This is a genomic window from Intestinicryptomonas porci (assembly GCF_033971905.1).
In the GTDB taxonomy this organism is placed as follows: Bacteria; Verrucomicrobiota; Verrucomicrobiia; order Opitutales; family Intestinicryptomonadaceae; genus Intestinicryptomonas; species Intestinicryptomonas porci.
This window is the reverse complement of the sequence record NZ_JALBUT010000002.1, coordinates 115,344-172,820: the sequence shown is the minus strand read 5'-3', so window position 1 is coordinate 172,820 and position 57,477 is coordinate 115,344. Positions and strand designations below refer to the sequence as shown.

The 57,477-nt window shown below is 46.8% G+C and carries 49 protein-coding genes and 5 tRNA genes (2 of these 54 running past the window's edge); 21 read left to right on the top strand and 33 right to left on the bottom strand.

The window, feature by feature from the left end; all coding sequences use genetic code 11:
* Positions 1-518, top strand: the final stretch of a protein-coding gene (locus MOX91_RS02545; protein WP_370396504.1) for a sensor histidine kinase. Its footprint begins 1,231 nt before the window's first position; only the last 518 of its 1,749 coding nucleotides appear in the window; its start codon lies off the left edge, out of view; its stop codon occupies positions 516-518.
* A 48-nt stretch (positions 519-566) separates the two neighbouring features.
* Here the strand turns inward: MOX91_RS02545 and MOX91_RS02540 are convergent, their stop codons facing one another.
* From MOX91_RS02540 to MOX91_RS02530, 3 genes are all read right to left on the bottom strand, one after another.
* Positions 567-2,075: a trypsin-like peptidase domain-containing protein gene (locus tag MOX91_RS02540; protein ID WP_370396503.1), complete on the bottom strand. Its 1,509-nt coding sequence runs from the start codon at positions 2,073-2,075 to the stop codon at positions 567-569.
* A gap of 131 nt (positions 2,076-2,206) precedes the next feature.
* A complete protein-coding gene (locus tag MOX91_RS02535) occupies positions 2,207-2,698 on the bottom strand; it encodes a hypothetical protein (protein ID WP_370396502.1) in 492 nt (163 codons plus the stop codon).
* Between the two features lie 82 nt (positions 2,699-2,780).
* Positions 2,781-4,199 (bottom strand): MFS transporter, encoded by a 1,419-nt coding sequence (locus MOX91_RS02530; protein ID WP_370396501.1) that lies wholly within the window; start codon positions 4,197-4,199, stop codon positions 2,781-2,783.
* Positions 4,200-4,341: 142 nt separating this feature from the next.
* Here MOX91_RS02530 and gpmI point away from each other — a divergent pair, with 142 nt between their 5' ends.
* The 11 genes from gpmI to MOX91_RS02475 all read left to right on the top strand — a co-directional run bounded on the left by gpmI (position 4,342) and on the right by MOX91_RS02475 (position 15,515).
* Positions 4,342-5,913, top strand: coding sequence for a 2,3-bisphosphoglycerate-independent phosphoglycerate mutase (gene gpmI, locus MOX91_RS02525; RefSeq protein WP_370396500.1), 1,572 nt, complete (start codon positions 4,342-4,344; stop codon positions 5,911-5,913).
* 67 nt (positions 5,914-5,980) lie between these two features.
* On the top strand, positions 5,981-6,379 hold the full coding sequence (locus MOX91_RS02520) for an ATP-binding protein (protein WP_370396499.1): 399 nt from the start codon (positions 5,981-5,983) through the stop codon (positions 6,377-6,379).
* Positions 6,380-7,213: an ABC transporter ATP-binding protein gene (locus tag MOX91_RS02515; RefSeq protein ID WP_370396498.1), complete on the top strand. Its 834-nt coding sequence runs from the start codon at positions 6,380-6,382 to the stop codon at positions 7,211-7,213.
* Complete coding sequence (locus MOX91_RS02510) at positions 7,210-8,007, top strand: ABC transporter ATP-binding protein (RefSeq protein WP_370396497.1); 798 nt, start codon at positions 7,210-7,212, stop codon at positions 8,005-8,007. Before MOX91_RS02515 ends, MOX91_RS02510 begins: the two co-directional genes overlap by 4 nt.
* On the top strand, positions 8,004-9,617 hold the full coding sequence (locus MOX91_RS02505) for a peptide ABC transporter substrate-binding protein (protein ID WP_370396496.1): 1,614 nt from the start codon (positions 8,004-8,006) through the stop codon (positions 9,615-9,617). Before MOX91_RS02510 ends, MOX91_RS02505 begins: the two co-directional genes overlap by 4 nt.
* A complete protein-coding gene (locus MOX91_RS02500) occupies positions 9,610-10,539 on the top strand; it encodes an ABC transporter permease (RefSeq protein WP_370396495.1) in 930 nt (309 codons plus the stop codon). The genes MOX91_RS02505 and MOX91_RS02500 overlap by 8 nt, the downstream gene beginning before the upstream one ends.
* Positions 10,536-11,363 carry an ABC transporter permease gene (locus MOX91_RS02495; RefSeq protein ID WP_370396494.1) on the top strand — a complete coding sequence of 276 codons (828 nt, stop codon included), beginning with the start codon at positions 10,536-10,538 and terminating at the stop codon, positions 11,361-11,363. Before MOX91_RS02500 ends, MOX91_RS02495 begins: the two co-directional genes overlap by 4 nt.
* Positions 11,360-12,562: an aminoacetone oxidase family FAD-binding enzyme gene (locus MOX91_RS02490; protein ID WP_370396493.1), complete on the top strand. Its 1,203-nt coding sequence runs from the start codon at positions 11,360-11,362 to the stop codon at positions 12,560-12,562. Before MOX91_RS02495 ends, MOX91_RS02490 begins: the two co-directional genes overlap by 4 nt.
* The gene (locus MOX91_RS02485) at positions 12,559-13,170 is read left to right on the top strand and encodes an epoxyqueuosine reductase QueH (RefSeq protein ID WP_370396492.1); all 612 of its coding nucleotides are present in this window, start codon (positions 12,559-12,561) and stop codon (positions 13,168-13,170) included. The genes MOX91_RS02490 and MOX91_RS02485 overlap by 4 nt, the downstream gene beginning before the upstream one ends.
* A gap of 71 nt (positions 13,171-13,241) precedes the next feature.
* Positions 13,242-14,204, top strand: coding sequence for an ROK family protein (locus MOX91_RS02480; protein WP_370396491.1), 963 nt, complete (start codon positions 13,242-13,244; stop codon positions 14,202-14,204).
* On the top strand, positions 14,205-15,515 hold the full coding sequence (locus tag MOX91_RS02475) for a bifunctional folylpolyglutamate synthase/dihydrofolate synthase (RefSeq protein ID WP_370396490.1): 1,311 nt from the start codon (positions 14,205-14,207) through the stop codon (positions 15,513-15,515).
* Here MOX91_RS02475 and MOX91_RS02470 read toward each other — a convergent pair.
* From MOX91_RS02470 to panC, 4 genes are read right to left on the bottom strand one after another with little or no spacing between them, the layout of a single operon-like run.
* Positions 15,505-16,017, bottom strand: a complete 513-nt coding sequence (locus tag MOX91_RS02470; RefSeq protein ID WP_370396489.1) for an adenine phosphoribosyltransferase — start codon at positions 16,015-16,017, stop codon at positions 15,505-15,507. The genes MOX91_RS02475 and MOX91_RS02470 overlap by 11 nt on opposite strands.
* A gap of 1 nt (position 16,018) precedes the next feature.
* On the bottom strand, positions 16,019-16,861 hold the full coding sequence (locus tag MOX91_RS02465; protein WP_370396488.1) for a hypothetical protein: 843 nt from the start codon (positions 16,859-16,861) through the stop codon (positions 16,019-16,021).
* Positions 16,861-18,468 carry an L-aspartate oxidase gene (gene nadB / locus MOX91_RS02460; protein WP_370396487.1) on the bottom strand — a complete coding sequence of 536 codons (1,608 nt, stop codon included), beginning with the start codon at positions 18,466-18,468 and terminating at the stop codon, positions 16,861-16,863. The genes MOX91_RS02465 and nadB overlap by 1 nt, the downstream gene beginning before the upstream one ends.
* A gap of 43 nt (positions 18,469-18,511) precedes the next feature.
* On the bottom strand, positions 18,512-19,354 hold the full coding sequence (gene panC, locus MOX91_RS02455) for a pantoate--beta-alanine ligase (RefSeq protein ID WP_370396486.1): 843 nt from the start codon (positions 19,352-19,354) through the stop codon (positions 18,512-18,514).
* 184 nt (positions 19,355-19,538) lie between these two features.
* Here panC and purU point away from each other — a divergent pair, with 184 nt between their 5' ends.
* From purU to MOX91_RS02435, 4 genes are all read left to right on the top strand, one after another.
* Positions 19,539-20,405 (top strand): formyltetrahydrofolate deformylase, encoded by an 867-nt coding sequence (gene purU, locus MOX91_RS02450; protein WP_370396485.1) that lies wholly within the window; start codon positions 19,539-19,541, stop codon positions 20,403-20,405.
* A gap of 11 nt (positions 20,406-20,416) precedes the next feature.
* Complete coding sequence (locus tag MOX91_RS02445) at positions 20,417-20,902, top strand: NUDIX hydrolase (protein WP_370396484.1); 486 nt, start codon at positions 20,417-20,419, stop codon at positions 20,900-20,902.
* Between the two features lie 12 nt (positions 20,903-20,914).
* Entirely contained in the window at positions 20,915-21,484 is a 570-nt protein-coding gene (pyrE, locus tag MOX91_RS02440) for an orotate phosphoribosyltransferase (protein WP_370396483.1), read from the top strand.
* A 254-nt stretch (positions 21,485-21,738) separates the two neighbouring features.
* On the top strand, positions 21,739-21,915 hold the full coding sequence (locus tag MOX91_RS02435) for a hypothetical protein (RefSeq protein ID WP_370396482.1): 177 nt from the start codon (positions 21,739-21,741) through the stop codon (positions 21,913-21,915).
* A gap of 64 nt (positions 21,916-21,979) precedes the next feature.
* On the opposite strand, the gene MOX91_RS02430 is transcribed toward MOX91_RS02435, so the two are convergent.
* Positions 21,980-23,182 (bottom strand): pyrophosphate--fructose-6-phosphate 1-phosphotransferase, encoded by a 1,203-nt coding sequence (locus MOX91_RS02430; protein ID WP_370396572.1) that lies wholly within the window; start codon positions 23,180-23,182, stop codon positions 21,980-21,982.
* Positions 23,183-23,355: 173 nt separating this feature from the next.
* Here MOX91_RS02430 and MOX91_RS02425 point away from each other — a divergent pair, with 173 nt between their 5' ends.
* Positions 23,356-23,610, top strand: a complete 255-nt coding sequence (locus MOX91_RS02425; protein WP_370396481.1) for a hypothetical protein — start codon at positions 23,356-23,358, stop codon at positions 23,608-23,610.
* 154 nt (positions 23,611-23,764) lie between these two features.
* Positions 23,765-25,738 (top strand): glycoside hydrolase family 97 protein, encoded by a 1,974-nt coding sequence (locus MOX91_RS02420; RefSeq protein WP_370396480.1) that lies wholly within the window; start codon positions 23,765-23,767, stop codon positions 25,736-25,738.
* A 177-nt stretch (positions 25,739-25,915) separates the two neighbouring features.
* Here MOX91_RS02420 and MOX91_RS02415 read toward each other — a convergent pair.
* From MOX91_RS02415 to MOX91_RS02405, 3 genes are all read right to left on the bottom strand, one after another.
* Positions 25,916-25,990 (bottom strand) — tRNA-Met (locus tag MOX91_RS02415).
* A 10-nt stretch (positions 25,991-26,000) separates the two neighbouring features.
* Positions 26,001-26,077 (bottom strand) — tRNA-Gly (locus tag MOX91_RS02410).
* Positions 26,078-26,125: 48 nt separating this feature from the next.
* Positions 26,126-27,007 (bottom strand): PstS family phosphate ABC transporter substrate-binding protein, encoded by an 882-nt coding sequence (locus MOX91_RS02405; protein ID WP_370396479.1) that lies wholly within the window; start codon positions 27,005-27,007, stop codon positions 26,126-26,128.
* A 103-nt stretch (positions 27,008-27,110) separates the two neighbouring features.
* Between MOX91_RS02405 and MOX91_RS02400 the strand changes: the two genes are divergently transcribed.
* Positions 27,111-27,184 (top strand) — tRNA-Pro (locus MOX91_RS02400).
* 226 nt (positions 27,185-27,410) lie between these two features.
* Here MOX91_RS02400 and lpxB read toward each other — a convergent pair.
* The 8 genes from lpxB to MOX91_RS02360 all read right to left on the bottom strand — a co-directional run bounded on the left by lpxB (position 27,411) and on the right by MOX91_RS02360 (position 38,102).
* Positions 27,411-28,580: a lipid-A-disaccharide synthase gene (gene lpxB, locus MOX91_RS02395; RefSeq protein WP_370396478.1), complete on the bottom strand. Its 1,170-nt coding sequence runs from the start codon at positions 28,578-28,580 to the stop codon at positions 27,411-27,413.
* Positions 28,577-29,512 (bottom strand): Gfo/Idh/MocA family oxidoreductase, encoded by a 936-nt coding sequence (locus tag MOX91_RS02390; protein ID WP_370396477.1) that lies wholly within the window; start codon positions 29,510-29,512, stop codon positions 28,577-28,579. Before MOX91_RS02390 ends, lpxB begins: the two co-directional genes overlap by 4 nt.
* Before the next feature lie 47 nt (positions 29,513-29,559).
* Entirely contained in the window at positions 29,560-32,376 is a 2,817-nt protein-coding gene (locus MOX91_RS02385; RefSeq protein ID WP_370396476.1) for an AsmA-like C-terminal region-containing protein, read from the bottom strand.
* A 41-nt stretch (positions 32,377-32,417) separates the two neighbouring features.
* On the bottom strand, positions 32,418-34,310 hold the full coding sequence (locus tag MOX91_RS02380) for a DUF4340 domain-containing protein (protein ID WP_370396475.1): 1,893 nt from the start codon (positions 34,308-34,310) through the stop codon (positions 32,418-32,420).
* A gap of 1 nt (position 34,311) precedes the next feature.
* Positions 34,312-35,814: a GldG family protein gene (locus tag MOX91_RS02375; protein WP_370396474.1), complete on the bottom strand. Its 1,503-nt coding sequence runs from the start codon at positions 35,812-35,814 to the stop codon at positions 34,312-34,314.
* A 3-nt stretch (positions 35,815-35,817) separates the two neighbouring features.
* Positions 35,818-36,546, bottom strand: coding sequence for an ABC transporter permease (locus tag MOX91_RS02370; protein WP_370396473.1), 729 nt, complete (start codon positions 36,544-36,546; stop codon positions 35,818-35,820).
* A 35-nt stretch (positions 36,547-36,581) separates the two neighbouring features.
* Positions 36,582-37,604 (bottom strand): ABC transporter ATP-binding protein, encoded by a 1,023-nt coding sequence (locus MOX91_RS02365; RefSeq protein WP_370396472.1) that lies wholly within the window; start codon positions 37,602-37,604, stop codon positions 36,582-36,584.
* 135 nt (positions 37,605-37,739) lie between these two features.
* Positions 37,740-38,102 (bottom strand): acyl carrier protein, encoded by a 363-nt coding sequence (locus tag MOX91_RS02360; protein WP_370396471.1) that lies wholly within the window; start codon positions 38,100-38,102, stop codon positions 37,740-37,742.
* Between the two features lie 49 nt (positions 38,103-38,151).
* On the opposite strand from MOX91_RS02360, the gene MOX91_RS02355 reads away from it, so the two are divergent.
* Positions 38,152-38,853, top strand: a complete 702-nt coding sequence (locus MOX91_RS02355) for an RsmE family RNA methyltransferase (RefSeq protein ID WP_370396470.1) — start codon at positions 38,152-38,154, stop codon at positions 38,851-38,853.
* Here the strand turns inward: MOX91_RS02355 and MOX91_RS02350 are convergent.
* Genes MOX91_RS02350 through MOX91_RS02340 form a run of 3 tightly spaced genes read right to left on the bottom strand, consistent with a single transcriptional unit; the run spans position 38,827 to position 40,325 of the window.
* On the bottom strand, positions 38,827-39,339 hold the full coding sequence (locus MOX91_RS02350; protein ID WP_370396469.1) for a threonine/serine exporter family protein: 513 nt from the start codon (positions 39,337-39,339) through the stop codon (positions 38,827-38,829). The genes MOX91_RS02355 and MOX91_RS02350 overlap by 27 nt on opposite strands.
* Positions 39,336-40,094, bottom strand: a complete 759-nt coding sequence (locus MOX91_RS02345) for a threonine/serine exporter family protein (protein WP_370396468.1) — start codon at positions 40,092-40,094, stop codon at positions 39,336-39,338. The genes MOX91_RS02350 and MOX91_RS02345 overlap by 4 nt, the downstream gene beginning before the upstream one ends.
* A 3-nt stretch (positions 40,095-40,097) precedes the next feature.
* Positions 40,098-40,325, bottom strand: coding sequence for a hypothetical protein (locus MOX91_RS02340; RefSeq protein WP_370396467.1), 228 nt, complete (start codon positions 40,323-40,325; stop codon positions 40,098-40,100).
* A gap of 96 nt (positions 40,326-40,421) precedes the next feature.
* On the opposite strand from MOX91_RS02340, the gene MOX91_RS02335 reads away from it, so the two are divergent.
* A complete protein-coding gene (locus MOX91_RS02335) occupies positions 40,422-41,330 on the top strand; it encodes a LysR family transcriptional regulator (RefSeq protein WP_370396466.1) in 909 nt (302 codons plus the stop codon).
* Between the two features lie 48 nt (positions 41,331-41,378).
* Here the strand turns inward: MOX91_RS02335 and MOX91_RS02330 are convergent, their stop codons facing one another.
* From MOX91_RS02330 to gltB, 11 genes are all read right to left on the bottom strand, one after another.
* Positions 41,379-41,876: a ferritin gene (locus MOX91_RS02330; RefSeq protein WP_370396465.1), complete on the bottom strand. Its 498-nt coding sequence runs from the start codon at positions 41,874-41,876 to the stop codon at positions 41,379-41,381.
* A gap of 91 nt (positions 41,877-41,967) precedes the next feature.
* Positions 41,968-43,194, bottom strand: a complete 1,227-nt coding sequence (locus MOX91_RS02325; RefSeq protein WP_370396464.1) for a hypothetical protein — start codon at positions 43,192-43,194, stop codon at positions 41,968-41,970.
* Positions 43,191-43,856, bottom strand: coding sequence for a hypothetical protein (locus MOX91_RS02320; RefSeq protein WP_370396463.1), 666 nt, complete (start codon positions 43,854-43,856; stop codon positions 43,191-43,193). The genes MOX91_RS02325 and MOX91_RS02320 overlap by 4 nt, the downstream gene beginning before the upstream one ends.
* 507 nt (positions 43,857-44,363) lie before the next feature.
* Positions 44,364-45,326, bottom strand: a complete 963-nt coding sequence (locus MOX91_RS02315) for a bile acid:sodium symporter family protein (RefSeq protein WP_370396462.1) — start codon at positions 45,324-45,326, stop codon at positions 44,364-44,366.
* A 125-nt stretch (positions 45,327-45,451) separates the two neighbouring features.
* Positions 45,452-45,528: transfer RNA gene (locus tag MOX91_RS02310), tRNA-Gly, on the bottom strand.
* Positions 45,529-45,879: 351 nt separating this feature from the next.
* Positions 45,880-45,952 (bottom strand) — tRNA-Ala (locus MOX91_RS02305).
* 104 nt (positions 45,953-46,056) lie between these two features.
* The gene (gene carB, locus MOX91_RS02300) at positions 46,057-49,281 is read right to left on the bottom strand and encodes a carbamoyl-phosphate synthase (glutamine-hydrolyzing) large subunit (protein WP_370396461.1); all 3,225 of its coding nucleotides are present in this window, start codon (positions 49,279-49,281) and stop codon (positions 46,057-46,059) included.
* A gap of 1 nt (position 49,282) precedes the next feature.
* Positions 49,283-50,353 (bottom strand): glutamine-hydrolyzing carbamoyl-phosphate synthase small subunit, encoded by a 1,071-nt coding sequence (gene carA / locus MOX91_RS02295; RefSeq protein ID WP_370396460.1) that lies wholly within the window; start codon positions 50,351-50,353, stop codon positions 49,283-49,285.
* Between the two features lie 33 nt (positions 50,354-50,386).
* Entirely contained in the window at positions 50,387-51,931 is a 1,545-nt protein-coding gene (locus MOX91_RS02290) for a sigma-54 interaction domain-containing protein (protein WP_370396459.1), read from the bottom strand.
* A 13-nt stretch (positions 51,932-51,944) separates the two neighbouring features.
* Positions 51,945-53,360, bottom strand: a complete 1,416-nt coding sequence (locus MOX91_RS02285; RefSeq protein ID WP_370396458.1) for a glutamate synthase subunit beta — start codon at positions 53,358-53,360, stop codon at positions 51,945-51,947.
* A 16-nt stretch (positions 53,361-53,376) separates the two neighbouring features.
* Positions 53,377-57,477: the 3' portion of a glutamate synthase large subunit gene (gene gltB, locus MOX91_RS02280; RefSeq protein ID WP_370396457.1), read on the bottom strand. Its footprint extends 360 nt past the window's final position; 4,101 of the gene's 4,461 nt are visible here — the last part of the coding sequence; its start codon lies off the right edge, out of view; its stop codon occupies positions 53,377-53,379.

The following is a 57,477-nucleotide window of genomic DNA, read 5'->3' as shown; positions in this document are numbered from 1 at the left end:
CGCTTGTGGACGACATATTGAGCTTATCGTCGCTTGAAAGCGCGTCGCCTTCAAAATACGAAAATTTCAAAAGCGAAAACCTTGCGGACATAATAAGGGAATCCATTGCAATTTGCCGCGACAAGGCTTCCCAAAAAGAAGTGTCGCTCAATTTGAAAGAATGCGAAGACACGGAAACGAAATGCGATAGAAAGCTCTTGGAGCAAGCTATCACAAACTTGATTTTTAACGCGATAAAATACAGCCAAAGCAAAGACGTCGATATCTCTCTTTCACGCTCGGCAAACAACGCCAAAATAACCGTAAAAGACTACGGCATAGGCATTGCAAAAGAACATGCCGAAAGAATTTTCGAGCGTTTTTACAGGGTTGACAAGAACAGAAGCAGGGAGCTTGGCGGCACGGGGCTTGGGCTTGCGATAGTAAAGCATGTCGCATGGCTGCATGGCGGAGACGCCTCGCTAAAAAGCGAACCCAAAAAAGGCGCGGAATTTTCTATTTCAATCCCGATAAAATAAAAGGCATTCAAAAAAAAGCGCGGAAAAATCCGCGCTTTTTTAATTTTATCAAAACTCGCTTTTTATAAGGGCTGCGCAGTCGTTTTGCAGCTCCTCAAAAGCGTCCATCAGATAAGTTGCGGACGGGAACACATCGTCGAGCTTTTTGTTCTTCATCGAGATGATTTCGTAGGCAATCAAGTTCTTTATGTCTTTCAATAATTCAATTTTTGCCTCTTTGTAAGCCACGGAAGAGCCTTTGTTCTTGCTCCTGAACGAAGTTATTATTTTGTTCAAATCCCGATAGTTTGAACTGCGCGAATAAGAGTTTTGGTGAATTGCGTTCGATAAATATGTATATTTTTGCTTGAATTCCTTTAAACTCGTTGAAAGCTCTATCAGCTTGTCGGTCTTTATCTGCGTCCAATCTTTTATGTTGTCTATTCTGTACCCGAAATCGCGAGAGCCTAATTTTTTGTTCTCCGATGGATTTTTACCCAGCTTTTCCCCCTTTTCAAGATAAGAAAATTCTATAGAGTGCGACAAAACGCCGACAATGTTTTTTGTCTTTCGCGAATAAATCGGGCTTCCGCTATGCCCGTTTTGCACATTGCAGTTATGCTCTACAATATCAGGTCCGACGGATACAACTTCGCCCATGGTATGCAGCAAAGTTCCCCCGCCCATGCTGTTGCCGCAAATTACAACCTTGTCGTAAACCGCCAAATTCTTTGAAACGTCCTCTTCTATCGGCAAGGCGATGCACCCTTCCGGAATTGAGTTTATGGGAAGAATGAACACATCTTTGCCCTTCGAGAAAAAGCCCGTCTTTGGCATTTTAATTTCGACTCCGCTCATAGTCCTGAAATTCACTTCGCTTTCAGACTGCATGACGTGCATATTTGTAACTATAAAGTTGCGGTTTTTTATATTGGCAATAAATGCGGTGGCAGCGGAATTTTTTGAGTTTGCAACCAATATCGCATTTATCGCGTCATACTCCTTGCCGTTGATTTCAACAGGCATTTTCACGTCTTTATTTGACGATGCAACAGTCTTGGACGAAGGCGAACGCTTCAAGTATTTTTCCCCGCCGACCTCTTCGATTTTGGATTCAATTTTTTTTATCGCGGCGTTATAAACCGAAAGCCTGCGCTTCAATGACGATATGAGCTTGTCTTTTTCGTATTCGGACAGCTCTGCGGGATCGACATCCAAAAACGGCAAGTCATAAAATGCCGCCTTTCGGATATAGCCCGCGTCAAAATAGTCTTTTGAGTCTTCATCTGCGTAGTCGGAATTTTTGTACGGGCTTCGCGGAGCAGTTTCAGAAGAATCTTTGTCTTTTCCGCTTGGCGGTTTTTCCATGGAAGCTTCTTCTTGATTTTCTTCATCGCCTTTACCTTTATAAGCGGAACTTGACCCGCGGGCGGGAGTTGAGGGAGACGGCGCATCTATCGACACAAAATCTTCATTGTTCAAATTTTCATCATTTTTGCCCTGCGCAAAAGAATATCCCCATGCCGAAAGCAGAATAAACGCCAAAACAAAAATCTTTACACTAAATAAACTTCCCATAATTACCAAATGATTTCAAACTTTGATAAAATCGGAATATGAAAATTTTTCAAGACAAAAAATTCTGCCCGCAACAACGCAAAAAACTCCGAAACAAAAATTTCGGAGTTTTCTCAATTTTGATTTATGAATCAGAACCAGTCAAACATTCCCGAAGTTTTGGGATATGCAATGCCGTGGTTTGATGAAATATTGGTGTAGGTTGTAAACGAAGTGCGGATTTTCGCAAAAACTTCGTCAAGCTGCTTTTCAAACTGCGGCCAGCTTGCCTTCAAATCTATTATTGCCTGGGTAGGATTTGAACGGTACGAGCTTAAAAAGCTCTTTATGTCAGACTTCGCCTTTTCGAGATTAATCGCATACATCTGCTTTTCGATTGCGGCAAAATCTTTCCAGGCATCGACATTTTTCTTGTAGGCGTCCTGAAACTTTTTGGGGCATGCGTCCAAGTTCAAGGTTTCAGCCGCAGTGGAAAGCTGCGCGATTGACGAGCAGTTTGCGGACAGGCTTGAATCGACTTTCAGCACCTTGTCGATGGCGACTTGTTCGGTGGTTTGGGGAACGCTCGAGCATCCGCCCAAAACAAACGCCGCAACAGATAATAGCAATGTTATTTTTTTCATGTTTTCCTTTCAAAAATCCTTATTAATTTTGCATAGATAATATCGGATGCTTTTTTTATTTTTCAATCTTTTTTTATTCGCACTAAATTCGCGTATTAGTTGAGCGCAAGCCCACGGCGATTTCCGAAATTATGCCCTTTTCGACGTAAATTCTGCGCGTGTGCTTTCTGATTATCGGGCGCATTTTCATAAAAACAAGCCCCGTTAAAACGCATATAACCCCGCCCGCAACCATGACGCCTTCAAGCCCGACATACTTGCCAAGCCACCCGTAAACAAGGCTTCCCGCAGGCGGAATACCAAAAAGGCACATGGTAAAAATGCTCATTATCCTACCCCTTTTGTCCTCATCGACAATGGTTTGCAAAAGAGTGTTGCTCGATGCGCCCACGGCAATCATTCCAAATCCGAGCGGAACGCAAAGCAGCCCCACAAGCCAAAGTTCGCGGCTGAAAGCCATGATAATTTCCGCCGCCCCGAACAAAATGCACGAAAGCATGACAACCTTGCCCAATCCCAAAACGCTCTTGCGCGCGGCAAGATAAACCGCGCATCCTATCGCGCCGACTCCGACGCAAGACATCAACACTCCGAGAATGGAGCTGTCCTTCAATAAAACGTCCTTTACAAAGGCGGGAAAAACCATAATAAAAGGAACTCCGAAAAAACTGAACGCCGCAAGAAGAATGACAATGCTTCTAAGCGGTATCGACTTCCACATGTAAACAAAGCCTCCTGCAATTTGTCCAAGCGGATTTTTGCCCGTCTTTTCAAGATTCAGCGGCTTTGTCTTTATCAAAAACAGAGCGATTAAAACCGCCACGAACGCCATGGCGTTTACCAAAAAGCAGATGCCCTCCCCGAACGCGCCAATCAAAAATCCGCCTATGGGAGGGCCTATGAGCCGCGTCGCGTTTATTGCTATGGAATTTAAGGCAATGGCGTTTCCGAGATTTTCAGCAGGCACGAGGCGCGAATAAAAAGACTGTCTCGCGGGCGCGTCAAAAGCGCAAACTATGCCAAAAAACAAACTAAGCGACATTATAATCGGAATAGTTATCGCACCTGAAAGAGTGAGAAAAGCAAGTGCGAAAGTTTGCAGCATCACCAAAGTCTGCGTGCAAATAAGTATCTTGCGGCGGTCGAACATGTCGCAGACAAGCCCCGAAAAAGGAGTCAGAAAGAGAGTCGGTATTTGGGCGAGAAACACAACCGTCGAAAACGACACCAAATCGCCCTTAGGGCTTAACCTTAACACGAGCCAGCTCATCGCAATCTGCTGAATCCAAAATCCCGAAAGCGAAAAAAGCTGACCGACAAAATAAATGAAAAAATACTTGGAGCGCAAAGATTTCACAATTTCGGGAAATACGCCGAAGTTGTCGGGGATAAGCTCGCGCGGGCTGCGCTCCCTGTCGAAGGCGGACGCGGGCGTGGGGCTTGGCAAGACTTCGCCAGAAGTGCATTTCTTAAAGTATGTCCCGCCGCCGTTTTCCGCCATTTGGTCTTACATTTTGGGTTTTATGAATTGATGGCATTTAAGCATCATAAAAATATTTCTTCAAGAAAAACATCGGCATACGCCCCTTTGTTTTAAAATATGGTTGCAAAAGGGGCTTTTTTTAGCTTTGATTTTACTTTATATGAATAAAATTAAAAGACCGGTTGTTTTGGTAATTCGCGACGGCTGGGGAGAAAACCACGACCCAAGCCTCGATAAATTCAACGCGATAAAGCGCGCAAATATACCCTTTTGCAGAAGCCTTTCGGCTAATTGGCCCCGCACGGAAATCGCCGCATGCGGCTTGAAAGTCGGCTTGCCCGAAGGAATTATGGGCAACTCCGAAGTCGGGCACCAGAACATCGGCGCGGGCAGGATAGTTGACCAGGAAATCGTAAGAATTGACAAAGGTTTCTCAACAGGCTCCGTCTTGGAAAGCCCCGTATTAAAAAGCGTGTTTGAAAGGCTCGATAACGGCGGCGCGCTCCACCTCTTCGGTCTTTGCTCCGACGCAGGCGTGCATTCGATGCTCCGCCACCTTTATTCCCTCCTTAAAATCTGCGCCGACAAAAAATATTCAAAAGTCTATCTGCACGCCTTCACTGACGGCAGGGACACTCCTCCAACAAGCGGCTTGGGCTTCATAAAGCAGGTTCAGGCTGAAATGGACAAGCTCGGCACAGGCAAAATTGCTTCTGTTATCGGCAGATTTTGGGCTATGGACAGAGACGAACGCTGGGACAGAGTCCAAAAGGCGTATGAATGCCTCGTCGGCAAATCGGCAAAATCCGTAAAAAACGCGGAAGACGCTTTTACATCCTATTACGAAAACCCGATTTCCGAAAACATGTCAGGCGACGAATTTATCCCCCCGACATGGATTGAAGAAAACGGCGAACCCGTAGGCAGGATAAAAGACGGCGACGCAGTGATATTCTTCAACTTCCGCGGCGACCGCCCACGCGAAATGACGCGCGCATTCATAGAAGACGGCTTTTCGGGCTTTGACAGGGGCAAAAAACTCGACGTCTATTTTGCGACGATGACAGAATACAAAGTAGGGCTCTGCCCCAACATACTCTTCCCCAAGCCCCCGAAGATGAAGAACATATTGGGCGAATACATTTCAAATCTGGGTCTTGCACAGTTGCGTTGCGCAGAAACCGAAAAATTCGCGCATGTCACATTCTTCTTTAACGACTACCGCGAAGAGCCGTTCAAGGGCGAAGACCGCATTTTGATAGAATCTCCGCGCGATGTAACCACATACGACCAAAAGCCCGAAATGAGCGAGCCGAAAGTCGCGAAAGCCGCGGCAGACGCAATCCGCTCAAACAAGTACGCCCTCGTAATCGTAAACTTCGCAAACCCCGACATGGTAGGCCATACGGGCAACGAAGAAGCCGCTATCAAGGCTTGCGAAGCCGTCGATAACGGAGTAAAAGAAATCGCCGAAGCGGTTGACGCGGTAAAGGGAGCAATGCTCGTCACCGCCGACCACGGCAATTCTGACCAAATGTACGAACCAAACGCAAACACCGCCCACACCCGCCATACCCTGAACCCCGTCGAAGTCGTGGTTTACGGAGACGGAATGAAAGGGCTGAAACTGCGCGAAGGCGGATGCTTGGGAGACATCGCCCCGACCATTCTTGAAATGCTCGGCTTCAAAAAGCCTGAAGAAATGACGGGGAATTCCCTCATTTCAAAATAGGCAAAATAAAAGCTTATTTAGCGTCGGGCTTGACAAATTTTGTTAAGCCCGACATTTTATGTGTTAAATGAACTACGATGCGGAAATTCCACAAATAAAACGCCTATTGGCAGACGTTGAAGATTTCTGCGCCCAAAATTCATTGACAAAAGACGTTGAGTTTGCCCTGAATTTGCTTTTGGAGGAAATTTTCACAAACATCTGCCTTCACGGCTACAACGGCAAAGGCGGCAAAGTCGATGTCGAGATGTCAAAATCGGGCGGATTGGTAAAAATTGAAATTTCCGACGAAGCTCCGGAATTCAACCCGCTCTCCCAAGCTCCCGCCCCCGACTTAAATTCAAAAATAGAAGACAGGGAAATCGGGGGATTGGGCGTGCACTTCATAAAAAACTTTGCCGATAAAGCCTCTTACAAAAGAGTTTCAAATAAAAACGTCCTCACCATTTTAAAAAACATCGCGTAAATGCTCGAAGTCAAAAATCTGAAAATCAAATTCAATTCCGGCGGCAATTCATTTGAGGCCGTCAAAGGAATAAGTTTTTGCGTGGATAAAGGCGAAAGCGTCGCGGTCGTCGGCGAAAGCGGTTCGGGCAAAACAGTGTCGGCAATGTCAATCACGCGCCTTTTGCCACCCAAGCCGATATGCGAAATCGAGGGGGAAATACTCTGGGAAAACAAAGACGTGCTGAAATTAAGCGCAAAAGAGCTGCAAAAAATAAGGGGGGCAAAAATTTCCTACATATTCCAAGAGCCGTCAGCCTCTCTAAACCCTGTTTTCTCCGTCGGATACCAAATTGCGGAAGCGGTAAAACTGCATTTCCCGAACGTTAAAAACGCAAGGGAAGAGGTCGTGAAATCTCTGAAAGAAGTGGGCATAAGAAATGCCGAAGAACGCTATAACGCCTATCCCCACGAACTTTCAGGCGGAATGCAGCAACGCGTTATGATTGCAATGGCTCTCGCCTGCCGCCCAGATTTGCTAATCGCGGACGAGCCGACAACCGCCCTTGACGTCACAATTCAAAAACAGATTATAGACCTCCTCAAAGACGTCCGCAAAAAGCGCAACATGTCGCTTATGCTGATAACCCACAACTTCGGCATAATTTCGGGACTGTGCGACAGGGTAATAGTTATGTTCAGGGGCAAAATCGTCGAAGAAGGCGAAACATCGCAAATTCTAAAAAACCCCAAGCACCCCTACACAAAAGCGCTTATTTCCTGCATTCCGCATCTTGGGCAGAAGTCGCGCAAGCTTAACTCCATAGACTATTCTTTGATTGAAGCCGAACAATGAAACAAGACGCTCCACTAATAAAAGTTGAAAACCTAAGCGTGCGCTTCGATTTGGGCGGAGGGCTTTTCTCCCGCAAAAAAGGGGAAGTAAAGGCGGTTGACGACGTAAGCTTTGAAATAGGAAAAGGTGAAATTTTGGGGCTTGTCGGCGAAAGCGGTTCGGGAAAAACCACGACAGGCAGGGCAATCATACGCCTTGCTCCGGTTGCAAGCGGAAAGATTTTCTTTGATAAAACGGAGCTTACGGGGCTTTCAAACCGCCGTTTTATGCCCTACCGAAAGAAAATCCAGATGATTTTCCAAGATCCGTTCAATTCTCTCGACCCCAAAATGACGGTGGGAGAAACAATCGCAGAGCCTCTCGACATACATTTTTCGCTCTCGAAAAAAGAGAGGGAAATCCGCATAAAAAGCCTGCTTGAAAGAGTCGGCTTAAATCCCGATTTTGCAAGCCGCTATCCGCACGAATTTTCGGGGGGGCAAAGACAGCGCATAGGCATTGCGCGCGCCCTTGCCGTGGAGCCTGAATTTATCATTTGCGACGAGCCCGTAAGCGCGCTCGACGTTTCCGTGCAGGCGCAGATTGTCAATCTGCTGGAAGATTTGCGAAGGGAGCTTAACATCGCAATGCTTTTCATAGCCCACGATTTGGCGGTCGTCGAACACATAAGCGACAGAATTATTGTTATGACAAACGGTAAAATCGTCGAAGAAGGCGAAGCGGAAGAACTTTGCAAAAACCCCAAGCACCCATATACAAAAAAGCTGATTGCGGCAATTCCGTCTTTTCTATGAAAAATTTTTTTAAAGCTGCGGCAATCGCGTTTTTTTGCATTTCATCTTTCGGCTGCGCAAAGCGCGAAACGCCCGCAGACGCAGGCGCAAAAAACGGCACTCTTCTTGTCGGAAACTCCGCCGACCCCGCCACTCTCGACCCCTCCCTTACGACGGGATTGAATGAATTTAAAATACTCTGCGCCCTCTTTGAAGGGCTTGTCTGCGCCGACACCAAAACCCTTGAAATACTGCCCGCCGCCGCCGAAAGCTGGAGTTTCGACGGCTCTTCCTACACTTTTAAAATCCGAAAAAGCGCAAAATGGTCGGACGGAGAAAAGCTGAAAGCGTCGGATTTCGTATTTGCCTTCAAGCGCATTTTAAACCCGAAAGTCGGGGCAGAATACGCGCACTTTCTCTTCCCCATAAAAAACGCAAAAAGCTTCTTTGAGGGCAAAACAAAAGACTTGGGTGCGAAAGCCATAGACGGCGAAACTCTGAAAATAGAGCTTGAACGCCCCTGCCCCCATTTTTTAAGCCTGCTTTACCACAACGCTTTCTTTCCCCTGCCTGAGCACATCTTGAAAAAATTCGGGGCGGAAGATAAGCGCGAAGGCTCATGGGTGCGCCCAGAAAACATGGTGTCAAACGGGGCTTTCACGCTAAAAAAATGGAGCGTGAACGGCAAAGTGAGGGTGGAAAAAAATCCTCTTTACTGGGACGCAGAAAACGTGCTTTTAAACGCTGTCGAATTTTACCCGATTTCAAACATAAACACAGAAGACCGCGCTTTTAGGGCTGGACAGCTTCACATTACAGACTCCGTGGCGGCGTCGCGCATGGACGCCATAAAGCGCGATATGGCAAAAAACCTAAAAATCGGAGACATGCTCGGCGTTTATTACTACGCGATAAACACCGCCCGCCCGCCCCTAAACGACCCGAAAGTGCGCAAAGCTCTGGCAATGTCTATAAACAGAAAAGCCATAATTTCAAATTTCCTAAAAGCCGAACAAAAACCCGCAACAACTTTCGTTCCGCCGAACGCGTCAAAAGGCTACGCCTGCCCCATATCAATAAAAGAAGATATTAAAGAGGCGCGAAAACTTCTCGCCGACGCGGGCTATCCCGACGGCAAAGGCTTCCCTGAAATCACCATAACCTACAACACGTCCGAACAGCACCGCCCCATCGCGGAGGCAATTCAGGCGCAATGGAAAGAAGCTTTGAACATAAAAGTCGAACTCTTCAACTTGTCGTGGCCTGCCTACCTTGCCGCGCGCAGGCAGGGAGATTTTTTCATAACGCGCGCAAGTTGGGTGGCAGACTACGCAAGCCCCGAGAGTTTTCTTGAAATGTTTTCATCAAAAAGCCCGCTAAACCATTCGGGATGGAAAAATAAAAATTTCGACAATCTGACAGCCTCGGCAATGACAAACGATGCAAAAGTTTCAAACGAAAAATTTTCCCTCGCCGAAAAGCTGATAATTGAAGAAGTGCCGATAATCCCGATTTACTTTTACAGCCGCGTGTTTTTAATGGACGAGAGAGTGAAAAACTGGCACTTAAACCCGCTCGACTACCATAATTTCAAGGGCGTGCATTTTGAGGGGGAAAGCGAAAATGATTAGGTTTTTTCTGCGCAGAATTTGCGAAAGCATACCCGTTTTCTTCGCGATAATAACCGCAACGTTTTTTATGGCGCGCTTTGTCCCGGGTGGACCTTTCGACAAGGAAAAATCCGTCCCGCCCGAAACACTCGAAGCCCTGAACGCCTACTACGGGCTTAATGAACCTCTCGGAAGCCAATACCTTAAATTTTTGAAAAACCTCGCCTGCGGGGAGCTTGGCCCGTCCTACAAATACAGCGGCTGGAGCGTGAACGAACTTATTGCGGAAAAGGCGAAAGTATCCCTTGAACTCGGATTTTACGCGCTGATATTCGCCCTCGCATTCGGGCTTCTTTTGGGCGTTCTCGCGGCGGTTTTAAAGGACAAGCCTTCGGGGAAAATCATCGGGGCGATTTCGCTTGCAGGGATTTGCCTGCCGTCAATGGTGCTTGCCCCCGTCGCAATTTTGCTTTTTGCGATAAAGCTAAAATGCTTCAACGCAATGGGCTGGAATTTCCCGTCCGACGCCGTTTTGCCTTCAATAACGCTCGGGCTTTTCTATCTTGCATGGATAGCCCGCCTTGCCAGAGCCTCCGCAATCGGAGAGCTTTCAAAAGGCTATGTAAAAACCGCCCGCGCAAAAGGCTTGGGAGCGTTTAAAATCTACTTTGTGCATGTGCTAAGAAACGCAATACAGCCCGTGGTTTCCTACTTGGGCCCCGCCGCGGCAGGGCTTCTTACAGGCTCTTTCGTGGTGGAGACGATTTTTCAAATTCCGGGTCTTGGTAAATTCTTCATATCAAGCGCGCTTGACAACGACTACACAATGGTCATGGGCTGTGTTATTTTATACGCGGGTTTTATCATAATTTTCAACCTGATTTCCGACCTCGTCCTTGCGGCGTTAAATCCGAAAATAGCGAAAGGATTTTTTGAAAAATGAAAATTTCAAAATTTGCAAAATCGCTTAAAGGTAAATTCGGAACAGGAGCAATCATTTGCGCCGCATTTTTAATTTGCGCCTTTTTGGCATGCCTTTTTGCCGACTTTACAGCCCCATATCCCTACGAATTGCAGAATATGGACTTGGGAGCCGCTCCGCCAAGCCTTGCCCACCCTCTCGGCACCGACATAATGGGGCGCGACATGCTAAGCCGCCTGCTCTACGGCGGCAGGATTTCTTTCTTTGTCGGGATTTTGGCTACGGCTGTATCAATATTAATAGGGGTTTTCTACGGAATGGTCTCGGGGCTTGCAGGGGGAAAAACAGACTCTCTTTTGATGAGGATTGTTGATGTGATTTATTCCCTGCCATTTACGATTTTCGTAATACTTCTAACGCTTGCTTTCGGAAGGTCAATCTGGCTCATATTTGTGGCGATTGGCGCGGTGGAATGGCTTACGATGGCGCGAATTGCAAGGGCGATGACGCTCGATTTGAAGTCAAGCCAGTTTGTTGAAGCTTCAAAGGCAATGGGGCAAAGCGGATTTGGCATAATATTAAAACACATTCTGCCAAACCTGCTGCCGTCAATCACCGTTTGCGCCGCGCTTACAATGCCAAGCGTTATGCTTTTGGAGGCGTTTTTGAGCTTTCTCGGGCTGGGCGTGCAAGCACCGCTTCCGTCGCTCGGCTCCCTCATTAAAGACGGGGCGGAATACATGGAAGACGCCCCCTGGCTTCTTGTCTTCCCCGCGGCGTTTTTTTCCGCCCTGCTCTACTGCATAAACCTAATCGGCGAAAAATTAACCTTAAAAAAGAGATGAAAATAGCGATAGTCGGAGCGGGAGCGGCGGGTATGTTCTGCGCCGCGAATTTAAAGGGGAATTTCGATGTCGAAGTCCTCGAGGGAAGCGGCGGAATTTTAAGAAAAGTCGAACAAAGCGGCGGCGGAAGGTGCAACATAACAAACTCGCAAAAAAATGTTTCGGAGTTCATAAAGGCGTATCCGCGCGGAGGCAAAAGCCTTAGAAAGCCCCTCATGAGGTTCGGCAATTCTGCGCTTGAAGAGTGGTTTTTAAAAAGGGGTGTAAAGTTTAAAACAGAAGAGGACGGCAGAGTCTTCCCCGAAAGCGACGACAGCTTAACGATAGTAAACTGCCTGCTTTCGGAAGCTCAAAAAAACGGAGCTTTCATACGTAAAAATTTCTCCGTAAAAAATTTCTCAAAAATGCAAGACGGCAAATATATGCTATCCTCAAAAGACGGGGACACAGTGATTGCGGACGCGGTTTTGTTTGCAGTCGGAGGGCGTTGGGAACAAAGCCTAAAAGAAGCCCTTGAAAGAATGTCGCACAAATTCGCCGCCCCCCTGCCGTCTCTTTTCGGCTTTAAGGCGGAAGAGTTGTCCGAATTGGCGGGATTGTCATTAAAAGAGGCATATTTGAAGTGCCCCGAATTCGGCTTTGAAACGTCGGGCGGAATTTTGTTTACGCATGAGGGAATAACGGGGCCTGCGGTTTTAAAAATGTCTTCGCTCGGCGCAAGGGTTTTCGCGGAAAAAGAGTATAAATTAGATTTTATCCTTTGCGTTTTGAAAAATCCCGAAAGTTTCGATTTGTTCTGCAAGGAAGCGAGAACGAAACATTCCAAAAAGCTCGCAAGAAATTTCCGCCATCCCGAAATCCCGCAAAAATACTGGGAATTTCTGCTCGAAAAATCTGGCATATCCTGCGAATGCGAATGGGCGCATTTTTCAAAAGAAAACCAAAAAACACTGCGCTCAAACATCGCGTCTTTAAAAATAAAAACCGATGCAAAAGCCGCAAACACGCGCGAGTTCGTCACAAGCGGAGGTCTTGAATTGGATTGTGTCAACTTAAATACAATGCAAAGCAAAATCCTGCCAAACGTGTTTTTTGCGGGCGAATGCTTAAATATCGACGCATTCACGGGAGGCTACAATCTCCAAGCGGCATGGACAACTTCGTATATCGCATCTTCCGCAATAAACTCCCTTATATGAACCAAGACAAAAAACTCATTGTCGAAGCCCCGTTCGGCGAAAGAAAAATCCTTTTGCACGCCTGCTGCGCCCCGTGTTCGCTTGCCATTTTGGAGTGCCTCATGCAAAGCGGCATCGAGCCTTTCGTTTATTTTTTTAACCCGAACATTTTTCCGAAGTCCGAATACGAACACCGAAAAGAAGAGCTTAAAAAGCACTGCAACTCCCTAAAAATCCCATTTGCCGACGAAGACTATGAGAGAGCCGAATGGAAGGCGGCAACTTCCGATTTCAAGGATGAGCCTGAAAGAGGGGCAAGATGCCTTGAATGCTTTAAACTGCGCCTTTTAAAAAGCGCGGAAAAGACACGCGAACTCGGGCTTAAAGCATTTACAACGACTCTCGCTTCGTCGCGGTGGAAAAGCTTTGAACAAATCTGCATTTCGGGAAAGTTTGCGGAAGAAAGAGTTGAGGGCGTAAAATTTTGGGATTTCAACTGGAAGAAATACGGGCTTTCAGAGCGCAGAATAGAGTTGTTAAAAAGCGGAAATTTCTACAACCAACTCTACTGCGGCTGCGAATATTCAATGAAAACTTCCCCCGCATTCCAAAAAATCCGCGAAAAATAAAAAAATTGCGATTTTTTTCATTTGTGATTTAAAAAAATAATTTCAAAATACTTTCTTAATATTTTTTATACATGAAATACGCAATCGGCATAGACATTGGGGGAACAAACACAAAATTAGGGCTCGTTGAGCTAAGCGGAAAAGTCTTGGCGCACGACAGATTTAACACACCCGACTACAAGACATTTGAATCATACGTTGAAATGCTTTCATCGCGCATAAAAGCAATGATGGACAATTCAAACGGCGAATGCATGGGCATAGGCATAGGCGCGCCAAACGGAAATTTCTACAAAGGCTCGATTGACAACGCCCCCAACCTGCCTTTCGGCAAGGGCGAATTTATGCTTGTAAGGGAGCTTCGCAACCGCTTCGGGCTTCACCACATCTATATGACAAACGACGCCAACGCCGCCGCACTCGGAGAAAAAATCTACGGCGGCGCAAAGGGTCTTGAACACTTCATAACAATCACGCTCGGAACGGGGCTTGGAAGCGGAATTGTAATTGACGGCAAGCTTCTTTACGGCGCGGACGGCGCGGCGGGAGAGCTTGGGCATACATGCGCAGTTCCAAACGGAAGGCTCTGCAACTGCGGATGCAGAGGGTGCCTTGAAACCTATGCCTCCGCAACGGGAATAAAACGAACATACTTTGAACTTTTGGCGTTCTACGGCGGCGGTTCCCAAATTCAAAACAAGGGGTACGACGAAATCGACGCGCTCGCAATCGAGCTTGCCGCCCGCGCAGGGGACAAAATCGCGCTTGAAACATACCAAAAAACGGGGGAAATTCTCGGCAAAAACCTCGCAAACTTCGTTGCCTTTTCAAGACCGCAGAAAATTTTTCTCTTCGGCGGCCCCGTAAAGAGCGGAGAGCTTCTGTTAGAACCTACGCGCAAGGCTCTGGACGAAAACCTCTACCCGATTTGGAAAGGTAAAATCGAAGTAGTGCCGTCGCAGCTGCCTGAAAGCGACGCGGCAATACTTGGCTCTTCAAGCCTTGTTTGGGACGCGGTTGAACGCGAAGTCTGAATGAAAAAGATTTCCGCAATAAAAGAGCGCATTTACGCGCTACGCGGGGGCGGCTCAAAGTTTTCGACCGACAGAATGCGCGAATTTGCCCGCGCTCTCGGCGACCCCCAAAATTCGGCAAGGCTCGTGCATGTCGCCGGAACAAACGGCAAAGGCTCGACTTCGGCGTTCATCGAATCGATTTTGCGCGCGCACGGTTTTGCCTGCGGGCTTTTCACGTCCCCGCACCTTCTGAAAATAAACGAGCGCATACAGCTTAACCGCAAGGAAATTTCAGATTTTGATTTTGAGTCGGAATTTGATTTTTTGGACAAGGCGGCAAAAGAAATTTCTGCGGACAACCCCGACCTTTCCCCCACTTTTTTTGAATACATCACTGCCCTCGCTTTCCAATACTTCAAGCATAAAAAGGCAGACTGGAGCGTCATAGAAGTGGGGCTTGGCGGAAGGCTCGACTCAACCAACATCATAAAGCCTAAAATCAGCCTAATTACTTCGATAGGCTTTGACCACATGCAGTATTTGGGCGAAACCCTGCCTGAAATTGCAAGGGAGAAAGCGGGCATCATAAAGGAAAATACACCCGTTGCCTGCGGAATTTTGCCCAAAGAAGCGATGCTTGAAATAGAAAAAATTGCGCGCGAAAAAAACGCCCCGCTTTACAAGCTCGAAGACTATTTCACATCTTCCCCCGAGTTCGACACCTCAATGCCCGCGCTCTACCAGAAGAAGAACGCCGCTCTTGCCTTTTTGACATGCAAAATACTGGGCAATTTGGGAGAAATCGAATTTTCAGAAGCGATTGCAAAAGACGCGATTTTGGAGACATTCTGGGCGGCGAGGTGGCAGAAAATTCCGTTAAAGAACGGCTCAACCCTCATTTTGGACTGCTCGCACAACGCGGAAGGAGCGGCAGAGCTTGACAAAAACCTGACACTGCTTTCGGAAAAAAACGGCGGCGAAAAGCCCGTAATCGCATGCGGAATTTTAGGCAAAGAACGCGCAATCCCGCTTCTGGAAACAATCTCACGCCACGCAAAAAAAATAATATTTTTAAAGCCGAATGAAGACCGCGCCCTAAGTTTCGACGAGCTTAAAGAATGTATGCCAAAGAATTCCGGCGTCAAAACCGAAAATTCAAGCGTTCAAGAATTGTTTTCGGAAAACTCAATAAAATCCGAATACGAAGGCAAACTCGTTGTTTGCACGGGCTCATGCTATCTCGCAGGCGAAGTTTTGGCGCGAATAAGCGGCAAAAACTGCGACGCTCTGCAAGACATTCTTCCGCCGAAAAATTCAGCTACTCGATAAGCATCGAGCGGACTTCAACACCGTTTAAACGCTCCCTGCCCTTTAAGAATGAAAGCTCCATTATAAACGCGCAGCCCGCCACTTCCGCGCCGAGTTTTTCTGCGAGAGAACACATCGCCTTTGCAGTTCCACCCGTAGCCAAAATATCGTCGAAAATCAAAATCTTGTCTTGAGGCTGAACGTCTTGGCAGTGCACGCACAAAGTGTCGGTGCCGTATTCAAGACCGTAAGAAACTTCAACCGTCTCGCGCGGGAGCTTGCCCTTTTTGCGCACGGGAACCAAAGGCAAGCCAAGCTTAATCGAAAGTGGCGCGCCAAACAAAAATCCGCGCGCTTCAGCCGCAAATATTTTGGTTGCGCCCAAATCCCTGACGCTTGCCGCAAGCTCGTCAATAAGCTGCGAAAATGCGTTCGGATTTAAAAATATCGGAGATATGTCCTTAAATATTATGCCCTTCTTTGGGAAATCCTTTACGACCGCGATGTGTTTTTCTATATCCATTTTATTTTAAGTATATGCCTATTATTCTCTTGTAAGCCTTGTCGTGGAGCTTGGAAAGCTTTTGGGATATGCCGTTTTCTACGCTGAGCGAAAACGCCTCTTTTGCCTTTTTCAAAGACGCTTCAACCGCATCCGCAAAAGATTTTGAAAAATTCTGAATGTTCGACTTCTTTTGGGGAGACAGAATTTGGCATTCAATACAATTATAAATCCTGTCCTCATGGGTGATTTTTTCTTTCGGCTTCATCGCAAAACTCACCCCTTTATCCTTAAAAATGCAATTCATTGAATTTATGAAAGCAAGCACGATTGTCTCCATTTGGCTTTCGTAAGACGCCGCATTGTAAAAATCGAAAAGGTAAAAATCCATGTTCGCGGAAAGGGCGTTGGCGTTTTCAGACACCAAATCGGGATTTTCGCTACCGAATTCCCTCGCGAAAGCCAAGGAAAACTCGTTCTTGTTCACGCTCAGGCTGTCCAAAAAATCGAAATAAAACTTTTTTATGCCCGCAACGTTTTCGTCTTTAAAGATTGAATTTTTATAGACTTCCAAAAGCCCGCGCATTTCTTCTTTTGAAATTTCGTCCCCCTGAATTTTTTGCGCCGCCGCCAAGAAATCAGAAACGGCGTTTTTAGAATTTGAAAGGCACAAATCAAAAGTTTTTTCCGAATTTCGGGCATAGGCGGCAAGAGCGGCGTTGTCTTTATCAAAGAGAGTTTGGGCGAACGCCTCTTTTTTGTCGTAAATGCGCGAGCAGAAATAAAGGCTCAATAATTTATGCAAGATGATTGCCGCAAAAATTGCGCAAACAACCATACATAAACTGAAAACTATTTTTCTCATCAAGGAATAAATGTTCTCTTTAAAACAGTGTCTTTTATCTTGTCGGATTTTTCGGGATAATCGAGGGTGTAATGAAGCCCCCTGCTTTCCTTGCGCGACATCGCAGAGCGTATGATAAGAAGCGCAACCAAAACCTTGTTGCGAAGTTCAAGCAGGCTCGGCTCGACCTTGAAATTCCAATAGTATTCGTCAATTTCCCGATACAAATTGTTGACGCGGTTCAAGGCGCGCTGCAAACGCTTGTCGGTGCGCACAATGCCGACATAGTCCCACATGGTGCGGCAAAGCTCCTCGTTGTTGTGCTGCAAAATGACCCTCTCGTCGGGATTGCGGACGTTGCCGGAAACCCAGCTTGCAATATGCCCTGAGTTTTCAAAAGAAGACGAACGTATGTATTCGTGCACTGCTTTAGCGGCGTTATCGGCAATGACAACCGCCTCCAAGAGCGAATTGCTCGCAAGGCGGTTTGCGCCGTGAAGCCCTGTGCATGCGACCTCGCCGCAGGCGTAAAGCCCGCCTATGTTTGTTGCGCCGTCCAAATTCGTCTTTACGCCGCCGCACTGGTAGTGAGCGGCGGGAACGACAGGCATATAGTCTTTTGAAATGTCGATGCCCCTTTCAATGCAATGCTCGAAAATCTGCGGAAACCTGTCCTGCAAGTGCTCGCGCGAAAACTTTGTGATGTCAAGCCATACATGCGGAGTTCCAAGACGCTTCATTTCCTGGTCTATTGCCCTCGCAACAATGTCTCTTGGAGCCAAGTCGGCGCGCTCGTCGTATTTCGACATAAACGCCTCGCCCTTTGAATTGCGCAAAACCGCGCCCTCTCCGCGCACGGCTTCCGAAATCAAAAATCTTTCGTTTTCATTGGAATACAAGGCGGTGGGGTGAAACTGTATAAATTCCAAATTCGCGACTTCCGCACCCGCGCGGTATGCCATTGCAATGCCGTCGCCGGTGGCGATGTCGGGGTTTGTCGTAAAAGAGTACACCCTGCCAGATCCGCCCGTGGAGAGCATTATTGCCTTCGCCTTGAAGGTGCGCACCTCGTCAGCCGCGGTATCCAAAACATAAATGCCCAAAACCCTGTTTTCGTCCGCGCTGTTTGCAATACCCACTTTGGATTCGGTTATCAAGTCAACCGCAAAGTGGTGCTCAAACATTTTTATGTTGGGATTTCCCTTGATGTACGCAAGCAGTGCCTCTTCTATCGCCCTTCCCGTATAGTCCTTGACGTGCAAAATCCTTCGCTGGGAATGCCCGCCTTCCCTGCCGAGAGCGGGAGAGCCGTCTGCCTCGCGGGAGAACGGAACGCCGTCTGCCATAAGCATTTTTATCTGGTTCGGACCCGATGTCACTATCGCCCTAACGACATCTTCGTGGCAAAGCCCGTCGCCCGCTATAAGAGTGTCTTTGACGTGCGATTCAAAATCGTCGCAAGAGCTTGTCACGCTTGCAATGCCGCCTTGCGCGTGGTTCGTGTTTGTCTCGGAGCTTTTTTTCTTGGTCACGATTGCGACCTTGTAGCCAAGCCTCGCCGTTTTGATTGCAAAGCTAAGCCCCGCAATGCCGCTTCCAACAACAACTATGTCGAAATTTTCTTCCATTTTTTTTCGCGCTCTTTCAAAAGAAAAACATTTTCCGCGTTTTCTACAAAACCATATTGTCGATAAGCCTCGTCTGGTCGAGCCAAACGGCTATCGCCGCCCTGCATTTGCCGGGCACAAGCTCCTTGACGGGAAGCGATGTTTCTGCATCGACGATTTCCACATAAATAACGCGTATTCTGGACGACTTTGCAAGGCTGTTGACTATCGCAGCCTTTACCCTGTCGATGTTTCGGCAACCCTCCTCCACCATGGCTTTGCCGACTTTAAGCGATTCCGAAAGCCTGCAAGCGGTTTCAAGCTGCATGCCGTGCAGATATTTGTTTCGAGAGCTTAGCGCAAGCCCGTTTTCCTGCCGCACCAAAGGCGCGCGGATGATTTCAACATCCATGAACAAATCGCGCACCATTCTTTTTATTACCGAAACCTGCTGGGCGTCCTTTTCGCCGAAAACTGCGACGTCGGGCTTTACGATGTTAAACAAAATTGCGACCACCGTCGTGACCCCCCTGAAATGGGTCGGGCGCGACTTGCCGCACAAATTCGCGCTTATTTCCTCTTCAACGACACAAGTGGAGGCGTCTTTTTTATAAATGGACGACGCAAGAGGCGCAAACACCACGTCAACGCCCCTGCCCTCGCAAGCCTTCGCGTCTTCTTCAAGCTGGCGCGGATATGCTGAAAAATCCTCGTTCGGACCGAACTGGGTCGGATTTACGAAAATAGAAACCACTGTGATGTCGGAATTTTTCTTCGCGATGTCAATAAGGCTCAAATGCCCTTCGTGAAGTGCGCCCATTGTGGGAACAAGCGCGATTTTTTTGTTTTCCCTGCGCATTTGCGCGGAAAATGCCGACATTTCTTGCGGAGTTTGTATTATTTTCATGGCTATTCCCCTTGTTTTATGAATATACTGGCACTTTATTTTCTAAAATCAACAATTTAACAAAAATAATATCGCCTGTTCCGCCTAATTGGAGCTTGCAAAATCTGCATAAAATTTGCGATACTGTGAAAATTGCTTACAAGCAGAATTTTTTCGGCAACATTTGTTAAAAAGGAAATCGAAAATGGCAGAAACTTCCGCAAAGAAAGAGCGCATAATAGCCCTGATGCACGGGGCTGACAAACCGGGAATCGTGGCGAGAATATCAGGCTGGATTTACGCGCGTGGAGGCAATATCCACCACGCAGACCAGCACCACGACAACGAAAACGGCATATTCTTTCAGCGCGTCGAGTGGGAGCCCGCGGGCAATGTCGAAGACGAAATCGAGCTTTTCAAGCATATTGCCGAAGGCGAACTCGGAATGGAAACTGTCATTTCAACATCATCAAAAAAGCCGAAAGTCGCCATTATGGTTTCGAAATTCGAGCACTGCTTCTTCGACATAATAATGCGATGCAGAATGGGAGAGTTAAACTGCGAAATCACCTGCGTAATTTCAAACCATGAAAAGCTTCGCCAAATGAGCGAAATGCTGGGGCTTAAATTCTACTGCGTGCCCGTCACGAAAGAAAACAAGGAAGAGGCGGAAGCCGAACAAATGCGCATATTGAAAGAAAACGGCGCAGACTTGATTGTAATGGCGCGGTACATGCAGATTTTGTCCCCGAATTTTCTGAAAAACTGTGGCGCACCCGTAATCAACATACACCACAGCTTCCTGCCCGCATTCGCTGGCGCAAAGCCCTACCACCAGGCATACCACAGGGGAGTTAAAATCATAGGAGCAACCGCACACTACGCGACTGCCGACTTGGACGAGGGCCCGATTATAGCGCAAGATGTCACCACAATATCGCACCGAAACACGGTCGAAGACTTAATACGAAAAGGCAGGGAACTTGAACGCACTGTTTTGGCAAATGCTGTCCGTTGGCACTTGCAAAACCGCATACTTGCCTACAAAAACAAAACCGTGGTGTTCGATTAGAATTTTTCGAGATGGATTTTAAAATATCAGTCCTTGTTTTTGTAAAAAATCCGTCGGGAAAACTGCTCCTTATCAAGCGAAAAAAAGAGCCGAATAAAGACTCCTGGTCTCCCATCGGCGGCAAGCTTGAAATGCAAGACGGAGAATCGCCATTCCAATGCGCAATTCGCGAAACTCATGAAGAAATCGGGCTTCATCTGACTGAAAGCGACCTGCACCTCTTCTCAATGATTAGCGAAAAAGCCTATGAAGGCTCGACAAACTGGCTGATGTTTTTGTTCGACTGCAAAAAACCCATGCCAAGCTTGCCTCCCGAAATAGACGAAGGGCGTTTTAAATTCTTTTCGAGAGAGGAGATAAATTCCATAAAAATCCCCGAAACCGACCGTAAATTCATTTGGAAACTGTGGGACGAAGCCCGCGGCGGATTTTCGGCAATCCGCGCAGACTGCTCCCCCCAAAAGGAACTGCGCGCAATAATTGAAGAGCAAATTTAATAATAGGCAAATATGAAAAAAGAAGACGAAAAAATACTTAACATATTCCGCGAAACAAAAGCCCTCATGGAAGGGCATTTCATTCTCCGCAGCGGTCTGCACTCGGGGCATTTCTTCCAATGCGCAAGGGTCTGCGAACACTTGGACAGAGTTGAAGAGCTTGTGGAAATGCTCGTAAAAAAGCTCAATCCCGACGACTACGACGCCGTTTTGGCTCCCGCCATGGGCGGTTTGGTATTGGGACAGGAAGTTGCAAGACAGCTGAAAAAACGCTTCATTTTTGCCGAAAAAGTTGACGGGAACCTCGCGCTCCGCCGCAACTTTAAAATCTCAAAAGGCGAAAGGTTTTTGGTCGTGGAAGACGTAATCACAAGGGGCGGCAGGGTTGACGAATGCTTGCAAATAATCAAGGAAAACGGCGGAACTCCCGTCGCCGTCGCGGTTTTGGTTGACAGAAGCGCGGGAAAGGCGAAGTTTGAAGTCCCGTGCGCAAGTCTCTTGGAGTTTTCATTCCCGACTTACGAAGCCGACAAGCTTCCGAAAGAGCTTGCCGCAATTCCCGCGGAACACCCAGGTTCATAAAAGCTTTCTTCGTTTTCCCAAGGCGCGCAGAATTTATGCGCGCCTTTTTTATGCAAAAGCCCAACGCTACGAATTTTTAAGCTTTTGAAAGCAAAATTTTTCAAAGAAAAGCGATTTGAAAATTTCAACACTCCCTGTTTTTGCGGGGTTATGAAGCGTTTAAGACAAATTGAATTTTTTTATTTTTGGCGGAACAAGTTTTAAATATCTTTGTCTGTTCCCTTGTAAGACAATAACCCCGAAATTTTATACCAATGAAAAGAAACAGATTAAAGTCGCCGCTCGGTACAATATACACTTATTCTTTTGAAAGCAAAAAGACCGAAACGTCTGCAATCCAAAGAAATTCCTATCTTGGACTTCGCGGGCTTCCCGACAGAAAAATTGCAAAAGCCGCATCTTTTAAATTTGCAAAAGCCTGTTTAAATTGATTTTCAAAAAACAAAAAAAGGGAAAGCCCAAAGCTTTCCCTTTTTTAATACCCGAACAAAAGACTTACTTCTGCCCGATTTCAGCAAGCATATTTTGGAACCATTCAAAAGAAGTGTTGAACGGCTTGCCGCCCTTGATGCGCTCAAATTCGATTGCGCGCAAAACACAGCCTTGGTCTTCGTCATGTCCGATAACCCCGCCTTCGCGGCGCATGGCGCATTCGACAGCCAAGTCGGCACAGCTCTTTATGAGGTTTAAGTCAGCCGCGTTTGAAGCCGCCGCGCGGGCAAAATATCCGCTCTTCTGAACCAAAACTTTTTCAGCTCCAAGCATTTCCGCAAACTGGCTTCCGAACCACTTGCCGGGATTTACCGCATCGAGCTTGACGTGCCCAAACGCGTCGCGCGGAACGCTTTCGCCGCGTGCTTCCATTTCGGCAACAATCGTCTTTACGCCGGCGCCTTCGGATATGAAAATGTTTACGCAGTCTTCCTCGTCCATAATCTTCTTCAAACGGGCGGCTTCCTTTTTGATGTCGATTTCCATTTCGGGAATGAAAATTGCATGGACGTCACGGCGTTTTTGAGATACGCCAATAGATGGCAGCCATTCCGCATTTTTAAGCATCTTGCGGTATTCGTGCGCGGTTTTCGCAGTAAGCCAACCGCAGTTTCTGCCCATGACTTCATGGATGATGAGCATTCTCGGGTTTGCGGTGGATTCGCTTACAACGTTCCAAAAATACTTCGCGCCCTCTTCTGCGGCAGTCCATGCACCAAGGCTCTGCGTAATGGGATAGACGTCGTTATCGATCGTCTTGGGAAGACCGATGACAGTTAGCTCGTAGTTGTTTTCCTTTAAGAATTTTGCAAGGTCCGCGGCGGCGGTATTGGTATCGTCTCCGCCGATAGTGTGCAAAACGTCAACACCGTCTTTTACGAGCTGGTCTGCGGCGACCTTTTGCGGATCCTGACCTTCTTTTACCAAGCCGCGCTTTACGCAGTCTTTCACGTTAGTGAGCTTAACGCGGGAATTGCCGATTGGCGAGCCGCCGTACTTCAAAAGGACGTGCGCATTTAAACGCATGTTTGCGTCAACTTTCACGCTTTGCCCCAAAAGAAGCCCCTTGTATCCGCCGAGATAGCAGATGATTTCAATAGACGGATCGATTTCCGAATAGCGTTGAATTAAGTCGCCTATCGCGCTTGAAAGGCAGGGGGCGAGCCCGCCGGCTGTCAGAATGCCAACTTTTTTAGGTTTCATGATTTAAATAAAAAATTAAGAAAAAATTATGCCCAAGTTTTTGCTTCGCGCAAGTTTTTTTCAATATAAAACAAAATTACCCGAAAAAACCGTTTAGTTTTTTAAAACATTGCGCTCAAAGAAAATTTTTTCACTTTTTTGTTGATTTTAAAAATCAAGCCATTAGGCTTTATCTTATGAAAATTCTTAAATTTGCATCTTTAATCGCATTTGCAGTTGCGTCTTTTTCTTTGACAGGCTGCACTTCGAACACAACAACGGCACACCAAAAGTCAACGGCATGGGGAATTTACACTTTTGAACCCGCATGCTTCGCGGCAACCGACACCATGGGCATAAGGCTTACGACTGACGAAGTTGCAGGCATGGAAATCCCCTCGGGCGACCGTTTGCAACTCTTCTGGGGCATTCTCTCCATCGAAGACTATTGATTTTTACACAATACCTCTTTTTAAACGGATGCTTTTTAAGGCGTCCGTTTTTTTGTGCCATTAAAAACGACTATTTGTTTGCGCCGCTTGACATATTGCCTTGTAAAACCAAATTCGGTCTATAAAATGCGAAATAAAACTTTTGGAAAAGCTTATGTTGAGAATAATATCCGCAACAATTTTTACGCTTCTTTTAACTTTGGCACAGGCAAATGCAAAAATAATTGAAGTAAAATCGCCAAACGGCACTCTTTGCGCAAAGATGGAAGACGACGAAAATCTGAAATATTCGCTCTTCTTAGACGGCACTCCCCTGCTTGAAAATTGCGCAATTTCAATGCACACCGACAAGGGCGACTGGGGCGTAAATTCCAAAATAAAATCGTCAAAACAAACCCTCATAGATAAAACCGAAAGTTCCCCCTTTTTCATAAAAAGCAAAATTCGCGATTTCTGCACTGAGGCAGTTCTTGATTTCGGTCAATTTTCCTTAATTGTCCGCCTTTATGACAACGCATTCGCGTTCAGGTTTGTCGGCAAAATGGGGAAATCCCAAATGTTGGTGAAGTCCGAAACATTCGAGCTGAAATTCCAAAGCGACGCAACCGCATGGATTCATGGCTGCGGCGGCGTGCAAACCTCTTTTGAAGAAGAAATCATGACTTGGAAAGTGAAAGACCTCGAAAGAAAATTTGCCGCGGGACTGCCTTTCGTGGTTTCGCAAAACGGCGTAAAAATCGCCGTGCTTGAAAGCGACGTATTCTCCTATCCTTCTCTCCGCGTAAAATTCGACAAAGAAAAAAAACATCCCGTCGGCTGGAATGCCAAATATCCTAAAACTTTTAAAATCGCATCATTCGGACGTACAGTTGTCGCCGACGAAGAAGAAGATTTCATCGCAAAGACAAACGGAAACGCAAAATTCCCGTGGCGCATTATCCAAGTGGCAAAAGAAGACAAAGAGCTTCTTGAAAGCGACTTGGTCTATAAACTCGCAACCCCATCAAAAATAAAGGACACTTCGTGGATTCCATCGGGGATTTGCACTTGGGACTGGATGTGCCGCAACAACTTGCGCGGCGTCGATTTCGACCCACAACTAAACCAAAAATCCGCCCACTACTTCATAGACTTCGCCTCTAAATTCGCTCTGGCATTCGCGCTTATTGACGACGGCTGGGTAAAGGGAGACGCCATTAACGACGATACCCTCTTTTTAAAAGGCGACTACCGCATCGACATCAAAGAGGCGGCGGCATACGCAAAATCAAAAAACGTGAAATTCTTGCTTTGGGCTCTCGCAAAAAATATCGCTTACGACCCCGAAAATTCTTTCAAAATGATTGCAGAAAACGGCGTTGCAGGGCTTAAAATCGACTTTATCGAACGCGACGACCAGCTCGCAAACGAAATGCACGAAAAATTCGCGCGCATTGCGGCAAAATACAAGCTTGCGATATTTTTCCACGGGTGCTTGCGCCCCACGGGAATGAACAGAACATACCCAAACATTTTAAGCTACGAAAGCGTCCGCGGCAATGAATTTCCCCAAATAATGAGCCCCGAACAAAACGTAAAAATCGCGCAAACCAGAACTCTCGTCGGACCTCTCGACTATACGCCTGGAGTGATGACAAACACCCAGGACACCCCCAAACAACGCCTGCGCGATATTCTTATTACGAAAGGGACTCGAGCAAGCCAAATTGCCCTTTTTGTAATGTACTTTTCGCCAATACAAATGGTTTGCGATTCCCCCACGACATACGAAAGCGAACCTAAGACTACTAAATTTTTGGCGGGCATTCCAACCGTTTGGGACGAAACCAAAGCCATAAACTGCAAAATGGACGAGTACGCCACGATTGCGCGCCGAAAAGGCGATGTTTGGTACTTGGCGGGACTAACGGTCAAGGGCAACCACAAGCATAAAGAAAACTTGTCGGAATTTTTAAATCCCAATGAAAAATATGTAGCAGAAATATACCGAGACACAACAAATTCGCATAAAATCGGAATGGACTTTAAGCATGAAACAATCGAAGTAAACGGCGGCGACACAATAACTTTTCCCGTCGCAAATAACGGCGGATTTGTAATAAAATTCACAAAAAAACCACGCCCTTGATTGCCGCCGCATCTGCTTGGATTTTTCAAGCCGCGCTTTATTTTCCAAAATTTATTTGAGCAAAATTTTTGCAAAAAAAATCGATAAATCGCAAAAACTCAAATTTTTTCCAAGCCAACCAAAAAACAAAAAAAGCCTGCAAACCCTTTAAAATAGCGGATTTGCAGGCTTTTAAAATGGTGCCAGGGAGAAGATTTGAACTTCCGACCAAAGGCTTATGAGTCCTCTGCTCTACCACTGAGCTACCCTGGCATTGGGAAATTGGAGCGGGCGAACGGTCTCGAACCGTCAACCTCGACCTTGGCAAGGTCGCGCTCTAGCCAATTGAGCTACGCCCGCGTTGCGGATTGGATTCTCCAATCAATTAAAGCTCTCTACAATGCCGCTTTATTTCGATATGTCAAGCTCTAAACTGTAACTTTTTCGGAAATTTTTTGGCGCGGACACCAAATCGCCCTTGTCGATGCCATTAGCGATGTTGTCGCTCAAAAGCATTTGCAAAACAGGGCGAAGCCTCTTTACATTCTTTTTGTCGAAAACCAAATAAAAATGAAGGGCAAGCGGATAGTCCCCGTTTTGGATGTTCTCGGACGTAGGCTTGAACGGATGCGGCTTTGCCCCGCCCTGTGCGACTGCGAGAGCCTTTATGCCGGGATTGTTCGGAGCTACGTTAACAATGGCGATTGCGTTCGTCGTGCTTTTTATGACGTTTACGACCTGCTCAAGATTTTCCTTTATATCAACGGAATCCGACATATTTTCGCCATCCAAACATTTGCTTTTGAAAAGCTCGACTGCGATATTGTCAAGAAAACTCGTGCTGAGAGCGTATATGTTGCGCAGTGAAATCGTGTTGTTCAGCCCCAAATTCGACCAAGTATCGGTCTGTTCCCCCGTGGAACCGAAAATTTGGCGTAGCTGCGGGATTGTTATTTCCTCTATCGGATTTTGCGAATTTACGATTATTGAGGCGATTTGATGCGCAAACGGAACTGCGGCAAGCCCATCGGGAAATTGGTCGGAATCCAAAATTGCGACAATGGCGATGTCCGCCTTGCCCGCCTTCAAGTCGTTAAGCCCGTCCCGCGAGCCGTTCATTTCGACAACGCATTTTGCGCCCATCAAATTCGACTGCGCCAAAATTTCCTTTGAAATTTTATCTCCCACAATGTCGGACCCGACTATTTTAACGGGATTTTGGGCAAATGCAAAAGAAGCCGCAAAGAATGAAAGCGCAACAAAAGCGTACTTAAACGAAAAATTTTTCATAAAGTAAATAGTAATTAACAAAATATTCTCTTCAAGTAAAAAAATAGACATAAAAAGCTTGAAATTTAAAAAAGATAAAACATATTTGACTGAATAAAAATTACGGAGCGTAGCTTAGCCTGGTAGAGCGCTACGTTCGGGACGTAGAGGTCGGAGGTTCGAATCCTCTCGCTCCGAGTTTTTGGAAAAACCGCTTAGACATTGCGTTTAGGCGGTTTTTTGTTGATAAATAAATGGGTTGCAGAGGCTTTGCCTTTTTGCAAATCGCTGCGTTTGGCTGCCAGAGAATGCGTTAAAAAAATCCCTCAAACGCATTTGTTTGGGGGATTTTTATGATTTCCGCAGGATAAAAATTTATAGCACTAAATCCTTGAAAATTCGCTTTTGGCGGGCACTCAAAACGTCAGAGCATATTTTTTATAAGCCATGTGGCGGCGTCAAACTCATTCTTTGCGGAAAGCTTGCCGCGCAAAAGCCCGGCGTCATTTTGCGCCGCCGCAATGACTTCGGGGTTTTCCAAACACTCGCGCATTCTGTCGGCAATCGCTTTCGGCTTTGCCGCACCCTGTATGAATTCGGGCCATGCAGGCCTGTCCAAAAGGATGTTCGATATCCCCAAATATTTTATTGAAACCAGCATTCTGCCAACAATGTAGGTGAGCGGATTTGCCCTGTAAACTATCGCCCCGGGTATTGCTTCAAGGCACGCGCTAAGAGATATTGTCCCTGAACTCATCAGCACCGCCTTCGCTCCTATTCTTCCCTCGTCGCTTATCTTGCGCAAATGCACGCGCGAAGACACGTCGGGATATTTCTTCAAGACGCCTTCAAGCACCTTCAAAATACCCTTGCCCGGATACGGCACGACAGCCTCTTCGTTTTCCATCAAGCGCAAAGTTTCAAGCATTATCGGAAAAATTCTGCCGACCGCAATTTCGCGCGAACCGGGCAGAAACAGCATGGGCGAATTTTTGTCGTAATAAACCTTTGACTCGTATTCTTTTGAAAGAAAGGGATGCCCCACAAAATCGACTTTCAAAGAAGTGTCCTCATAGCACTTTGTTTCAAATGGGAAAATAACGGCGAGAGCGTCCAAAGTTTCAGCCATTTTAAAGCGGCGGCGGGCTTTCCAAGCCCAAATTTGAGGGCTGATGTAATACAATAGCTTTATGTTCCCCCCGCCTTTCACGCTCAGCCCTTCTTTCTTCAATATAGACGCCAAATGGAGATTAAACCCGGGATAATCCACAAAACAAACTGCCTTGGGCTTATATGTTCTTATCCACTCCGTAATTCCGCGCAAAAGAGCCTTGAAGGAGGAAAGGTTTTTCAGAACTTCCACAAGCCCGACCACGGAAAATTTCGTCATGTCGAACAAAACCTGTACGCCCCTGCGCGCCAACGCCCTGCCACCCAAAGCGCAAATGTTGAGTTCGGGATTAAGCTCCGAAAGCCTGTCAACCATCCTCGCCGCCTGCTCGTCGCCTGAATGCTCGCCCGCGATGAACAAAACGTCGCACGAGCCGTCCTCGGGCGGCGGAAAAGAAAAAGAGCTCGGGATTTTTGAACTCATTTCTGCAAATTCGGAGCGATTTGGCTTGTGATTTCAAGCGCGATTTCCAAGGCAAGACTACCCAAATTTACGCCGACTTTCGGCATTTTATGGTTTATCACGCAGTCCGCAAAGCTTTCGAGTTCAGCCTTCAACGGCTCTTGCTTGTCGAAGGGAACTTCGCTGCGTTCTATAGAGCCGTTTTCAACTTTTACCAAATGCCCCGACTGGTTCATAAAGTCAAGCGACATATATGCCCCGGGCTGGAATATCCTGATTTCGCGAAGCTTCTTCGGGCTTACGCGGCTTACGTTTAAATTCGCCATGCAACCGTTCTTGAATTTTATGCGCGCATTTGCGATATCTTCGGTGCGGCTTAGAACGTTTACGCCGACGGCTTCAACGGACTCCACTTCCGAATTTGCAAGCTTTAAGACAATGCCGATGTCGTGAATCATCAAATCCAACACGACTCCGACTTCCGTACCTCTTATGTTAAAAGGCGCAAGGCGGTCCGCTGAAATGAATTTCGGATTCGAGACGTTTTTTTCCATAAATCCCATTACGGGATTAAAATGCTCGATATGCCCCACCTGCACGATTAAGTCGTTTTTCTTCGCCTCTTCGATGATTTTTTTTGCGTCCTCCACGGATGTGCAAATAGGCTTTTCGATAAGCAAATGGCAACCCGACTTCAAGAGGGGAAGCGCGACTTGCGTGTGTTTGTCGGTTGGAACCGCAACGCTCAGGGCATCGGCATTTGAAGCCAGCTCCTCTATCGAACTGAAAACCTTGCAGCCGTATTTGCCCGCGATTTCAGCCGCCCTCTCCGGGCTTGCGTCGTAAATGCCGACAAGTTCGGTCTTTTCAAGTTCGGAGTAAATGCGCGCGTGGTGTTGCCCCAAATAGCCAACGCCGATAACGCCGCAACGAAGCTTTTTTTGATTTTTCATATTGTTTGGAATTTTTAACGATACCGCAAAAAAACACAAGGTTATTTCTATTCGGATTTTTTTCTGTCGCTTTCTTCGGCATCCATTTTCTTTTCAAATTTTTCCATTATGGATTCGTCGCTTTTAAAAACGTTCAGAGGGCGCAGATTTATGGATACATCGGGATTGTCGAAATTCCCTCTGACTTCGACTTCCGCAAGGCTTGAAATAGGGTTTACAACGCTCATAATATGCGAAACAAGAGGAGTTTTTACTTCCGAAAACGGAGAAAATATCAAGTTTGCGTTTATTAAATCCTTGCTAAAATCGTACCTCGCCTTGCCGATTATCTTTGCGGCGGGACCCGTGATTTTTATGTCGTCAAATGAAATCTGAGCGTCCTCTATTTCAAAAGGAGACTCGGCATACGAAAGCTCGAAACTTCCGACAGGCAAGCGCAAAACCGAAGTAAGGCGCGAAAAAAGCCCGAAAATGTTGATTGTCGCAAGCTTGGGATTTTCCAGAAATATCTCCCCCTTGCCCTTAAAGCTTTCCAAAAAATCGGAAAAGCCGGAAATATCGACATTGGCATTCAAAACTCCGTATTTTGAATTTTCAACCCCCGCCTCGTCTTCTACGGCGGCTTTCTTTTCATTGGGCGATTTTGAAAGCCCCAAAAGCACGTCCATAAATTTTTGCTGGTTGGCTTTCTCTATGTTCAATTTGGCTGAAAAATAATCCTTGCCGTCCCTTTTCCCGACAAAGACCTCTCCGGCACCGCGCCCGTTTGCGATGATGAAATCCATTTCCGACAAATAAATGTCGTCTCCCAAAATGTAGGATTTGAATTTCAAATTTTGCAGCTCAAACTTCCCCGCCCGCGTATTTCCCGCGCATTCATAGTCCAAATTCATTATATCAGGCGCATTTTTTTCGCGGTCCGGATTTTTCATCAAAAGATTTAGGGAAATCTTGGGAGCTTCGTCAAAATCCAGAATTTCCAAACTTTCTTTCACCTTCTCTCCGCCCATTGCGATAAGCTCCTCCCTGTTTAAAGTGGAGCGGGCAAATATGCGGTTTTCGTTGTAGGAATCGAGCTTTTTGGAAAAATAAGCCCAATCCAACGCACCCATAAGAGTTCTATCGGCATTTCTTACATAAAGGTCGAAAATTGAAATTCTCGCAGGATTTACCCAGACTACAAGGCTTGCCTCGTCGAAAAGAACATTGTTTCGATATGCGTTTTGAAGGCTCACAAAACCGTAAACATCCATAAATTCAGGATTTCCCCAAGTCCCGTAAACAACGATGTCTGCACAAGGAAAGTCCTTTACGAACTTGAAGTCGCCGAACACGTCCTTCCACCACTCTTCCATGAAGTGGTTTATCGCGGACGGGCGAAGCGAACCCGAAATCATAAATTTATAGTCGAAAGTTTTTAAGTTTTGATAAATGTCGGCATCTACAATCCAACCCTCCGTTGAAACCGCCCTTGCGCCGTTTGCCCAAAAATCCCCGCTCTTGGAGTCATAAAAAACATCGCCCGAAAGGCTCTTCGCATCCACGCCGAAAAGCAGGGAGTTTTGTATGTCCAAAAACATTTTGCATTCAACCGAAGGCGTTTTTGTTTCGACGTCGATTTTAACTTTTGCGCCGCCGTCCAAAAAAATCCCCGAATCGGAAAATCGAAACCAGCCAAGCTCTTCGGCTTCTGGAATAAGCGAACACTTCAAAAGCGGCTCAGGCGAAAAATTTCCGCTTAGCTTTACGTTGAAATCTTCCACGCTACCCGTAAACTCGGCACCCAAACTTCCCCCTCCGATTTTCCAGAATGATTTAAGCCCGTCAAGCGAAGTTCTTAGCGTCTTTATATCGGCAAGATTCAAAGCATCTTTCATTATCTCGGCATAGCCTATTTCAGCTCCGTAAACATTAAGGTTTGAAAGAGACGCGTGAATGTTCAAAAGGCGCATTTCATTTAAGTCCAAATTTGCGAACGCCTTGCAAGACTTCGCCAAAACTTCTCCCCCGAAATCCGCGCCCGTTGACAAAATTTCAGCCGAAACCAAATGCCTTACTCCCTTTTTTTCATAAGACAAGAAAGAAGCGAAGTCGGAAAATTTCAAAGTTCTGCCCGAGACATCGACTGAAAAGCCCGACGAATTTGCCCTCAAAAAGGCTCTCGCCAAGCCGTCTTTTTCAATGTCAAATTCTATGTTTGCCGCGGGAAAATTAAAAGTTTTTAAGTACTGTTTTGAAAAATGCGCCTTCTCGCAAAAATCGTCCCATTGCTTAAAAGAATTTTTGGAAGAGCCTTCCCCGCCCGATAAATTTTCAAGCAAAAACTGCTCGGAAACATTGCCGCACAAAGAAACGCAGAGCGTTTCAAAGTAGAAATTCGCGAATGAGATTTTGTAAAAATCTCCGCGCTTGAACGCGTTTAGCGAAAGATTTTCAAAAATCGGGAAATTTGAATTGCCGCCAAAGCCAGAATATATGTCGCACCCCTGCAAGTATAAAGCCCGCAAACCCAAACGCCCCCTCAGAAGCTTTAATATCTCAAAATCAGCCTTCAAATTCTTTGCGGTAAAAAGCGGCTTTTGCGAATTTATAAAAGACACCTTTAAATCCGAAAAATCGAGCCTGCCGTTTAGCGACACTCTTATTTCTTCGGCTTCAATATTTATGCCAAAGTTTTGCGCAAGGCTTAGAATTTGCTCCCTCATCCTTGAGGGCATCGGCATCGACAAATCGAAAAAAAACGACAAAATACACGCCGCAAGCCCCAAAACAAACGCAGACAAAACAATATTTAAAGCCCTGCGCGCGAATTTAAGAAATCCGCGCAAAAAGACATCGCGTTTGTTGTCTGGACGTTCTTCCATCGTTAAAAATGCGAAAAAAAACAGCCAAGCGCATTGAAGCTTCAGTTTTTCACATCCTGATGCTCCAAAGGCTTAGGGGCGGGAGTTTTAAAAATTTCAGGCTCGTTTTTTTCGATTATAAAAAATGAAAGGGCGTCTATCAAATTTTGGGGGATTTCAAAAACCGATTTCGGCTCAAAACTTGCGCCGTACTGCGTTCTGCCGCCCGCGCGCCCCGAGAAGAGCCAGCTTTTAAGCTCGGTCTTGCTTCCGCCTGTTCCCGCCATCGCGATTTCAGCGGAAAGGCGGTATTTCCAAGCAAAACCCCCGCCACCGATTTTTACGCCGTCTTCCCCGAAAGGAGCATCCAAATATTTCAAAACGACAAATTTTTTGACAGCGTCCAAAATTTTAACGGCAGAACTTCTGTCCGCATCGGGAAGAGAGGAAAGAGCATTTTTCCAGCCGCTTCCATCCTGCGCCATCTCAAACAAAACTTTGCCGCCGACTTCGGAAAGAATGACTTTTCGGACTTCCGCCTTTTCCGGCAAAACGCTTAAAACCCTCGATTTGCAACTTAAAATATCGGAAGGAATCCCGCGCAAAACATTCGGAGAAATTCCGTAAACAGAGGGGCTTCCTGCCATCGAAACATATACCATCTCGCTTTCGGAGCTGTTGAAAGGAAGTCCAGCGACAAGCGTTTGCACCGCGCCATTTGACTGCCTTAGCGATATTTTGAGAGTCGGCGCATCGAAACCGAATCGCTTTGCGTCTTCTCCGCGCGCGTCGGTCACAAACTCGCGCGCCCTAACGGATTTCAATTTTGAGATTATCGAGTTTACAAGGACAAAATCGGCGGGGACGGTTTCCAATGCGCCGCTTGAATTTTTGCCGATGGCGTCCCATTCTCCAATTTTGATTTTTTTCAGTTTTACGGAAGAAGCGGCGGAAGAAATGTCAATTTCGTCCAAGTTGAGTTCGTCGAATTTCAAAAACGCCTTGTCGCGCAAATCCGTCTGGATTTTCCCCAAGTTTTTGAATAAAGAGGCGTCAACCATGAAAACGGTCGGATTTTCATCAAGCCTCGCATAGCGCAAAGTTCCGTTAGGCAGGAGGCTGCCCAAAAACAAAGTCTGCTTGCGGTTTGTCCCCTGCAATGTTATGGACGTCGGGAGATTGGCAACGTCAAGCCCCGTGTTTACGGCATTTGGCGGGGCGAAAGAACGCGCAGTCACGCTTTCAAGCATATCCAAAAATGCGTTGACTTCCCCCGTATCTGCATGGGCGACAATGGGCGTTTCAAAATTCCACGAGTCGCCGTCCTTGACTAATCCCACCCTTCTCAAATCGGAGCGCAGAGGTATTTTGGAGTCGCCAAGCGGTAGGCGTATTGAAAATGACGATATTTCAAAGCGCGGAATTTCAAAAACATTCTGCCCTCTGAGCAAGTCAATGTCGTTTGACAAATTTTCAGCCAAAGTTTTGTCGGCGACTATTATGCGCCCGCTCGACACGTCCTGCATGTAAACCTTGTCGCCCACGGGAGTATTTTTGCCGATTTTAAGCTCGCGCATGTTTTTGCCGTCGCCGTACCTGAAAGTCAGCACGGGATCTTCAAGACCGTAGTCGGCAAGGCTCTGCCCGTGCTTTTTAAGGTCGTCAGCCTCAAAGCTCGTTTCCTTGTCCAAAAATTCAAGCTGGTTGCGTATTCTGCTTAGAGCGTAGAAATTTGCCGACCATTCAATGGGGGAAACTATGCGCCAGCGGTTATTTTCAAATTTCAAAATTCTGGGCTTGTCCAAATTTTTGCCGGTAATTTCAAGATACGAAAAATCGGCAAAACCGCCGCCGTCGCGGATAATGTTAAGCGACGGAGTATGCTCCAAATACCATAGCGAAAGAAGCATCAGAATGTTTGCGGCAAGAAGAATTATCGTTAATTTAAAGCGCATGCTACTGCCTCCTCAAAAGATATGTTAAAAACCCCGCAAGCAAAATGGCGGCGGGCAAAATCAAAAATTTAAGCCCAAGGCTTTTCAGCTCTCCCCTGCTTATGACAAGGGAATACCTGTCAACTTTTCTGGGGGCGATGTTTAGCGAATGGTTTTCATCGAAAAGCCAATTTATCGTATTCATCGCAAGCTTGGAATTTCCGAGAGCGTTAAAGCGGGCGTTTGTTATGAAATTCTCGTCTCCGAAAACGGCAAGCCTGCCGCCGCCGATGTCCAAGCCCAAGTCGGAGCCGCCCTTGCGGGTGGCAATCATCGCCAAAGGCAGAGGGCCTTTTAAATCCGCCGCGTCGTCGTAAACAAGCTTGCCGCCGCGCTTATACGACTTGTCCGCCCAGCTCGTATGGTTTGAGCCGATAAGCGGAAACAAGCTTAAATTACCGTCAACAGCCGCGCCCAAGTCTTCCCTTACGGGGCGCGCCGAGCCGAACTGCACGGGCAAACCCAAATCGACAAGATATTTTACGACGGGGTGCGGCTTGGAGGGAAACACCCTTGCGATTATTTCACCCGTGGAAGATTCGTATTCGGCAGAATCCACAATCATCATGTCGTCAGAGCGCAATCCCCATTCAAACAGAATGTCGTCAAGCCCGATAATGGGCCCCATTCCCAAAAACATTACAACCCTGCCGTTATTCTTTGACAAATACTTGCGCACCAAATCCAGCTCCCTCGGCAAAAAAGAAGTCTGCGGAGCGGCGATGACAAGCATGTCTGCGTCTTCGGGAATTTTCTTTGAAACATTCAAATCGACCTCGTCAAGCTTGTAGCCTGAAAGGGAAAGAGCGTTTGCAAACTCGCTAAGCCCCGTGTTTGGCTTCAAGCTTTTATAGCTCAGTTCACCGTGCCCCTTTACGAAGTAGATTTTGTTTTCCTTGTCGGAGGAAACAGACAAAATAGCAGAACTTACTGCCTGCTCGCCCTTGAAATTTTTTCGCTTTCCGTCTTCGATGTCGTACAAGTCGGAAAGCACGAGTTTTTTGTTTTTATCTTCACACGAAATTATTATGCAGTTTTCAATGTCTCTTCCGAAACGCAGGGCAAGCTCGTCACCACGCTTGCGATTTACTATCGGGTCAACCGCGGCAAATTTCACCTTTCTCTCCCCGCCGACCGACGAAGAGTAGGCGTAAAGCTCCAAAAGCCGCGTAATTTCCTTTAAAATAGCTTTCGACTCCGCATTTGCCGCATGCCCCGAATTTGAATCGACCCTCATTGTAAGATAAATCTCAACGGGCTTTTTTAAGGTTTTCAAGTACGCAACGCTTTCGGGAGAAAGCGAATTTGCCCTGTTTTTGGAAAAGTCGTACTTTATGTAATGCCTGCTCGCAATCAAATTAAGCCCGATGAAAAGCGTTGCCGCCAAAAATATTTGCAAGAACAAATTGATGGCGCGAAAAGTGCCGACAACCCTAAAATTCTCAAATTTCTTAGACCTGCGCATATGCTATGAACTCCTGTATTCGGTAATGAGCGACGTGGCTCCGATAAACGCCGCCGCCGCGCTCAAATATAAAAAGAACGGGCGCGTGTCCAAAAGAGAATTGGAAAAATCTTCGAGATGCTTGAAAGACTGCGCGTAGTCGGCAAAAGACTCCGCCCAAACGCTCCAAGCAGTGTCGGAAGGGCTTATGTTGACGGCAAGCGCGCTTCCCACAATCGCAATGAACAATATACAAAAACTCAGCATACCCGCAACCAATGTGCTCCGAGTAAGGGAGCTTGCGAAAATCCCTATCGCGACATACGCCGCCCCGCTCACAAAAATGAAAGAATAGCCCGTGGCGATTTTCGACACCGAAAAAATCCTGCCGTCCGCAACCGCCTGCGGCAAAGACATCACTGTAATTATCGGGAAAAACAAAGTTAGAGCCCAGAAAAAGACGTATAACAAATAACACGCCAAAAATTTTGAAAGCACTATTTCAAACGAAGAGACGGGCGCAGTCATCATCGCCTGCAAAGTCCCCATTCTGCGCTCTTCCGCCAAACTGCGCATGGTAAGCATCGGCACCATGAAAAGCACCGGAAGCCAAAACAGCGATAAAAACAGCTCTATCGGCGTTTTGCCGCCCTCCGTCGCGCTGACGTCCCACAGGCTCAAAATGTAAATTCCGCCCATGAGGCACACAAAAAGAAGTGCCGCCGCATACGTTGAAGGCGATATAAAAAGCACCTTTATTTGATATTTTAACAATGCCCAAAATTTTCTCACTTAGCCATCTCCTGATTTTTTGAGCCGAAAATGCCTTCGCGCTTCTCTTCCCAAGAACGCCTCGTTGCCGCCATAAAGATGTCTTCCAATGTCGGTCTTGCCAAATACAGTTCGCGCAATTTCATTTTCTGCGACAGCTCTTTTATTAAAATATCGCCCAAAGGCTCGCGCTTTTTAGTTTTCAAGGCGTAAGTCGCAAATCCTTCGGAATTTTTCGGGGCAACGGTTTCGATTTTAAAGCCGAAACCCAAAGGCTCGAGCGCGGCTTTCATCTCTTCAAAAGTCGCGCTTGCCGAAACTTTGTATGTGTCAACAGGCAAAAATTCATTGCGCAAATTCTCCGGAGTTCCGCTTGCCACAACCATGCCCTGGTTGATAATCATCACCCTGTCGCATACAAGCTCGATTTCGGGAAGGATATGGCTGCTTATCACTACCGACATCCTGCCGCGCAGGGAATCTATAAGTTCCCTTATCGCAATAATTTGGTGGGGGTCAAGCCCGATTGTAGGCTCGTCCATTATAATGACTTCGGGGTGCCCCAAAAGCGCGTCAGCAATGCCTACACGCTGCTTGAAGCCCTTTGACAAATTGCCGATAATCTTGCGCGAAGCCTTGCGCTGTAGCTGGCAGACTTCCATGACTTCGTCAACTTCCCTGCGGATTTCTCCGCCCTTCAAACCCTTTATCGCCGCGCGAAATTTCAAATATTCCGCGACCCTCACGTCTTCGGGAAGCGGATTGTTTTCAGGCATGTAGCCTATGTGCGTCTGGGCGAGCTTGGGGAAATTGGCAACGCTCACGCCGCAGACATAAGCCCTGCCACTCGTGGCGGGCATAAGCCCCGAAAGGATGCGCATTGTCGTGCTTTTGCCCGCGCCGTTGGGACCCAAAAAGCCCAAAATTTCGCCTTTGGCTATTTTAAACGACACATTGTCAATGGCCTTCATCGCGCCGTAACTTTTGCAAAGCCCTTCCGCGACAATGGAATATTCGACATTTTGAGCAACTTCCTGCATATCCAAATAAAAAATAATTGCAAAGAGGCGGAAGCTCCCCGATTTTCACAACCGAAAAGCATTCGCCTCCCCCTTCAAAAAGAAACAAATAAAGGTTTTGTAAAAAATACAGATTTCAGAAATCCGTACAATCCCCTATGCAGAAGCTTTTTTGGCAATATAATTCTTGACGTCGCCAATGGTGCGCAAAGTTTGGACGTCTTCGTTTGAAATTGAAATGCCTGTCGCGTCTTCGACAGCCAAAACGATTTCAACCATTGTAAGTGAATCCAAATTCAAGTCTTGAGCCAAAACCATGTCGTCGGAGGGATTGTCCAAAAGCGGACGCTTTTCAGGCTCCGCGTACCTTGCGATAATGCCCAATATGACGGTGTTGACCTTGGATACGTCGCCTGTTTTGCGAAATTCTACGGCAGCTTCTATCGTTTCTGGGGAACAGCGTTTGAGGGAGTCTCTCAACATTGCTTCGTCTTCCGGAGTGAAATTTGTATTTTCCATATTTAAAAGAATTGCATATTTTTTTTTTGATTTCAACATATTTTATTCAATGAACGCCCTAATTTTTAAAGACCTAAACGAGAGCAAGTTCCTGCCTTTTTCAAGCCCCAAGGCGCATCACATAAAAAACGTCTTAAATCTAAAAACAGGAGACGAAATTTTCGCGGGCATAAAAAATCAAAATCTTTACAAGACAAGGATTTTTGAAACGGAATCCGGCTACGAATTTTCAGGCGACATAACGCCGCTCGAAAACCCCAAGCGCGTAAAAATCACGCTCTGCTCGGCGTTCACGCGTCCGCAAATCGCCAAGCGCATAATGTTCGAGGCGTCGTGCTTCGGAATTGAAAAGCTGATTTTCTACCCTGCTCAAAAGGGCGAAAGCGGCTATCTCAAAGCCTCGCTTTACTCTCCCGACGAAGTCGAAGAACAGCTCATAAAGGGGGCAGAACAGGCATGTTCAAGTCTGATACCCGAATTTCATCTTTCCGAAAGCCTGCAAGAAGCCTTGGAGCTATCGTCAAACTGCGACATAAAAATCGCTCCCGACATCTACGAAAGCACGAAAAATCTTTCCGAAATACGCCTGAAAGACAAAAAAGCCGCAGTTGTTTTCGGCGGGGAGCGCGGATTTTCAAACGACGACCGCACGCTTTTGAGGGAAAACGGCTATATTCTCGCATCACTTGGCAAGCGAGTGCTCCGCACCGATTCCGCCGTCATTTCAACGCTTGCGATTTTGAGCGCGTAAGCCTTGGCTTTCGCCGCAACGCCCTGCGCCCACAAAAAACGAGTCCACAAAAACGGACAAGCACGCGCCCAAAACTATCGCAATCAAAATCGAACTCGCCCTTATGCAGTTTTCGAGAAATTCGTCCATGTAAATTTGCGACATCGCCCCGTCTGATTCTCGCAAAAATTTTTCGATTGCAAGAAGCGCCTTATAGCCGATAAGCCCCGGAACCATCGGAAGAAGAGCGGGAAAAGAAAACACTTCCGCCGCGCAATTCAATATTTTTGCGGCGGCAAGCGACATTACTCCTATCAAAAACGCCCCAAACAAGGTCGCGGAAACAATGTCGCAGTTAAATTGCATAAGCGAAAACCTGAAAGCATGCCCGAACGCAGCAAAAATCCCGCTTATAAAAAGGGCGTGCCGCGGGGGGTTGGAAACTGCTCCAAAACCGATGCAGGCAACCGCCGCAAGAAATCCGTCAGCCAATATTTTAAAAATCATAAAAATTCACCCCCGAAAACCGCGAGCGCGGAGGCAAGCCCGCACACGGTGGCAAATACGAGCGTCATTGCATTTCCAAACCTCGAAAGCCCTGCCAAAATATGCCCGTCCAAAATATCGACTGCAGAGTTTAAAAGCGGTATTCCCGGAACAAGAAAAAGAACCCCCGTATATACGGAGATGGTGCCGCCTAAATGAAATAAATTCACGATGCTTGCCGATGCCCCCGAAGCGACAAACGCGGCAACAAAGAAGCATAGTGGAACAGGCGTCTTTTTTGACGCCAAAAACGACCGCGCCTTGAACGCCAAAAGCGTTGCAAAAAAAACCGCAAACATCGAAAGCCCGCCGCCAAAAAGCCCGCAAAAGGCAGCATTGCCCGCCGACACGGCAATGAGAAGCCTATTTCCCGAAATTCTCGAAAGCCTGCGAATGCGCGCCATTTCTGCCTTGCATTCCGCCATCGAAACAGAGCCTTCGCTTATGCGCCACGACAGCTTTCTAAGCTCGGACATCTCCCGAAAATTAAGAGCACCCGAAGCGACTTTTTTCACCGCCGTCGAAGAATTGCCGGAACTGTCGGCAAGCGTCATTATTATGGTTTTCGGCAAAATTATTATCTGCGGCGCATAGCCCCATGCAAAAGAAATCCTTTCGATATTCCGAAAAATTCTGGCAGTTTGCGAGCCGCAACGCATAAGCTCGGACGCAAAATCCATAATTATGCACAAAGCCTCTTCCCTTTCGCGCGCCATAGCCTATTTCCTTTTTCCAAAAGCCGCCGCCCCCAAAATGGCGGCAAAAAAAACGCCGTTCCAAACAAGAAAGGCAAAATTGTTTCTGGCAAAGCACCCAAACGCGCTTCCTTCCGAATGGCAAGAATTTTCCAAGCCGACGCCCATGGAGCCTTCTCCATTGAGCGGTGCGGAAACCAAAACGTGAAGCATTAAAACAAGTGCCGAAGCCTGTAAAAATTTTTTTAACATATTTAATTCCTTTGCTCCCTCCATAATATATTGACACAAAATCAAATCAATATATAAAAAATACAAGTTTAATAAGAAAATCAGATTTTATTTGCCATGCAGGGGAAACAGATAAAATATTTTTTGGAGGCGGCAAAGTTTCTGCATTTTTCAAAAGCCGCAAATTCTCTCGGCATAGCCCAATCGGCAATAAGCCAGCAGATAATGCTTTTGGAAAACGAGTTGGGATGCAGGCTTTTCGACAGGAGCAACAAATGGAAAGTCTCGCTCACAAGCGCGGGGAAGGCGTTCGCCGAAGGTGCTGAAAAAGCCCAAAGGGAATTCGACAAAGCAAAGCGCGACGCTCTGCGCGCCTCGAAGGGAGAAATCGGGTCTCTTTCAATATTTTCAATTCCGTCGTTTTTCAGCTCGGAAAAATTCTTGTCGGCAATCCGCAAAACAAACAAAAAAATGCCGAAGGTATTTTTGGAAATGCGCAAGCACTCGTCCGCAAACATATTGGAAAGAGTCGGAGAGCAAAAGCTTGACGTCGGCATAATAAGGACAATCGGCGAGCTTCCACCGTCTGTCTGCGAAATGACGCTCGGCATGGAAGACATAATGCTTGCAATTCCTTCAAAACACAGCCTTGCGGCAAAGAGCCGAATAAAAATAAAGGACATCATAAACGAAAAATTCATAATGGTTCCCTTCGACGAAAGCCCGTTTTTCTACCGCACGATTGAAAGGGCTTTCATCGAAAAATGCGGCTCTATGCCCGAAATATCGCACGAAATATACAACTTCGACGCCATTTTAAAAATCATACCGGAAACAAATTTTGTCGCGCCGGTTCCGTCTCTTTTGAAGAATTCCGCGCCAAAAAACGTGGTGTTGAAAAAAATCTCCGATTTGGAAAAAACAACGCGCTACACCGCGGTATGGCATTCCGAAAACAAGTCGGAAGCCCTCAAAATGTTCTTGAAAATCTTAAAAGACGAATTTTCAACGAAAACAAGCAAATAAAAAAGCCCGCAAAACACAAGCTTGCGGGCTTCCGTAAACATAAAAATACTATTCCGAACGCTTCGCCGCCCAGCTGTTGACGCCGAAAATGAGAGTTTGGTCGTTGCCCGCAAATTCAAGCCCCTTGACAAACTGGTAAGTGTTGTGCTCTTCTTCAACCTGCTCGTTGATAAACCAGTTCATGAGGTCAGCAGTAGCGTAATCCTTCTTTTCATTCGCAAGCTCAAAAATTTTCGTGATTTGCGAAGTTACAAGCTGTTCGTGCGCATACGCCGCTTTAAAGGCGTCAAGCGGAGAATCGTACGAATCCTTTTCGGGCTTCGGAATGGGGGCTGTTTCAAACGGAGCGTCGCGCTCGTTTAAAAAGTTGTAGATTTTCATTGCGTGCGACATCTCTTCTTTTGCCTGAATAGACATCCAGCTTGCAAATCCCTGATACGGAGACCTCTTAAAATACGCGCTCATGCCGAAGTAGATATGCGCGGCATAAAGCTCGTTGTAAAACTGTTCGTTTAAGAGTTTCAATACATCCTGTGGTATTTTCATTTTATTCCTTTTAGATTACAATTTAAGTTAAATTCAATAGCTTTTGTTATCGACAAAAAATCAAAAATTTCAAACATTTTCGCAAAAAATTTTATGGAGAAGACGCCTGTTCTTTTGCTTTTTTCGACTCCAAATACTTGGCATATCCAAGCTCTGCCATTTTTGATTTCGGCGCAAATTTCCCGTAAAGAGCTTCGACTTTCGCAAAATCTTTTACGTCATCTTTGTAAAAATCAATAAGCGACTTCAACACCACCCACTCCGCTTTATTTTTTGAAATAATATCCTCAAAAGCGGACATAATTTCCAATGCAAATTCCTTGTCTATTGGGTAATTTTCAGAACCATTATAAAGCCTTTTTCCGCCATTTGCAAAATCTACCAAATCTATTACATTTACAATAACGGCGTTCTTCAAAAAGTTTAAAATTTCATCCGCCTTTTTAGGGTTCTTTTCGCCCCCCGTGCCATTTTTACAAAGAACAGCCAAAAGCATGGCTTCTTCAACAGAAATACTCAATTTATCTTTAAGATAGCAAGCATCCAAAACCTCATAAATCCTGCTAAAATCTCGCGAGATAAATTTGCCTTCAAGCGCAAGTTTCAAATATAACGCTCTATCACACTCCAATGGCATTTTTTTGCCGTCTAAAACACGCCGATTAAGATTTTCCAATGCTTTCTCCCGCAAATTATTTTCATCATACGGCAACTCGAAAAATTTATCGTCCAAAGGAAAATTATTGTCCACGGAATACTTTAACATTTTTACCGCAAACTCTTTATAAAGATTTCCGAAAACATCAAATTCATCTTCATAAAATCTTTCTATACATTCATAAAAACACGATATAGACATATCTTTTTTTGAATACACCCAATCGCTACTTTCCTCCGTTTGTATTAGCGACATCGCCTTATTAAAAACTTCTTCCGATTTCGCTTCGTTTTTTTCAATGCCATAGCCTCCCATTGCATAAATCATCGCAACGTCCATATATTCATAAAGCCCCAAACCACGCAGTTTTTCTTCGGCAAAATAAAATTTTAGAGCCTTATTAAAATCCGGCTTAACATAGAATTTGACTCCTTTAAAAAATAAATATGCAACATTGCTATGATAACGGAAATCTTTGTTGTCTAAATTCTTCTCTGCATGACTTATAATTTCTGCGTACTTATTTTCATTCACATATTTATAATACGGAAAATCTTTTCTCAAACAATCACAAGCATTCCAGCCGACAAAATTGAAAAATGTAAATATAAGCGCGGCAAATATTACCAAATTTAAAGCCAAAGCTAAATACTTCTTCATTTGTCCCCCTTTAATTTAAGCTCTAATTCGATAAAATAAAAACCATCGTCATTTGAGTTCGTGATATACATAAAATAACTCAAATCCAAAGCGTCCTCTTTTTTAAGCTCATGGTCCATTTTAAGAAAACGAATATCGGATTTGTCCGACAAATAATTTTGTAAATCTTTTGTCGATTTATTTTCGTCAATGACGGGCAGAACCTTCATTATGTTGTCATACGCATTTTCAAATATTTCAGGATTTTCTGTTGGCGAATAGAAAAAAGGTTTTGAATATTTACTCTCCTTTATTTTTGAAAAATCCCAGCCGCCTGCAAATTTGTAATATCCGTATTTCAGTACAGGCTCCGCTTCAATTTTGCGCGAATAATAATCGCGCGGGTCATTTTCAGGCGAATATTCAAATTTAACTTTGGGCAAAGAATAAGTCCCTTCTAAATTTATCCCTCTGTCTCTTTTATGCGGAATGACGCTCGAATAATACCCGACACCCAGACATAAAAAAAGAGCCGCCACCCAACATCTTTTTCTGCCTTCCCAAGACGCGCATATTACCGTAAAAAGAGAAATCATCAAAAATGCGAACAGCCAATCAGAATGCCCCCAATAATCGTCAAAATCCGTAAAGAAATGAGGAACAATTTTTGAAATTAAAAACATCAGCGCGTAAAATTTTACAAAATAAAAAATTCTGCGCCCCCAAAGACACTTCCAAGTTTCTCCATCTGATTTTTTGCACGAAAAAGCAATCGCCAAAAACCAAAATAACGCATGGGAATTTACATAAATCGCAGGATATGCAAAAATAATCGCAAAAAAAAGAACGGGAATAATAATTGCATCAAAATAGGTATGAATATAATGGTGCATTCCGTACGGATAGCCACACATACAAAATAGTCCATAGCCTGATTTTAAATACGCAAAAGTTAACAAAATCCAAACGCCAAGCCATAAATTCACACGCGCAAATTTGCTCTCCAAAATTCTATGCAAAAAAGCGACTCCTATGGCGAATGGAATATAAAACCAAGGGCTGCAAATTAAATTTGCCCACTCAACCAACGTACCGCCAAATTCCATATATAACACCTTACTTTTAAGTATAATATTATAAGCAAGATGCGCTATTCAAGAAAAAATTTTCAGATAAAATATAAAGGCGCGCTACTTTTTGCGCGAAGATTTCAGCCTGTCGCAAAAGGCAAAAATGTTTGCCAAGACGGTGCCGCTTATCGAGTGGTAAACGCACGCAACCGCAGTCGCAAGCGCAGCTTCGGGCATTGCCGAAAAATGCCTGCAAGCCAAATTCGTGCCAAGCCCCGCATTCTGGCATCCGACTTCTATTGCGAGAGTCCTGCGTCGGGCAATCCCCATTTTTAATACAACTCCCATTAAGTATCCGCTCAAATAACCCAAACCGTTGTGAAGGGCGACAAGAAGAAATATCGCGATTCCGGAAGTCAAAATTTTGTCGGCGCAAAGAGCCGTGACGCCCGCAACTATGAAAGCAAGCCCCAAAACGCTGAATGCAGGCATTATTTGCATTGCATCCATGTACGCTTTTTTCTTCGCGAACAAAAAATTCAAAACCGCACCCGCAATTACAGGAAAAAGAGTTACAATCAATATGCTTTTGAACATTCCCACTGCGTCGATTTCAATGCTTTCACCCGAAAGAACCAACATCAAAAGCGGCGTAAGTATAGGGGAAATAAGAGTGCTTGCAGTTGTCATTCCAACGCTGAAAGCCACGTCGCCATTTGCAAGATAGCTCATTATGTTGCTTGAAACGCCGCCGGGGCACGTCCCGACCAGCAAAAGCCCGATTGCAATTCCCGTGGGCAAATCGAAAAATTTTACCATTGCATAGGCAATCAAAGGCATAAAAGTGTACTGAACGCACGCCCCGATAAAAATATCGAAAGGACGCCTGAGCAGTATTTTAAAATCTTGGGCAGATAGCGTCATACCCATCGAAAGCATTATAAATCCCAAAATAAAAGCCTGCGCGTCACCTCTCACCCACAAAAACAAATTCGGATAAAAGAACGCCAAAACCGCCGCCGCAATAACAAACAATGCGGTTTTACTCGACATGATTTTGGCTAATCTAAACAAAAACTTCATAAATTCAATTTAAACAGATTTAGCCTCAAAAAAACGAAACGCAAGCCCCAATATCATTATAAAAAAACAACGCGGAATAGTTACACTTACAAAAAATCCGCAAGGGGAAACTTGCGGATGGAAATTGGAGCGGGCGAACGGTCTCGAACCGTCAACCTCGACCTTGGCAAGGTCGCGCTCTAGCCAATTGAGCTACGCCCGCGTTGCGGATTGGATTCTCCAATCAATTAAAGCTCTCTACAATGCCGCTTTATTTCGATATGTCAAGCTCTAAACTGTAACTTTTTCGGAAATTTTTTGGCGCGAAAAGGATGCAAAACATGCAAAAAATCTTCGGGGCAAAGATTTGTCCTTATTCAAATTTGGAGAAATAACAAAAAACAGATTAAAGCAAGGAAACTACAATACCGAATGCGCTATTTAATCCGCACAAGATACCCGTCAAACCCAACATTTCACAACTTTTTGAGTTGCCCATATTTTTTATACAAATAAATACGCGCCATGTCCGACAAAAAAGAATAAAAAAAGCGGGAAAAATCCCGCTTTTTTATGGAGCCGATGAGGCTCGAACTCACGACCTCCAGAGTGCGATTCTGGCGCTCTTCCAACTGAGCTACGACCCCGATATTTAAGCATCAAATAATCTGCCGAATTTAAAATTTGTCAAGGCATTTTTTATGTCTTTTAAATTTGGGATTTCAATCCTGCCTACATTCAAGCGCAAGCCCTACTTGTACTCCTGCCATGACTTTATCGCGATTTTCTCAATCGGCATTTGCGAAAACGCCGTTATGAAAGCGTCGGCAAGGCGGGCATTCGTGATTAGCGGAATGTTTAAGTCTATGGCAGCCCTTCTTATTCGGTAGCTGTTGTCAAGCTCGCCGGAAGTCAAGTTTTTGGGAATATTCACAACCATGTCGATTTTCCTTTCGTGAAGCAAATCGAGCGCGCTCGGCTTTTTGTCCAATCCCGAAAAAACGAGGGTGTTTTCTATTCCGTTTTCCGCCAAGAACCTTGAAGATCCGCCCGTGGCATAGATTTTAAGACCCTTTTTCTTCAAGATTTTTGCGGCGTCCAATAAATCCGCCTTCTGCTTTGCGTTGCCCATTGAGAGCAAAACGCTGTGCTGCGGAATCTTATATCCGACGGATAGCATCGACTTTAAAATCGCGCACGAAGTGTCGTCGCCAAGGCACCCGACTTCGCCCGTTGACGCCATGTCAACCCCCAAAACGGGGTCGGCTTTTTGAAGTCTGTTGAATGAGAACTGGCTCGCCTTAATACCGACGTAATCCAAGTCGAACAAGTTTTTCTTCGGCTTTTCAACGGGAATGCCAAGCATTATTTTCGCGGCAAGCTCGATTAAGTTGAGCTTCAAAACCTTGCTTACGAATGGGAAAGAGCGCGAAGCCCTAAGGTTGCATTCAATTACCTTTATATCGTTGTCGCGGGCAAGATACTGTATGTTGAAAGGCCCTGAAATTTTAAGCTCGCTTGCGATTTGGCGCGATATGCGCTTAATTCGGCGCAAAGTTTCAACGTAAAGTTTTTGCGGGGGAAACTGTATGGTTGCGTCCCCCGAATGCACGCCCGCGTATTCGATATGCTCGCTTATTGCGTAGGCTATGATTTCCCCGTCTTTTGCGACGGCGTCCATTTCAACTTCCTTTGCGTGCTCGACGAATTGACTTACAACAACGGGATGAGCCTTTGAAACGTTCGCCGCAAGCTTCAAGAAGCGTTCAAGCTCCTCTTGGTTCGAACAGACGTTCATTGCGGCTCCGCTCAAAACGTAAGACGGGCGCACAAGCACGGGGAAGCCCACTTTTTCGATGAATTTGCCAATGTCCTCCATCGAAGTGAGCGCGCGCCATTCAGGTTGGTCAACGCCTATTCTGTCGAGCATTGCGGAAAATTTGTCGCGGTCTTCGGCATTATCTATGCTTTTGGCGGAAGTTCCCAAAATCCTGACGTTTTGCGAGTCGAGGCGGAGAGCCAAGTTGTTCGGTATTTGCCCGCCCGTTGAAAGAACCACGCCATACGGATTTTCAAGCTCGATGATGTCCATGACGCGCTCAAAAGTAAGCTCGTCGAAATAAAGGCGGTCGCAAACGTCGTAGTCGGTCGAGACGGTTTCGGGGTTATAGTTTATCATCACCGCGCGGTAGCCCTCTTTTCTGATGGTGTTGAGAGCCTGCACACCGCACCAGTCAAATTCGACGGAAGAGCCTATCCTGTAAGCCCCCGACCCCAAAACCACTATTGATTTTTTGTCGCCGAGGTACTTTACGTCGTTTGCAATTCCGCCGTATGTCAAATACAAATAGTTTGTCTTGGCAGGATACTCCGCGGCAAGAGTGTCGATTTGCTTTACAACGGGAACAATGCCGATGCTCTTGCGGTATTCCCTGACTTTCAAAATAGCCCGCTCCATGTCGGAGTCTATTCCGATTGCCCTTGCTATTTGAAAATCAGAAAAGCCCTGAATTTTCGCTTTCTTCAAAAGCGGCTTTGGTATTTCAACCAAGCCGCGGTTTGAGCCTGCCCAATCGTGCAGTTCCTTTGAAGTATCCATAATGTTTTGGAGCTTCTGCAAGAACCAGTTGTCGATTTTGGTAAGCGAATGGATTTCTTCGACAGTGTAGCCCGCGCGCATTGCCTTTGATATGGCAAAAATTCTGTTGTCGGTCGGCTCGCGCAATGCCTTGTCGATGTCGGCAATTTGCAACTCCTTATTTTCGACAAAGCCGTGCATTCCCTGCCCTATCATGCGCAAGCCCTTTTGGATTGCCTCTTCAAAAGTCCTGCCGATTGCCATGACCTCGCCCACCGACTTCATCGAAGAGCCAAGCTCGCGCGCAACCCCGTGGAATTTGCCCAAGTCCCAGCGCGGAATTTTGCATACAACATAGTCAAGCGCGGGTTCAAAAAACGCGCTTGTTGTTTTCGTCACCGAATTTTTAAGCTCGAAAAGCCCGTAGCCCAATCCAAGCTTAGCCGCCACAAAGGCAAGCGGATAGCCCGTGGCTTTCGACGCCAAGGCAGAAGAGCGGCTAAGGCGCGCGTTCACTTCAATAACCCTGTAATCTTCCGACATCGGGTCGTAGGCGTACTGCACATTGCATTCCCCCACAATCCCCAAATGGCGCACTATGCGTATGGAAAGCTCGCGAAGCTTGTGGAAGTCGGTATTTGAAAGAGTCTGGGACGGGGCGATAACGATGCTTTCGCCCGTATGGATGCCCAAAGGGTCGAAATTTTCCATGTTGCAGACGCAAATGCAGTTGTCGAACCTGTCGCGCACAACTTCGTATTCTATTTCTTTCCAGCCCTTCAAGCTTTTTTCCACCAAAACCTGAGGGGAGAATGAAAACGCCTTTTCGGCAAGAACATTCAATTCCTCCTCATTGTCGCAAAATCCCGAACCCAATCCACCCAAGGCGTACGCGGCGCGTATGATTACGGGGTATTCAAGCTTCTTTGCCGCGCGGCGGGCGTCTTCAATATTTTCGACAGCCTCGCTTTTGATGCTCTTTACGCTTATTTCGTCCAATTTTTTGACGAAAAGTTCTCTGTCTTCGGTGTCGATGATGGTCTGTACGGGAGTCCCCAAAACTTCGACGCCGTATTTTTCAAAAACACCGCTTTTAAAAAGCTCAACGCCGCAATTTAGCGCGGTTTGACCGCCGAAAGACAAAAGAACACCGTCGGGACGCTCCTTCTCGATGATTTTTTCCACGAAATAAGGCGTGACAGGAAGAAAGTAAATGCTGTCGGCAATACCTTCGCTCGTCTGAACCGTCGCGATGTTAGGGTTTATCAAAACCGTTTCTATGCCCTCTTCTTTCAAGGCTTTCAAAGCCTGGCTTCCCGAATAGTCGAATTCGCCCGCTTCGCCGATTTTCAGCGCACCCGAACCCAATAACAAAACTTTTTTTATCTGTTTTTTCATCCTACAATAAATTTACAAATTCGTCGAAAAGAAATTCAGTATCCGTGGGCCCCGAAGCGGCTTCTGGATGGAACTGCACTGAAAAGAACGGCTTTGTCTTGTGCCTTATGCCCTCGTTCGAGCCGTCGTTCATGTTTTCAAAATAGACCTCCCAGTCATCGCCCAAAGAAGAATTGTCAACCGCATAGCCGTGGTTTTGGCTTGTTATGAAACAGCGGTTTGTGCCGAGCATTCTGACGGGCTGGTTGTGGCTTCTGTGCCCGTATTTGAGCTTGTACACTTTCGCGCCCCCCGCCTTTGCAAGAAGCTGGTTGCCCATGCAAATGCCGAATATCGGCTTTTCTTTTGCCATTGCTTTTTTGATGTTCTGAACGGCTTCGGAGCACATGTCGGGATTGCCGGGCCCGTTTGAAATGAAAACGCCGTCAAAGTCCATTCCGCTGAAATCGTAATTCCACGGAACACGCGCGATTTCAACGCCGCGCCGCAAAAGACAGCGTATGATGTTTTCCTTCACTCCGCAATCGAGCAGCACAACTTTCTTGGGCGCGCCCTCGTTATATTTTAAAATCTCCCTGCACGAAACCTTGTCAACAAAATTGATTTTTGAATACTCCGTCTGAGGTGAAAAGCTTTCGGGCTTTCCGATAAAAATCCGCCCCTGCATCACTCCGCTTCCGCGCAAAACCTTTGTAAGCTCGCGCGTGTCAACGCCACAAATGCCCGCGATTTTTTCCTGCTTAAGCCAGTCGGAAAGACTTAAAGCAGCGTTCCAATGGCTGTAATTAACGCTGTAATCGCCAACGACCAGAGCCTCGGCGTGAATCCTGCCGCTCTCCATGAATTTTGAAAGCCCGTCAGAGCAAGTCTCTGCGGACGGAACGCCGTAATTTCCAATCAAAGGATAGGTCAAAACCATAATTTGACCTTCGTAGGAAGGGTCTGTGAGGCTTTCGGGATAGCCCGTCATCGCCGTATTGAAAACAACTTCGCCAAAAACGGATTTTTCAAAGCCGAATGATTTTCCCTCAAAACAGCTTCCGTCTTCAAGAACCAAATATGCGTCTTTCATTTTCTATAAGTTTAAAATTTCAAAAAACCCGCCTTACGACGACTTGTAAAGACGGGTATCAATTCCGAGTTTTTTTATTTTGTATAAAATTATGCGCGGAGTCGCCTGCAATACTTTCGCGGCGGCAGTCGCGTTGCCGTTTGTTTTTTTGAGGGCGTTTATTATTATTTCGCGCTCAAAATTTCCGACCAAAGTTTCGTAGTCGGCAAAATCCCCCGACTCAAAATCCGCGCTCACCGAAGACTTGCATGAAGCTTCCGTCTGCAATGTCGGCGGCAGATTGTAGCCGCTTATGACGTTGTCGGAAGTGTTCAAGACCGCGTACTCCATGCAATTTTCAAGCTCGCGCACATTGCCTGGCCAATAGTAGGACATCAGCATGTTTATTGCGGGAGTGGAAATTCTTGCAACGTTTTTGCCGTGGATTAAATTGTACTTTTGCAGGAAATGCTCGGCAAGAACGGTTATGTCGCACTTCCTGTTCCGCAGGGCGGGCATGTAAATCGGAAACACGTTCAGGCGGTAATACAAGTCCTCCCTGAAAGTTCCATCCCTTATCATATCTTCCAAGTTGCGGCTTGTCGCGGCGATAATCCTGACGTCAACTTTCCGCTCTTCGCCGCCGCCGACGCGGTAATAGGAATGCTCCTGAATGAAGCGCAAAAGCTTCAACTGCATGAGAAGCGGCAAGTCCCCGACTTCGTCCAAGAAAAGAGTGCCCGTGTCTGCCACTTCCACAAGCCCGATTTTTCTGTTTATCGCGCCCGTAAAAGCCCCCTTTTCATGCCCGAAAAGCTCGCTTTCGATAAGGCCTTCGGGCAGAGCGGCGCAGTTTATCGAAACAAACGGCTTGTCCTGCCTTACCGAATTTTTCTGTATCGCGCGCGCAACAAGCTCCTTGCCCGTGCCCGACTCCCCTCTTATCAAAACCGTCGCGTTTGAAGACGCCACCTTAAATATCATGGAATAGACGTTCTTCATACCCGAACAGTTGCCGACAATTTCGTTGGGACGCATGCGGTTGTCCAGCTCAAGCTGCAGGCGGCGATTTTCTGAAATCAGCTTCTTGCGCTCCTCGACTTCCGTGTACGAGACGTATATCGCGTCCGCCATGATGTCGGCAATGATTTCAAGAAGATGCAAATCGGCGTCCAAATCGGTGCTTTTATCGACTTTTCTGTCGATTGAAATCGTGCCTATCACGTTGTCGGCGTAAATTACGGGAACACAGATAAACGCCACATTCTTTTCGCCGCTACGCGCACCCGTGCGGTTTAGAAAAGATTTCTCCTTTGAAATGTCGGCTATGACGCGCGGAGTTCCGTCTTTTGCGACAAGCCCCGTAATGCCTTCCCCTACGCGGTAAGTTCCGCGCTCTATTTCGTTTTTATTCAAGCCCTGCGAGGCTTCTATTACGAGCATGTCACCTTCGCGCAAAGTGATTGTTCCGCGCAGAAAACCCATTTCGGTATAAAGAATGTCGAGCATCCTCGATATCATTTCCGACACGGGGGAGTGTTTTGCGATAAGATGGCTTATCTTTTTTAATACCGCAATGTTTTGATGTAGATTATCCATGCTCTTGGGACAGTTATTTTACGTTTGTCTTGAAAAATTTGTCAATATTTTCCGCAAGATTTCTTCCGGAAGCTATCGCCCTAACCACCAAAGACGCGCCGCTTGCCGCGTCTCCGCAGGCAAACACACCCCCAATCGAAGTCTGAAAATCCGAAGAAACCTTTAAAACGCCGCGCGTGGAAAGCTCCGCGCCCGAATCTTCTACAAGCCCGCCGCGCTTTACTCCCGTAAATCCCATGCAAAGAAGCACGAGTTCCGCCTTTATCTCAAAATCAGACCCCTCGATTTCTTCAAACGTCTTGGGTCTTCCGTTTTCAAAAGTCCATTTCAGCCTCTTGGCTTTCAGGGCGCAAACCATGCCGTTTTCGCCTGAAAATTCAGAACTGCCGACGCTCCACATTCTGCTGCCGCCTTCCAAATGGCTGCTCGAAGTGCGTTTTTTATACTCCCACATGGGCCACGGCGTAGAAGAATCCCTCGAGCTCGGAGGCTCGGGCATTATTTCAATTTGGACGACGCTTTTTGCGCCCTGCCTGATTGCCGTTCCCAAACAGTCGCTTCCCGTGTCTCCGCCGCCGATGATAAGCACATTTTTGTCTTTTGCGGAAATTTTCAGGCTATCGCTTTCGCCCGATAAAAATCGGGCCTGCGAATTTAAAAATTCGAGGGCAAAATGTATGCCGCCAAGCTCCCTGCCTTTTATCTTCAAATCTCTCGGCTCTTCTGCCCCGATGCAGAGGGCGACAGCGTCAAACTTGCGCTTCAAAAAATCAAGGGAGACATCGGAGCCGACATCAACGTCATATTCAAAAGTAATGCCTGCTTCGCACATGAGAGCAATGCGGCGGTCGATGACGTTTTTTTCAAGCTTGAAATTCGGTATGCCGTACCTCAAAAGCCCGCCCGCGCGGTGCCTTTTTTCAAATACGCAGACTTCATGCCCCAAAGAGCAGAGTTTATCGGCGCAGGCAAGCCCCGCAGGACCCGAACCGATTACCGCAACGCGCCTGCCGCTATGAAACGCGCTTGAACGCGGCTTCACTAGTCCTTCATTAAACGCGCTTTCGATTATTTCATATTCAATCTGCTTGATTGTGGTAGGCTCAGACGGCAAACCCGCGCAACATGCTGCCTCGCAAAGCGCGGGGCATACGCGCGACGTAAATTCGGGGAAAGGAGAAGTGATAGAGAGAATTTTATACGCGTACTCCATTCTGCCGCCGCACACTGCCGCATTAAATTCGGGTATGGAATTGCCAAGCGGACAACCGTAGGCGTTGCAAAATGCAATTCCGCAACCCATGCAGCGTTTGGATTGCTCCGCCACAATCTCGCGGCTCGGACGAATTTCGACGTCCTTAAAGTCCTCCGTACGCCCCGCGCGGTACTGCGGGTTTCGGCGCGGAATTTGCAAAAAATCCTTCAACATAACTTTTCCTTTCGCATTAAGACTTGCGCTCCATTGCGTTTCTGTAATCAATCGGGAACACCTTTACGAATTTCGGCAAAAATTCAGACCAGGAAGACAGAATTTCCCCCGCAACCTTGCTGTCCGTGCTTGAATGGTAGTCTTCGATTATAGAGCGCAATTCGCTTTCGCTTTCAGAATTTTCCGGAATACTTTCAAGATCGACGCTTTCCAAATTGCATCTTCTGTCAAATTCGCCGTTCAAATCCAAAACGTAAGCAAGCCCTCCCGTCATGCCGGCTGCAAAGTTAAAGCCCGTGTTTCCAAGCACGACCACCCTGCCGCCTGTCATATATTCGCAACAGTGGTCGCCCGAACCTTCGCAAACCAAAACCGCCCCGCTGTTTCTGATTGCAAAACGCTCGCCGACAATGCCGTTTAGGTATATCTTGCCAGATGTTGCCCCATAGCCTATGACGTTGCCTGCAATCACGTTTGCGCCTGCATCTTCTCTAAGCTCGCGGGGAGCGCGGATAATGATTTCGCCACCTGAAAGGCTCTTGCCGATAAAGTCGTTTGCGTCTCCTTCAAGGTTAAACCTTATGCCTCCGCACAAGAATGCGCCGAAACTCTGCCCCGCGCACCCCTTGAAGTTCGCGGTTATCGTCCCGTTTTGCAGTCCGCGGTCGCCCCACTTTTTTGCTACATGGTTAGAGAGCATTGCGCCTACGCTTCTATCGAAGTTGTGGATTTCAAAATCTCCGCTGAGAGATTCCGCGTTTGAAATGGAGTTTTCAAAATACTTTACAAGCTTTTTGTCATAAGCGTTCGGCAGTTCGCGCGGCGCAATTTCCTTGCAGAAGCGTTCTGAATTGGAAACGGCAGGCTTGAAGACGCTTGAAAAATCCAAATTCTTCGACTTCCAAAAGTCAAGAGCCTCGTCCTTGTCCAACAAATCGCTTCTGCCGACGGCTTCGTCGATGGAGCGCAAGCCCAAAGACGCAAGTATTTCCCTCGCTTCTTCCGCGACAAAACGCAAATAGTTTACCACATGCTCAGGCGCGCCCTTAAACTTCTTGCGCAGCTCTTCGTCCTGCGTCGCAACTCCGACGGGACAGCAGTTCTTGTGGCATACGCGCATCATCACGCATCCTATCGAAACTAATATGGCAGTGGCAAAACCGAATTCTTCCGCGCCCAAAAGCGCGCCGACAACAACGTCCCTGCCCGTCTTTATCTGCCCGTCAACCTGGACTTTTATCCTGCCTCTTAAACCGTTAAGGCAAAGAGTCTGGTGGGTTTCGGCAAGCCCAAGCTCCCAAGGCGCGCCCGCATACTTTATTGAAGTAAGGGGAGACGCGCCCGTTCCGCCGTCATGCCCGCTTATAAGCACCATGTCCGCCTTTGCCTTTGCGACGCCCGCCGCGACAGTTCCGACGCCCACTTCGGAAACAAGCTTTACGGAAATGCGCGCATTTTCGTTTGAGTTGCGCAAGTCGTAAATAAGCTCCGCCAAATCCTCAATCGAATAAATATCGTGGTGCGGCGGCGGAGAAATCAGCGTCACGCCGGGTATTGAATGGCGGATTTTAGCTATCGCCGAATTTACCTTGTAGCCAGGGAGCTGCCCGCCTTCGCCGGGCTTTGCGCCTTGCGCGATTTTTATTTGAATTTCCTTTGCGTTCGCCAAATAAGAGGCTGTGACGCCGAAACGACCGCTTGCAATCTGCCTGATTGCGCTCGCCTTTTCGGTGCCGTTTCTGCTTTCGTCCTCGCCGCCCTCGCCGCAGTTGCTCATCGCTCCCATTCGGTTCATGGCAATAGCGATTGTTTCGTGGGCTTCGGGCGAAAGCGCGCCAAAGCTCATTGCGCCGCTGACAAAACGCCTTACAATGCTTTCAACGCTTTCAACTTCCGAAAGCGGCACCGAAGATGCGCCCTTGAACTTGAAAAGCCCGCGCAGAGTGCAGAGCTTTTGCGCTTGGTTATTTATGAGCGAAGAATATTCAAGGTAGGCGTTCTTATCGTTGTTTCTGACGGCTCTTTGCAAAAGAGAAATCGTCTGCGGAGTCCAGAGATGGTTTTCGCCGCCGCGCCTGAACTTGTACTTGCCGAAATTGTCCAAAAGCTCCTCTTCTCCGATTTTCGGATAGAATGCGCCATGGTATCTTTCGAGTGCTTCATGCGCGACTTCCGCAATTCCTATCCCGCCGATTCGGGAAGACGTCGCTTCAAAATACTTGTCGATAAATTCCTTGGAAAGCCCGACCGCCTCAAAAATTTGCGCCTGGCGGTAGCTTCTCAAAGTGGAAATGCCCATCTTGGACATTATCTTCAAAAGCCCCTTCTTTATCGCCTCGATATAATTTTCGACTGCTCTTGCGCCGTCAATGCCTTCAAGTATTCCGCCTTCCGACATATCCGCAATGGTTTCGATTGCAAGATACGGGTTTATGGCGGTCGCACCGTATCCCAAAAGAAGCGCGAAGTGCATTATTTCCCGCGCTTCCCCTGTTTCGGCGACAATGCCCGCGGCATACCTCAAACTCTTTCTGACAAGCCTCAAATTTACCGCCGAAACCGCCAAAAGCATCGGGATTGGCGCATAGCCGTAAGACAAGTTCTTGTCGCTTAAAATAATCACGGTCTTCCCTTCGCGCACAAGCTTTTCGGCTTCGTCGCACAAACTTTCAAGCGCGCTTGCAAGCCCCTTTTCCCCCGACTGCGCCGAGAACTGCGCCTTTATCGTCGCCGACTGGAAAGTCGGGATTTTGGAGGAGCGTATGCAGGCGATGTCGTGGTTTGTGAGTATGGGGCACGGAAGCTTCAAAAGGTGCGCAAGGCGCGGCGTTTCGACAAGGGAATTGCCGCAGTTGCCGATATACGTCATAAGGCTCATCACAAGCTTTTCCCTAATCGGGTCTATCGGCGGATTGGTGACCTGCGCAAAAAGCTGTTTGAAATAGTCGTAAAGAAGCTGTGGCTTTTCCGAAAGCACAGACAAGGCGGCGTCGTTGCCCATAGAGCCTATCGGCTCTTTTGCGTCGAGTGCCATCGGCTTTAAAATGAGGTCGATGTCTTCGCGCGAATAGCCGAACATTTTTTGACGCAAAATCAAGTCAGCCCCCACGGATGGAGTGTCGGAAGATTCAAAAATTCCCGGGAGGGTTATCCTGTTTTCCTGAACCCAGCGACGGTACGGCTTTGCGCGGGCAAGAATTGTCTTGATTTCCGTATCGCGCATGATGCGGTGTTTTTGGGTGTCGATATAAATAATTTCGCCCGGGCGAAGCCTGCCCTTGTTCGCGATTTCGGAGGCGGGAATATCCAAAACTCCTGTTTCGGAAGCGAGAACAAACAAGCCGCTTTTTGTTATTGCGAACCTTGCGGGGCGCAAACCGTTGCGGTCGAGGAGCGCGCCTGCCGTTATGCCGTTTGTGAAAGCCAGCGCGGCGGGTCCGTCCCAAGGCTCGCTTACGCCCGAATGGTATTCGAAAAATCCCTGAATGTCCTTGCTTATGTGGAAGCTCTTTCCCCATGCCTGCGGAACAAGCATAAGCATTGTGTGGGCAAGACCCCTGCCCGCTTCGTGGTAAAATTCGACAGCGTTGTCGAGGCTTGCGGAGTCGCTTTGGCGCGGGCGGATTATCGGCAACAGCTTCTTGATTTCACCGCCGAAAAGCGGGCTTTCAAAATGCTCCTCGCGCATGCGCATCTGGTTTATGTTGCCGCGCAGGGTGTTGATTTCCCCGTTATGCGCCAGATACCTGAAAGGCTGGGCAAGCGGCCATGAAGGAAACGTGTTTGTGGAATAACGCTGGTGAATTAACGCTATCGCGCTCTCAAAATTTTCGTCGCTCAAATCGGGATAGAATTTCTTTAACTGTGGAGCGTTCAAAAGCCCCTTGTAAACAATGGTGCGCGAAGAAAGAGAGCATATATAAAAATCGTCGCGCGCTCCGAGTTCCGATTCCGCGCGGTTTTCAATCACCCTGCGCAAGAGATACAAGGCGCGTTCAAGCTCGTCCTGCAAAAGCCCCTTGTTCGAGAAAAAGAACTGTTCGATGCGCGGGCAGGTTTCAAGCGCAAGACCGCCTATTGCGGACTTGTCGGGGTTTACATCTCTGCTTCCCAAAAC

What these genes read in the sequence shown, in the direction of transcription:
- MOX91_RS02540 (WP_370396503.1), bottom strand. Translation starts at nt 2,075, where the DNA reads ATGGGAAGTTTATTTAGTGTAAAGATTTTTGTTTTGGCGTTTATTCTG.
- MOX91_RS02535 (WP_370396502.1), bottom strand. Translation starts at nt 2,698, where the DNA reads ATGAAAAAAATAACATTGCTATTATCTGTTGCGGCGTTTGTTTTGGGC.
- MOX91_RS02530 (WP_370396501.1), bottom strand. Translation starts at nt 4,199, where the DNA reads ATGGCGGAAAACGGCGGCGGGACATACTTTAAGAAATGCACTTCTGGC.
- gpmI (WP_370396500.1), top strand. Translation starts at nt 4,342, where the DNA reads ATGAATAAAATTAAAAGACCGGTTGTTTTGGTAATTCGCGACGGCTGG.
- MOX91_RS02520 (WP_370396499.1), top strand. Translation starts at nt 5,981, where the DNA reads ATGAACTACGATGCGGAAATTCCACAAATAAAACGCCTATTGGCAGAC.
- MOX91_RS02515 (WP_370396498.1), top strand. Translation starts at nt 6,380, where the DNA reads ATGCTCGAAGTCAAAAATCTGAAAATCAAATTCAATTCCGGCGGCAAT.
- MOX91_RS02510 (WP_370396497.1), top strand. Translation starts at nt 7,210, where the DNA reads ATGAAACAAGACGCTCCACTAATAAAAGTTGAAAACCTAAGCGTGCGC.
- MOX91_RS02505 (WP_370396496.1), top strand. Translation starts at nt 8,004, where the DNA reads ATGAAAAATTTTTTTAAAGCTGCGGCAATCGCGTTTTTTTGCATTTCA.
- MOX91_RS02500 (WP_370396495.1), top strand. Translation starts at nt 9,610, where the DNA reads ATGATTAGGTTTTTTCTGCGCAGAATTTGCGAAAGCATACCCGTTTTC.
- MOX91_RS02495 (WP_370396494.1), top strand. Translation starts at nt 10,536, where the DNA reads ATGAAAATTTCAAAATTTGCAAAATCGCTTAAAGGTAAATTCGGAACA.
- MOX91_RS02490 (WP_370396493.1), top strand. Translation starts at nt 11,360, where the DNA reads ATGAAAATAGCGATAGTCGGAGCGGGAGCGGCGGGTATGTTCTGCGCC.
- MOX91_RS02485 (WP_370396492.1), top strand. Translation starts at nt 12,559, where the DNA reads ATGAACCAAGACAAAAAACTCATTGTCGAAGCCCCGTTCGGCGAAAGA.
- MOX91_RS02480 (WP_370396491.1), top strand. Translation starts at nt 13,242, where the DNA reads ATGAAATACGCAATCGGCATAGACATTGGGGGAACAAACACAAAATTA.
- MOX91_RS02475 (WP_370396490.1), top strand. Translation starts at nt 14,205, where the DNA reads ATGAAAAAGATTTCCGCAATAAAAGAGCGCATTTACGCGCTACGCGGG.
- MOX91_RS02470 (WP_370396489.1), bottom strand. Translation starts at nt 16,017, where the DNA reads ATGGATATAGAAAAACACATCGCGGTCGTAAAGGATTTCCCAAAGAAG.
- MOX91_RS02465 (WP_370396488.1), bottom strand. Translation starts at nt 16,861, where the DNA reads ATGAGAAAAATAGTTTTCAGTTTATGTATGGTTGTTTGCGCAATTTTT.
- nadB (WP_370396487.1), bottom strand. Translation starts at nt 18,468, where the DNA reads ATGGAAGAAAATTTCGACATAGTTGTTGTTGGAAGCGGCATTGCGGGG.
- panC (WP_370396486.1), bottom strand. Translation starts at nt 19,354, where the DNA reads ATGAAAATAATACAAACTCCGCAAGAAATGTCGGCATTTTCCGCGCAA.
- purU (WP_370396485.1), top strand. Translation starts at nt 19,539, where the DNA reads ATGGCAGAAACTTCCGCAAAGAAAGAGCGCATAATAGCCCTGATGCAC.
- MOX91_RS02445 (WP_370396484.1), top strand. Translation starts at nt 20,417, where the DNA reads ATGGATTTTAAAATATCAGTCCTTGTTTTTGTAAAAAATCCGTCGGGA.
- pyrE (WP_370396483.1), top strand. Translation starts at nt 20,915, where the DNA reads ATGAAAAAAGAAGACGAAAAAATACTTAACATATTCCGCGAAACAAAA.
- MOX91_RS02435 (WP_370396482.1), top strand. Translation starts at nt 21,739, where the DNA reads ATGAAAAGAAACAGATTAAAGTCGCCGCTCGGTACAATATACACTTAT.
- MOX91_RS02425 (WP_370396481.1), top strand. Translation starts at nt 23,356, where the DNA reads ATGAAAATTCTTAAATTTGCATCTTTAATCGCATTTGCAGTTGCGTCT.
- MOX91_RS02420 (WP_370396480.1), top strand. Translation starts at nt 23,765, where the DNA reads ATGTTGAGAATAATATCCGCAACAATTTTTACGCTTCTTTTAACTTTG.
- MOX91_RS02405 (WP_370396479.1), bottom strand. Translation starts at nt 27,007, where the DNA reads ATGAAAAATTTTTCGTTTAAGTACGCTTTTGTTGCGCTTTCATTCTTT.
- lpxB (WP_370396478.1), bottom strand. Translation starts at nt 28,580, where the DNA reads ATGAGTTCAAAAATCCCGAGCTCTTTTTCTTTTCCGCCGCCCGAGGAC.
- MOX91_RS02390 (WP_370396477.1), bottom strand. Translation starts at nt 29,512, where the DNA reads ATGAAAAATCAAAAAAAGCTTCGTTGCGGCGTTATCGGCGTTGGCTAT.
- MOX91_RS02385 (WP_370396476.1), bottom strand. Translation starts at nt 32,376, where the DNA reads ATGGAAGAACGTCCAGACAACAAACGCGATGTCTTTTTGCGCGGATTT.
- MOX91_RS02380 (WP_370396475.1), bottom strand. Translation starts at nt 34,310, where the DNA reads ATGCGCTTTAAATTAACGATAATTCTTCTTGCCGCAAACATTCTGATG.
- MOX91_RS02375 (WP_370396474.1), bottom strand. Translation starts at nt 35,814, where the DNA reads ATGCGCAGGTCTAAGAAATTTGAGAATTTTAGGGTTGTCGGCACTTTT.
- MOX91_RS02365 (WP_370396472.1), bottom strand. Translation starts at nt 37,604, where the DNA reads ATGCAGGAAGTTGCTCAAAATGTCGAATATTCCATTGTCGCGGAAGGG.
- MOX91_RS02360 (WP_370396471.1), bottom strand. Translation starts at nt 38,102, where the DNA reads ATGGAAAATACAAATTTCACTCCGGAAGACGAAGCAATGTTGAGAGAC.
- MOX91_RS02355 (WP_370396470.1), top strand. Translation starts at nt 38,152, where the DNA reads ATGAACGCCCTAATTTTTAAAGACCTAAACGAGAGCAAGTTCCTGCCT.
- MOX91_RS02350 (WP_370396469.1), bottom strand. Translation starts at nt 39,339, where the DNA reads ATGATTTTTAAAATATTGGCTGACGGATTTCTTGCGGCGGTTGCCTGC.
- MOX91_RS02345 (WP_370396468.1), bottom strand. Translation starts at nt 40,094, where the DNA reads ATGGCGCGCGAAAGGGAAGAGGCTTTGTGCATAATTATGGATTTTGCG.
- MOX91_RS02340 (WP_370396467.1), bottom strand. Translation starts at nt 40,325, where the DNA reads ATGTTAAAAAAATTTTTACAGGCTTCGGCACTTGTTTTAATGCTTCAC.
- MOX91_RS02335 (WP_370396466.1), top strand. Translation starts at nt 40,422, where the DNA reads ATGCAGGGGAAACAGATAAAATATTTTTTGGAGGCGGCAAAGTTTCTG.
- MOX91_RS02330 (WP_370396465.1), bottom strand. Translation starts at nt 41,876, where the DNA reads ATGAAAATACCACAGGATGTATTGAAACTCTTAAACGAACAGTTTTAC.
- MOX91_RS02325 (WP_370396464.1), bottom strand. Translation starts at nt 43,194, where the DNA reads ATGAAGAAGTATTTAGCTTTGGCTTTAAATTTGGTAATATTTGCCGCG.
- MOX91_RS02320 (WP_370396463.1), bottom strand. Translation starts at nt 43,856, where the DNA reads ATGTTTTTAATTTCAAAAATTGTTCCTCATTTCTTTACGGATTTTGAC.
- MOX91_RS02315 (WP_370396462.1), bottom strand. Translation starts at nt 45,326, where the DNA reads ATGAAGTTTTTGTTTAGATTAGCCAAAATCATGTCGAGTAAAACCGCA.
- carB (WP_370396461.1), bottom strand. Translation starts at nt 49,281, where the DNA reads ATGAAAAAACAGATAAAAAAAGTTTTGTTATTGGGTTCGGGTGCGCTG.
- carA (WP_370396460.1), bottom strand. Translation starts at nt 50,353, where the DNA reads ATGAAAGACGCATATTTGGTTCTTGAAGACGGAAGCTGTTTTGAGGGA.
- MOX91_RS02290 (WP_370396459.1), bottom strand. Translation starts at nt 51,931, where the DNA reads ATGGATAATCTACATCAAAACATTGCGGTATTAAAAAAGATAAGCCAT.
- MOX91_RS02285 (WP_370396458.1), bottom strand. Translation starts at nt 53,360, where the DNA reads ATGTTGAAGGATTTTTTGCAAATTCCGCGCCGAAACCCGCAGTACCGC.